Raw genomic sequence first — 55,010 nt, 5'->3', positions numbered from 1 at the left:
GGCGCCCGGCGCGTTATCCTGCGCCGCGACCACGGCAGGCGCGGCCGGTGTGGCATCGCTTGCGTCGGGCGCGGCGGCTTTGTCTTTCTTGAAGAAACCAAACATGTGGGAGACGGTCACTGGAACACCTTGCGACATGCGCAAGGCTTTGGAACAGAGGCGTGATGGCGGATTTCGCCGCGCTCACATTTACTGCTGGAGAGTGTATCAGATGGATTTGCGCCGTTTTTCCCGTGGTATCGCGCTGTGCAGCGCTCTGACGGCATGCGCGCTGGCGGCGCATCCGGTGCTCGCGAACCCGTACGAGACCACTCTTGCAAATGGCCTGCGCGTCATCGTCAAGGAAGACCGGCGGGCGCCGGTGGCGGTGCATATGGTGTGGTACCGCGTGGGTGCGATGGACGAGCATGACGGCACCACAGGCGTGGCGCACGTACTCGAACACATGATGTTCAAGGGCACGAAGAAGCTCAAAGCGGGCGAATTCAACGAAATCGTTGCCCGTGCCGGTGGCAGCGACAACGCCTTCACCAGCCAGGACTACACCGCTTATTTCCAGCGCGTTCCCGCGGCCGCACTGCCGCGCATGATCGAACTCGAAGCCGACCGCATGCGGAACGTGGTCATCACCGACGAGGAATTCGGCCGCGAACTGAAGGTGGTCATGGAAGAACGCCGGCTGCGCACGGATGACAAGCCGCAGTCGCAACTGTACGAACAGCTGATGGCCAGCGCGTTCACTGCGCATCCGTACCGCCGGCCCATCATCGGCTGGATGAATGACCTCGAGAACATGCGCGCCGATGACGCACGCGACTGGTACCGGCGCTGGTATGCCCCGAACAACGCTTACGTCGTGGTGGTGGGCGATGTCGACCACAAGAAGGTGTTCGAACAGGTCAGAAAGCAGTACGGCAAGATGAAAAGTCAGCCCCTGCCGGTGCGCAAGGCGACCGCCGAACCGTTACAGACCGGTCAGCGGCGAGTCGTCGTCAAGGCACCGGCCGAGGTACCGCAGCTGCTGATGGCGTGGAAGGCGCCGCGCCTGACCGATGTCGAGAACGATCGCGAGCCGTATGCGCTCGACGTACTGGCCGGCATTCTCGACGGCCATGCGGCCTCGCGCCTGTCGCGCAACCTGGTGCGCGGCAGCCAGATCGCGACCGAAATCGGCGCTTATTACGACTCGACGTCGCGTGGCGAAGCCACTTTTGTGCTGGGCGGTGCCCCGGCCAAGGGGAAGACCGTGGCAGAGCTCGAGGCGGCACTGCGGGCGGAGATCAAGCGCGTCGCGGATGAGGGTGTGTCGGATGCCGAACTCGAACGCATCAAGACCCAGACCATTGCGTCACAGGTGTACAAGCGCGATTCGACCTATGTGCAGGCGATGGAGATCGGCCGTCTCGAAGCGGCCGGCTACCACTGGCGCGACGGCGACCGCATGCTCGACAAGCTGCGCACCGTCACCGCAGCCGAGGTGCAGGCTGTGGCACAGAAATATTTCGGCGACGACACGCTGACCGTCGCGGTGCTCGATCCGCAGCCGCTCGACCCGAACGCCAAGCCGCGTGCCAAGCCCGCCGGCCTGCGCCACTGAGCGTGTCCATCGATTTCAAGCAGGGGAACCGGATGAACCAGTCTTTCCGCAACGCGCTGACGCGCCTTGCCTTCATGTTCGTCGCGGCCGCAGCCGCTCTGCCGGCAGCGGCAAACATTGATATCCAGCACTGGGTGGCGCCCAACGGCGCCCGGGTGTATTTCGTCGAAAGCCGTGTGCTGCCGATCCTGGACGTCCAGGTCGATTTCGACGCCGGTGCTGCGCGTGATCCGGCAGGCAAGAGCGGTGTCGCGTCGATGACGCAAAGCCTGCTCGACACTGGCGCTGGCGGTCTGGACGAGGACACCCTGGCCGAGCGATTCACCGATCTGGGCGCCCAACTGGGCGGCGTGGCCGACAACGATCGTGCCGGCCTGTCGCTGCGCACGCTGTCCAGCGCCCGCGAACGCGAGGGTTCGCTGGCGCTGCTGCACACCCTGCTGACGCAGCCCGAATTTCCTGCTGCCGTGCTGGATCGCGAAAAGGCGCGCGCCATTTCCGGTCTGCGCGAGGCGGACACGAAGCCCGACGCAATCGGCAGCAAGCGCTTCGCCCGTGCGCTGTACGGCGACCATCCGTACGGCCGCACACCGACCATCGAATCGGTGACCGCGATCAGTCGCGATGACCTGGTGGCGCACTACCGCACGCACTACGTTGCATCGCGCGTCGTCGTGTCGATCGTCGGTGACGTCTCTCGTGAGCAGGCGGAAGCCATCGCCCTGCAACTGACCGGCGATCTGTTACAGGGTGAGCCGCTTGCGCCGATTCCGGCCGTGACGCTGCCGCAGGCGAGCACCGAAAACATCGCTCACCCGGCCAACCAGAGCCACATCTTCGTCGGTCAGCCGGCATTGCAGCGCGGCGACCTGGATTTCTTTCCGTTGCAGGTCGGCAACTACATTCTGGGTGGCGGCGGTTTCGTGTCGCGGCTGACCAAGGAAGTGCGCGAAAAACGCGGCTACGCCTACAGTGTTTACAGCTATTTCAACCCGCAGCGCCAACTCGGGGCCTTTCAGATCGGTCTGCAGACCGAGCGCAGCCAGGCCGCCGCGGCACTGAAGGTGGTCGATGAAACGCTGGCGGCCTTCATGGCCAAGGGGCCGACCGAAGACGAGTTGCGGGCCGCCAAACGCAATCTGGTCGACGGCTTTTCGCTGCGCCTGGACAGCAATCGCAAGCTGCTCGACAGTCTGGCGGTCATCGGCTTCTATGGGCTGCCGCTCGACTGGCTCAAGAAGTTTCCCGAGCGTGCCGAAGCGGTGACCGCGGCCCAGGTGAAGGATGCCTTCCAGCGACGCTTGTCGGCTGACAACATCGTGCGCGTGATCGTCGCGGGTGATTGACGGGGCATTCCTGACAAACCCGCCGCGGACGCGCGCGGGACCGTCGGATAACCGCTGAATCAGCGCAGCCTTGCTGGCGCCTTTCCGAAAGGCGAGCGCGCGCATACGCGGGGCGGTGCCGACACTTCTCGCGTGGTTCGGCCTTCCGGTGGCGCCCCCGCGGTTAGAATCGCGGTCATGTCACGCATTCGCATCATCGGCGGCCGGTGGCGCAGCCGTCTGCTGCCCGTGGCGGGCGTGCCTGGCCTCAGGCCCACGCCGGACGCGGTCCGCGAGCGCCTGTTCAACTGGCTCGGGCAGGACCTGAGCGGTCAGCATTGCCTCGACCTGTTCGCAGGGTCCGGCGTACTCGGTTTCGAAGCGGCGTCGCGCGGCGCAGAATCGGTCACGCTGGTGGAGCGCGACGCGCGCGCATTTGGCCGACTGCGCGAGGCGGTCGATCAACTGCCAGCGCCCGAGGTCAGACTGGTACGGGGCGATGCGCTAACATTCGTGCTCGACCCGCCCCGGCAGTTCGACCTGCTCTTCCTTGATCCGCCCTACGGGCACGGCCTGCTCGACAGGCTGGCACCGCATCTCGATGCGCTGGCTGCGGAAGGCGCGGTGATCTACTGCGAGGCGGAACACCCAGTGCCGATGCTTGGCGACTTCCGCATGACGCGCGAAGGGCAGGCCGGGCAAGTCCATTACCAGTTGCTGGAACGAACATGAACGGCACCATTGCGGTTTACCCCGGAACATTCGACCCGATCACCCGTGGTCACGAGGATCTGGTGCGGCGTGCGGCGGAAATGTTTGATCGGGTCATCGTCGGCGTCGCCGAAAGCCGCTCCAAGCGGCCGTTCTTCGAAACAAATGAGCGCGTCGACATGGCACGCGAGATTCTTGCGCCTTACGCGAACGTTGAAGTGCGCGGGTTTTCCTGCCTGCTGATGGACTTCCTCGAGACCTGCGATGCGCGCATCATCGTGCGCGGACTGCGTGCGGTATCGGACTTCGAGTACGAATTCCAGATGGCAGGAATGAACCGCTCGCTGCGGGCCGACGTCGAAACGGTGTTCCTGACGCCGGCCGACCAGTACATGTTCATCTCGGCCACGATGGTGCGCGAGATCGCCTCACTGGGCGGCGATGTCAGCAAATTTGTGCAGCCCTCGGTGCTGGCGCGCATCAGCGCCAAGCTGGCTGCGATGAGTGGAGGCAACTGAAGTGGCTTTGATCATTACCGACGAATGCATCAACTGCGATGTATGCGAGCCGGAGTGCCCGAACGGGGCGATTTCGCAGGGTGAGGAAATCTATGTGATCGATCCGGGCAAATGCACCGAGTGCGTCGGGCATTTCGACGAACCGCAGTGTCAGCAGGTATGTCCGGTCGACTGCATTCCGCTCGACCCGGACCGCAAGGAAACGCACGACCAGCTGTTGGCGAAGTACCACATACTCACGGCCGTCAAGGTCTGAACGCTCACAGGCACGCGGTGCGACGACCGCTCACATTTCAGGCGGCGGCGTCCATCTCGCGGATTACCGCAGCCTTCAGCGCTGCATCCAGAGCTGCTCGCAGCCGCGCCAGTTCCTCGATCTGGTGATTGATCGCCACACCGTTCTGGCGCAAATCCTCGATCCGGTCTTCCAGCGTGTCGGTCGCTTCGTGAATGCGCTTCACGCTTTCAAGGCGGCGTTTCAGCTGCTTCTGATGTTCGCGCACCTGATTTTCCAGCGGCGCCATGATGGCGCGCAGCCAGTGCTCGACATCGCGATTCACCACCTCCATGTGCTTGCGTACCTGCACCGCCACTGTTTCGAAAAATCGCTGCGTAAGCTGTCGCTTTTCCGTCGTGAGCATGTTCAGCCAGGTGTTGAACTGCTGGTGGAAGGCCTTTTCAAGCCGGGTGATGTCCTTTTCGTAGCGCTGGACCGAAAACGGCACCGGCACGCCCAGCCGCAGATCATGTTCGGAGGAAAAGCGCTGGTACATCGCCTCCATCATCAGGAAGATTTCATCGACGCTGATCGCCGACTTCTGCAGGCTGCCCCGCACATCGCCGAAGAAGGCATTCATCGCATCGCGCAGCTGCAGTGAAAAGTTGGCCTTTTCCATCTGCTCGCGGGTCTGTGCCGTGCGGGTGCGCAGCGCGTCCATGCCCAGATGGGCAAAAAGTGTATTGGTCTGCGACGAAAACACGTTGCGTGTTGCATAGAAGCGCTCCAGGCCGCGCTCGAACTCTTCCTTTTCGGCCCGTACCCGCTTGAGCATGTACTGGATGACACCGCGGTTCTTGCCGCGCAGGTCGGAAAACTCCGCCAACTGATCATCCAGCGCCTTTTTCTGGCCGATCAGGATGTCGTGCGTGCGAGAGAGCAGGCCGCCCGCGTCATGTTCGACCGCTGCGCCCACGATGTCGCGCTTGGCCGGCAGCAGGTCTTCGACCAGCGCGCGTTCCAGCTGCGGTAGACGGCTGCGGGCCAGCAGTGTGCCGTCGCGCTGGATGCGCGCCAGCAGGCCTTTCTGGGCGGACACCGGGAACACCCGGTTTTCCGGAAGGTCGAGCGTCGCCGCGCAGGACTCGATCTGGCGCCCGATTTCCGCCTCGATCTGGGCTTCCGAGCGCAGCCCGTCCCACAGGCTGTCCATCTTGTTGAGCACGGCCAGCCGGCCCTGGCGTGATCCGCCGGCCGCGGTGACATGCGTTTTCCACACCGACAGATCGCTTTGCGTGACGCCGGTGTCCATACCCAGCACGAACAGCACCGCGTGCGCCGAGGGCAGCAGCGAGAGCGTCAGTTCGGGTTCGGCACCGATGGCATTCAGCCCCGGCGTGTCAAGGATGACCAGGCCCTGGCGCAGCAGCGGATGCGGCATATTGATCACTGCATGTCGCCAGGCCGGCACGTCGACCATGCCATTCGCGTCCGGCTGCAAGCCGTTTTCCCCGCTCAGGTCGATGTGGAACCCAAGTTGTTCGGCTTCGCCGATCGCGACCTTTCGTTGTTCGCTGACCCGGCCTAGCACCTGCTGCATCGACGCCGCCGACGTCATGTCGAGCGGCAGGCGACGCCATGCGCCGGGCTGGGTTTTCAGATCGGACACGGTGGTCGTGCCGCGACGGGTTTCGATCGGCAACAGCTCGATGCAGGCCGGGCGCACCGGGTCGTACATCAGCTCGGTCGGGCACATGGTGGTGCGGCCTGAACTGGACGGCAGCACGCGCGCGCCCTGGTCACCGAAGAAAATGGCATTGATCAGTTCGGACTTGCCGCGGGAAAACTCGGCGACGAAGGCGACGACCAGCCGGTCGTCGCGCAGTTTGAGCAGCAACTGTTCGATGCACTGGTCGTTGTGCGGGTCGCTCAGATTGCTTTCGAAGAGCCAGCCGCGGATACGGACAATGGTCTGCTCGACGCGCGTGCGCCAGCTGCCATAGACCGATAATTCTTCCTGCATGCTCATTGCGCTCTCCACTCAATCACTTGGCAATCTAGCACACGCGGCGCGCGCTATCTCTGGCAGGCGGTGCAGAAGAAAGTCGATCGGTTGCCCAGACGACGGCTGCGGATGGCGGTTCCGCACACCCGGCACCCGTCGCCGTCGCGGCCATAGACGAAGTAGCTTTGCTGGAAGTATCCCGGCTGGCCGTCCGTGTGCAGGAAGTCGCGAAGCGTGCTGCCGCCGGCGGCCAGCGCGTCGCGCAGCGTCTGACGGATTTCGTCGGCCAGCCGGGCGACCTGCGGCCCGGTCAGTCGGTGGGCCGCCTTGCCAGGCCGGATGCGGGCCCGGAACAGGCTTTCCGAAGCATAGATGTTGCCGACGCCGACCACCACGGCACTGTCCATGATGGCCAGCTTGATCGCGCAGCGTCGATGCGCCAGCGCGCTTGCCAGCGCCCCGGCATTGAAATCGGGGCCCAGCGGTTCCGGTCCGAGGTGGGCCAGCAGCGGATGGTGCGCATCCGGTCCGTCGTGCCACAGCATGGCGCCAAAGCGTCGCGGGTCGCGCAGGCGCAGCGTGGCGTCGCCGAACACGATATCGATATGGTCGTGCTTTTCGGGCGGCGTGCCGCTCGGCAGCACCCGCAGGCTGCCTGACATGCCGAGGTGAATGATCAGCGTGCCACGGTCCAGCCGCAGCAGCAGGTATTTGGCACGCCGGTCGATGTCGCGCAGCGTCTGTCCGGGCAGGGATTCGGCGAGATGAGCCGGCACCGGCCAGCGCAGTGCGCCGTTGCGGATGGTGCAGGCATCGATCCGGCGGCCGCTCAGCGGGCCGGCGATGCCACGACGGGTGATTTCGACTTCGGGAAGTTCAGGCATGAAACGACAGGCAGGTGGGCGACGGCCGATCGGGATTTGGAATACCATCACGCGCCGGGGGCTGCAACGATTTCCGGTCGGCGTACTCCAAGGCCGTAATAGCGCAAGCGTACTCTGAACCCACCAGGCGATTCTGCCCATGACAACCCGCCCCCTGCTGCTCGCTCTTGTCCTTCCGCTTCTGCTTGGCGCCTGCGCCCAGACCGGCAGCAAGCCGTCAGCCACGGCCGCAGTCGCCGAAAAGCCCGAACCGGTGGTCGTCGCGCCGCATGTTCCGCCGCTTCCCGACGTTGAACTGACGCGCCAGATCACCTATCAGCTGCTGCTCGGCGAGGTCGCGGCTCAGCGCGGCGAACTCGGCCTTTCAGCGTCTGCCTACATGGACCTTGCGCAGTCGACGCGTGATCCGCGCATCGCCAAGCGTGCGGCCGAGATTGCTGCGTTCAGCCGGCAGAGTGAAGTTGCGCTGCAGGCGGCCCAGCTCTGGCTGGAACTTGATCCGGAGTCGGTGCAGGCCCGGCAGATGCTGTCCGGCCTGCTGGTCAATGCCAACCGGCCGCAGGAGCTCGAACCGCAGTTGGTCGCGCTGCTGGCGCAGGAAGGTTCGCAGATCGGCGAAAGCCTGCTCCGGCTCAACCGGGTGCTCGGCCGGCTCAGCGACAAGGCTGAGGCGATGCGCATGGTCGAGCGGTTGACCGAGCCTTACATCCCCCTTCCTGAAGCGCACTTTGCCCGCGCCCAGGCGGCCATGGTTGCGCGCGAGCCGAAGAGGGCGCTCGAATCGGCGATCCGCGCCAATGAACTCCGGCCGGAATGGGAGGCCGGGCTGTTGTTGCGCGCCCAGGCGACCGCCGAATCAGACCCGCTGGCGGCGCGCAAATTGATGGAACAGCACCTCAAGCGCTACCCGGACGCGCGTGAAGTGCGCATGCAGTTCGCCCGCTTGCTGGTCGCCGAGCGCAATTACGCGGGTGCGCGCAAGCAGTTCGAAATCCTGCTCGGCGGTGCACCGGACAACGCAGATGTAGTGTTTGCCGTCGGCGTGCTGGCGATGCAGACGCAGGACTACAAGGGTGCACAGGGTTACTTCACCAAACTGCTGGGCATGCGCTACCAGGACCCGAATCTGGTCAAGCTCTACCTCGCGCAGCTGGCCGAAGAACTGAAGGAAAACGAAGATGCGCTGAACTGGTACCAGCAGGTCGGCCAGGGTGACCACTACCTGGGCGCACAAGGGCGTTATGTGCTTCTGCTCAGTCGCATGGGGCGTATCGAAGATGCACGCGCCCACCTGCGCCAGCTGGCTGACCGGCCGGGCGGCAGCAAGTCGCGTTCGGCCATGCTCGAATTCCAGCTGCTGCGCGATGCCAACCGCGGCGAAGAAGCTGAGGCGGTGCTCGAGGCGGCGCTGGCAGCGGAGCCGGATCAGCCCGAGCTGTTGTACGAAACTGCCATGCTGGCCGAGCGCGACAACCGCATCGAGATTGCCGAACAGAGGCTGCGCCGCCTGATCGAAGTCAAACCGGATCACGCGCACGCCTACAACGCGCTCGGTTACTCGCTTGCCGAGCGCAACATCCGTCTTGAAGAAGCGCAGACGCTGATCGCCAAGGGGCTTGAACTGGCGCCCGATGACCCGTTCATTCTCGACAGCATGGGCTGGGTCATGTTCCGGCGCGGTGACCTGAATGGCGCGCTGACCTACCTCGAACGTGCGTTCTCGATCCGCCCGGACCCGGAAATCGCCGCCCATCTGGGTGAAGTGAAGTGGCTGCTGGGGCAAAAGGAAGACGCCGTGAAGCTGTGGCGTGCCGTGGCCGCCCAGCATCCTGACAATGAAGCGCTCGAATCGACGATCAAGCGCTTCGTTCCGTGAGATCTGCGGTCCGTATTGCGCTCGTTGCCGCGTGCGCAGCGACTCTGTCGGCATGCGCCACACGGCCGCCTGCCAGCCTGGATGAGCATGCGCTGATCCGCAGCATGGCGCGCGATGAACGCGCCGCTTCGTTCTCCCTCAGCGGGCGCTTTGTCGTGAAGGGGCCGGACCAGTCCGCCTCCGCCAGCCTGGACTGGCAGCACGCGCAGGATCGCGACGAGCTCCAGATCAATGGCCCGCTCGGCAAGGTGCTTGCCCAACTGACCCGCGACGCCAGCGGTGTCCGCCTGGTCGATGACGGCCAGCGCGTCACCCTTGCAGCCACGCTGGACGAACTGGCGCGTGCCGCGTTCGGTGCCGACATTCCGCTGACCGGCGCCGCCTACTGGGTCACCGGGCGGGCGGGCGATGCATCGGTGACGTCGCGTGACGGGGCGGGGCGCATCGCGGCGTTGACGGAACGTGGCTGGCGGGTTGAATTCGTCCGCTACGAAGACGACAGCGCCGACGCGCTGCCGCGTCTGATCGAAGCGAGTGACGGCGAACATTCCTTCCGGCTGCTGATCGATGAATGGAGCCCGGTGAAGTGAGCGCCGTGCAATGAGTGTCGCCGCGCCGAACGCAGTCGAATGGGGCAAGTGGCTGGATGCGCCGGCCAAGATCAACCTGTTCCTGCATGTGATCGGCCGCCGGACAGATGGTTACCACCTGCTGCAGACTGCCTTCCGCTTTCTCGATTTTGGCGACCGTCTGCGCTTCACGCCGCGCACCGACGGCGCCATCCGGCGCGTCAATCCGCTCGCTGGTGTCGCCGAGGAAGACGATCTGTGCGTACGCGCGGCGCGACTTCTGCAGTCGGAAACCGGTTGCACGCATGGTGTGGACATCGAACTCGAAAAGCGCCTGCCGATGGGTGGCGGTCTGGGTGGCGGCAGCTCGGATGCCGCCACCGTGCTGATCGCGCTGAATCGCCTGTGGCAACTCGGTCTTCCACGCGAGTCGCTGCAGGCGCTCGGTCTGCGGCTGGGCGCGGATGTGCCGGTATTCGTGTTCGGCCGCTCTGCGTTTGCCGAGGGCGTCGGCGAACGGCTGCAGGCGGTTGCGCTGCCGGCGGAGGCCTACGTCGTCGTCGCACCCGGAGTGTCGGTACCGACGCCACGCATTTTCGCCGCACCGGAATTGACACGAAATACCGAACCTTGCAAAATAGCGGACTTTGCTGAGGTCGCTGCCCAGCAAAGGCTTTTTGGGCGCAATGATCTCCAGCCTGTAGCCGAGATTTACTACCCGGCGGTGGCGCGGGCGATCCGGCTTCTCGGCGATGAAGTCGGCGATCAAAAGGTGCGGATGTCCGGGTCGGGTGCTTGTGTTTTCGCGCAGTGCCCGTCGCGCGAGCAGGGGGAAACCGTATTGGCGGCGATGTCAGGGCGCTGGCCTGAAGGCTGGCAGGGATTTGTTGCATGCGGCGTTGATGTCCATCCGCTGTACGGCAAAATGCCCGGCGACAGCGCAGGGCAGGTAGGACGATAGTAAATACGACAGTCCGGAGGACAGTTCGGACGACGCAGTACAGGTTTGCAGGGCGATGCCGTAAAGGCATTGCAGCAGTTTTGGGGAGTCGCCAAGTTGGTTAAGGCACCGGATTTTGATTCCGGCATGCGAAGGTTCGAATCCTTCCTCCTCAGCCAGATCGCATCGGGCAGACTCGCAGCGCATGCGGGTCTGCCCGAGTTGTTTTAAGGGCATTGACGAGCCCGCTGGATGTTCCCGGAGCATCGGCGGGTTTGTCGATGCGGGCAGTGCCGGCCGGTCCGGTCTAAAGTTGAGCTTTCACCACGTATCGCGAGGCAGCATGGCTTACGACAGCCTGATGATCTTTACCGGCAACGCCAACCCGAAACTGGCGGCGGATGTGGCCAAGCGGCTGAACATGTCGCTTGGACGCGCCCAGGTCGGTCGCTTCTCCGATGGCGAAGTGAATGTCGAAATCCTCGAAAACGTCCGCGGCAAGGATGTGTTCGTGCTGCAGCCGACAGGCGCACCGACCAACGACAACCTGATGGAACTGGTGATTCTGGTCGATGCCCTGAAGCGCGCATCGGCCGGTCGCATCACGGCTGCCATGCCGTACTTCGGCTACGCCCGGCAGGACCGTCGCCCGCGCAGCGCGCGCGTGCCGATTACCGCCAAGGTGGTCGCCAACATGCTGCAGGCCGTGGGTGTGCAGCGTCTGCTGACCGTTGACCTGCATGCGGACCAGATCCAGGGCTTCTTCGACATTCCGGTGGATAACATCTACGCCACGCCGATTCTGCTGGGTGACATCTGGAAGAAGGAATACCCGAATATGATGGCGGTGTCGCCCGACGTGGGCGGTGTGGTGCGCGCGCGCGCCTTCGCCAAGCGTCTCGAGTGCGACCTCGCCATCATCGACAAGCGCCGCCCGAAGGCGAACGTGTCGGAAGTGATGAACATCATCGGCGACGTGTCCGGCCGCACCTGCGTCATCATGGACGACATGGTCGACACTGCAGGCACGCTGTGCAAGGCAGCACAGGCGCTGAAGGAAAACGGCGCCGCCGGCGTGCTGGCCTACTGTACCCATGCGGTGCTGTCCGGTGAAGCGGTGAGCCGCATCGAACAGTCCGATCTCGATCAGCTGGTCGTTACGGACACCATCCCGCTGTCGCCGGCCGCGCAGGCCTGCAGCAAGATCCGCGTGGTGTCGATTGCCGAACTGCTGGCCGAAACCCTGTTGCGCATCAGCAACGAAGAATCCGTTTCGTCCCTTTTCATGGAATGAACATCGTCCATTGAAGCGGGACACCCCAGCCGCCTGGTCGCGGGCGGCTTCATCTACCTGGAGTCATCATGTCTATCGAACTCAACGCGAATCCGCGCGAAGCACAGGGCACCGGAGCGAGCCGCCGCCTGCGTCGCGCATCGCAAGTCCCGGCCATCATCTACGGTGGCACCGAACCGGCGCTGCCGATCACGCTCGACCACAACGAAATCTTCCACGCCCTGCGCAAGGAAGCGTTCCACGCGTCGGTGCTGACCATCAACGTCGGCGGCAAGAAGGAATCCGTGCTGCTGCGTGACACGCAGATGCACGCCTATCGCCAGCAGGTCATGCACGTCGATTTTCAGCGTGTCGACCTGAAGCAGGAGCTGCACACCAAGGTGCCGCTGCACTTCGTCAACGCCGAGAATGCACCGGGCGTGAAGATGCAGGGCGGTGTCGTATCGCACGTGATGAACGAAATCGACATCAAGTGCCTGCCCAGTGCGCTGCCGGAATTCCTTGAAATCGATCTGTCCGGCCTGTCGGTCGGCCAGTCGGTTCACGTGTCGCAGATTCTGCTGCCGGCCGGCGTCGAGATCATCGTTCACGGTACCGATCCGGTTGTCGCGACACTGACGCTGCCGCGCGGCGCCAAGTCCGACGAAGCCGCTGCCACCGACGGCGAAGCCGAGAAGTAAGCGAACGCGATGTCCGGGAACGGTGCCAAAGCCGTACCCCGGCTCGTCGTCGGACTGGGCAACCCCGGTCCTGAGTATTCCGAAACCCGGCACAACGCCGGGTTTTGGTTTTGTACGCAGCTGGCACGCAAGCTCGGCATTACGTTGAATCGTGAAGCGCGTTTCAATGGGCTGGTCGGCAGTTCGCGCGCCGACGGCATCACCCTTTTGCTGCCGCAGACTTTCATGAACCGGTCCGGCCAGTCGGTCGGCGCGCTGGCGCGCTTCTATCGCATCGAACCGGCCGAGATACTGGTCGTACAGGATGAGCTCGACGTGCTGCCGGGCGAGCTGCGTCTGAAGTTCGGCGGCGGTCTTGGCGGTCACAACGGCCTGAAGGACATCAGCGCCCATCTGGCCACCCACGATTACTGGCGCCTGCGCATCGGCATCGGCCACCCGCGTCAGCTGGCGCCGGGCGCCGAAGTCGCCGACTATGTGCTGCACCGGCCGCGCGCCGACGAACAGCGCGACATCGATGCCGCCATCGGGCGAGCGCTCGATGCCTGGCCGATGATCGCCACCGGTGACTGGACGCGCGTGTCAACCCTGCTCAACGCAAAGCCGCCCAAACAAGGAAACCCCTCATGAGCCTCAAATGCGGCATCGTCGGTCTGCCCAACGTCGGCAAATCCACTCTGTTCAATGCGCTGACCAAGGCCGGAATCGCAGCGGAGAATTACCCGTTCTGCACGATCGAGCCCAATGTCGGCATCGTTGAGGTGCCGGACACGCGTCTCGCTGCGCTGTCGGAAATCGTCAAGCCGCAGAAGATCCAGCCCGCCATCGTCGAGTTCGTGGACATTGCGGGTCTGGTCGCCGGCGCGAGCAAGGGTGAAGGTCTGGGCAACCAGTTCCTGGCCAATATCCGTGAAACAGATGCCATCGTGAATGTCGTTCGCTGTTTCGATGACGAAAACGTCGTGCACGTGAACGGGCGCGTCGACCCGATCGCCGACATCGAAACCATCGTGACCGAACTTGGTTTGTCCGACCTCGCCGTGGTCGAGCGCACGCTGAACCGCGACACCAAGAAGGCGCGCGCCGGTGACAAGGACGCGCAGAAGCTGTGCGCCGTGCTCGAAAAGATGCTGCCGCACCTCAATGACGGCAACCCCGCGCGCACGCTGGCGCTGAGCGACGACGAAAAGCTGTTGCTCAAACCGCTATGCCTGATGACGCTCAAGCCGGCGATGTATGTCGGCAACGTCGACGAAGGCGGCTTCCAGAACAATCCCTACCTCGACCGCCTGCGCGAGCACGCCGCGAAGGAGGGGGCACCGGTCGTGGCGCTGTGTGCCAAGATCGAAGCCGAACTGGCCGATCTGGACGACGCCGACAAGATGGCCTTCCTCAGCGATCTGGGCCTGGACGAGCCGGGTCTGAACCGGCTGATCCGCGCCGGCTACGACCTGCTCGGCCTGCAGACCTACTTCACTGCCGGCGTGAAGGAAGTGCGCGCCTGGACCATCCACAAAGGCGACACCGCGCCGCAGGCTGCTGGCGTCATCCATACCGACTTCGAACGCGGCTTCATTCGTGCGCAGACCATTGCCTTTGACGACTTCATCGCCTTCAAGGGCGAACATGGCGCAAAGGAAGCCGGCAAGATGCGCGCCGAAGGCAAGGAGTACGTGGTGAAGGACGGCGACGTGCTGAACTTCCTGTTCAACGTCTGACTGTCCCGCCACCGCGATTCAGTGCGCGACGCGCGAACCCCTGTACTCCTGCGGATACAAGGGTTTTTTGTCTGATGCGACTTTGCGTAGCGCTCACCCGGCCCGGAGTGGGCCCTGCGGAATATCGTGTCTGATCGTCCTTGTGCGCCAGCAGAAGCATCCGTCCGCGCGCACCCATGTATCACTCGAAAAGGCCGCGAGATCATGTCTGCACACGATAAGCCCGCATTTCTGCCGCTTACCGGCATTCACGAGCCGTCTGCCATCCAGCAACTGGCCGACGGACGCTTCCTGGTGCTCGAAGATGAAAGGCAGCGTCCGTTCAGTCTGGTGACTATCGCTCCCGACGGACGTGTCGACAGCGCACCGCTGCGACCGGGCTGGCTCGACGGATGGCTGGATTCAAGCGACGATTTCTGGAAGCTCGATGATCTCGAAGGCATCGCGGTCGACAATGCGGGAAACATCCACGCCGTCACGTCGCACTCACGCGACGGCGATGGCGACGAAAAAAAGTCGCGCGACAAACTGGTCCGCTTCCGGATCGAGGCGGGCCGGGTGGTCGCCACCGGGATCGTCAAGGGATTGAAGCCGGCGCTGCTGGCGGCGCATCCGGTGCTCGCGACGGCCGCTGCAAAACTCGATGTGAAGCGCGAAGGGGGCCTGAACATTGAAGCGCTGGAGTTCGGCCACGATGGCCGAACGCTGCTGATCGGTTTCCGCAGCCCGCTGCTGGACGGGCGGGCGTTGATTGCAAGCGTCGAAAACAGTGCAGCGATGTTCGACGACCAGGCGCCTCCGCGCATCGCGCCGTCGCTGATCACGCTCGACCTCGACGGCGACGGCTTGCGAAGCTTGTCCCGCATTCCGTCCCTTGGCGGCTACCTGATCAGCAGCGGTCCGGTGGCGGGCGGGGAAGCCCATTTCCGCCTCTGGTTCTGGAGCGGTCTGCCCGGCGAGCCCGCGCTCGGCGTCAACGTCGTCGATCTGCCGGGTTTCGAACGTGCCGAGGGCATCTGTCCCGCTGTCATCGGTGGCCTCCGGAAAGTCATCATCGTTAGCGACGATGGCAATCATGCGGAGGGTCGCTGTGCCCGTTTCCTGATGCTGGATCCCGATCAACTGATCATCGCCCGCTGATGCCATGGCAGCCACGCGATGCCGGGGTCCCGCAGCGGACAGCTGCAGCCTAGGTTTTCCTGCCGGGGCCGCGGCCGGCGTTCAGCCCTTCGCTTCCTTTGCCGCCGTTTCGGCCATTTCTGCCCGGACCGCATCCATGTCCAGTGCACGCGCCTGTTCGATAAGCTGCTCGAGCTGCATCGCGGGCAGGGCACCAGCTTCCGAGTAAAGGATGATCTGGTCGCGGAACAGCAGCAGTGTGGGAATCGAGCGGATGCCGAATTCCGCCGCGATGCCTTGTTCCTGTTCGGTGTTGATCTTGGCGAACACGATGTCCGGGTGCTTTTCCGACGCGGCTTCGAACACCGGGGCAAAATTGCGGCAGGGGCTGCACCACGAGGCCCAGAAATCGATGAGGACGAACGGATTGTTTTCTATCGTCGTGTTGAAGGTGTCAGCGGTGAGATCGAGGGTGGCCATGGTGGTCCTTGGGCTTTCGTGGTGGGGCGTTTGCGGATGACGGCGCATGGTAGCTGATAGTCGCGCCCCGGTTGTTCCGCGTGTGGGGCGTGCGCTGCCGTACGTCGGCCGCTTTGCACCCAGTCCGACCGGGCCGCTGCACAAGGGTTCACTGGTCGCGGCGCTCGCCAGCTGGCTGGATGCCCGCGCGCACGGTGGCCAGTGGCTGCTGCGTATCGAGGACGTCGATGCGCCGCGCTGCAGCAAGGCGGCTGCCGACACCATCCTGCATCAACTCGACGCGCTCGGCCTGCACTGGGATGGCGAGTTGTTGTGGCAAAGCCTGCGCACACGCCTTTATCGCGCAGCGCTTGACCGACTGGTTGCGGCGGGTCTGGCGTTCGCCTGCGCCTGCACCCGGCGCGATCTCGAACATCAGCCGCTGTCGCTCGACGGCACGCGCCGCTATCCGGGCAGCTGTCGCGACCGGATCGGCGTCTCGCCGCGCGCCTGGCGCTTCCGTGTGCCGCCCGGTGTGGTGGCATTCGACGATGTCATCTGCGGTCGCCAGTCCGTCGATGTTGCGGCGGACGTCGGTGACTTCGTGCTGTGGCGTGCAGACGGTTTTTGCGCCTATCAGCTTGCGGTGGTCGTGGATGATGCCGAGCAGGGCGTGACCGACGTGGTGCGCGGTGCCGACCTGCTGGCCTCGACACCGCGCCAGATTTTGCTGCAGCACGCGCTCCGGCTGGCGCAGCCACGCTATGCGCACGTGCCGCTGGTGCTCGACGCGCACGGCGAGAAGCTGTCGAAACAGACGCTCGCCCAGCCGCTGGTAGCCGCCAACGCCGTCCCCGATCTGGCCGAGGCGCTCTGCTTCCTGAATCACGCACCGCCTGCGGAAATCATTGCTGCCGGCCGCGACGCGCTGCTCGCGTGGGCGATCGGACACTGGCGGCTGGCTTCATGCGCCGCTGCGCTCGAAGCGCAAGGACGCTGATTTGCGCAGAGTGGCCGCCCCGCAAGTCCAGTAGTTTTCGGCGCGGTACCTGTGGGCGGCGATCCACTGCCGGCCCTGCATGGCCGGCCGGCTCTGCGGGCGGCGAGCAGTGCTCGCCGAAACCCCCGCTCCCACAGGACATCCCACAGAAGCCGCCCCTTGCAGAACGGTATCTTTACGGATTGGAGTGCTCCCGACGCTCCGCGGTGTCACCAGTGCGGCGGGATGTCCTGTCTCGGGTCGTCGTCGTTGCTGCGGTCGGCGTCGCTCTGCTGCGACGACTGCATCTGCTGGTACAGATGGCGCAATTGCTGCTGCAGCGATTCGATCAGGCGCTGCTGATCGAACACGGTGCGGTTCAGCGTATCGAGCAGGTCGTCCATCAGCGTGAGGCGTGCTTCGAGGTCGTCGAGCCGGTCGGTGTTCAGTGGTTCAGTCATGCAGCGGGTCCGGTGAGTGTTGTCGGGCGAGCGCCCAGGCGACGTGTTCGCGCACGATGAGCGACGGGTGGTCCGAGCGCGCGTTGAGGGCAGCGACGTTAGACGCCGACGGCGACGCATTGCCGAGCGCGACCGCGATGTTGCGCAGCCAGCGCGCATGGCCGATGCGACGGATGGCACTCCCGGCGAGCTTCGTGTCGAATTCGTCTTCGCTCCAGGCGAACAGTTCGGTCAGCGACGCACGGTCGAGTCCGTTGCGCACCGCGAAATCGGGTTCCACGGCGAGCTGGGCGTGGCGGTTCCACGGGCAGACGAGCTGGCAGTCGTCGCAGCCGTAGATGCGGTTACCGATCGCCGGTCGCAGCGGCTCCGGAATCGAGCCCTCGAGCTCGATCGTCAGATAGGACACGCACAGTCGTGCGTCCAGTTGATAAGGCGCGACGATGGCGCCGGTCGGGCAGACGTCGATGCAGCGCGTGCAGGTGCCGCAGTGGTCGGGCTGCGGGGCGTCGGCCGGCAACGGCAGATTGGTGTAGAGCTCGCCGAGGAAGAACAGCGAACCGGCGTCGCGATGGATCAGCAACGTGTGTTTGCCGCGCCAGCCCAGCGCGGCGCGGCGCGCGATTTCGACTTCCATGACCGGTGCCGAATCGGTGAAGGCGCGGTAGCCGAACGGGCCGACCTGCGCTTGGATGCGATCTGCCAGTGCCTGCAGTCGGGCGCGCAGCACCTTGTGGTAGTCGCGGCCGAGCGCGTAGCGCGACACGTAAGCGGCGTCTGCGTCGTCGAGTACGGTCTGTGCGTCGGCGGCCTCCTGCAGGCCGGGCCAGTACGGCAGGCGCACGCTGATGACCGACAGCGTACCCGGCACCAGTTCGGCTGGCCGCGCTCGCGTCGCGCCGTGACGTTTCATGTAGTGCATGTCGCCGTGACGACCGGCGGCCAGCCATTCCATCAACCGGGTTTCCGCATCGCCCAGATCGACACCGGCAAAGCCGACGGACGCAAAGCCCAGTTCATGGGCCCAGCAGCGGATCTGCGTAGCCAGTTCGTCGGGCGAACAGGGCAGGGACGGTGGTGAAGTCGAACGTGCGGGCATGGATCGAAGATTTGAACAGCACTGGCGCTTCAGGGGAAGTACGCCGGGTGGTGCGGCCGCCGGTTGATAATGGCGAAACTCCGATTTTGCGTGCAACCCTGCCCCATGACCGACTTTTTCAGCATCGATCTGGCCGATACCGAGGAGACCGAGGCGCTGGGCGCACGTCTGGCGGCAATCCTGTGCCCTGGTCTGACCCTTTTTCTCGACGGTGATCTGGGGGCCGGCAAGACCACCTTGGTGCGCGGCGTGCTGCGCGCACTGGGCCATATCGGCAAGGTGAAAAGCCCAACGTTCACATTGCTTGAATCTTATGCTATTTCTAGCTTAAACTTCCCGCTGTATCACTTTGATTTTTATCGCTTCACGGACCCTGATGAATTCATTGAAGCAGGTCTGGACGAGTATTTCGGGCAAACCGGCCCGGCTGGTGGCGTCTGTCTGGTCGAGTGGCCGGACAAGGCCGGCGGCCATCTGCCGCCCCCTGATCTGCGCATCGGGCTCGCCGTCGTCGGCGACGCGCGTCGTGCGCAGCTGTCCGCCTGCAGCGACGCGGGGCGCGCATGTCTAGAGCGCCTCATTCGTCGCGGGGCAACCTAGCGAGCGGCCTGAGCCGACGCAGTTTCCTTGGCTTTTCCGGCGGGGCGCTGCTGCTGTCGGTCAGCCCTGCCGGGCAGGCTGCGCTGTCTTCGCTGGTGGCGGTGCGCGTCTGGCCGGCCCTCGAATACACCCGCATCACGCTGGAATCCCGTGCCGAGCTGAAGTTTTCGCACTTTCTGGTGAAGGACCCGGAACGCCTGGTCATCGATCTCGAAGGGCTTGAACTGAACAACGTGCTGGGTACGCTGCCGGGCAAGATTTCCGACGCCGACCCCTACATCAAGGTGATCCGCGCCGGCCGCAACAAGCCGGGCGTGATCCGGCTGGTGATCGAACTGAAGACCGAAGTCCAGCCGCAGGTATTCACCCTGGCGCCGGTCGGGCAGTACGGGCACCGGCTGGTAATGGACGTGTATCCGCTGCATCCGGTCGATCCGCTGATGCAGCTCGCGCGTCGCGGTGACATCGTCTACGAGGGCGAGGCGACGCCGGATCAGCCGGACACACCCGCGCAGTCGGCGCCCGCGAAGGACCCGCCGGCACAGACTGCGAAATCTGACAGCAAGACCGACTCGAAGACGCAACCGGCAGACGATGTGGGCGACGTCAGCCGTCTGGTGACCATCGTGCTCGACCCCGGCCACGGCGGTGAGGATCCGGGTGCGATCGGACGGCGCGGAAGCTACGAAAAGAACGTAACGCTCGAAGTGGCACAGCGGCTGCGCGCCAAGATCGATGCCGATCCCACGATGCGCGCCGTGATGACGCGCGATGGCGACTATTTCGTGCCGCTGGGCAAGCGGGTGGCGAAGGCGCGGCGCGTGCGCGCCGACCTGTTCGTGTCCATCCACGCCGATGCTTTCGTGCGACCGGATGCGCGCGGCAGTTCGGTGTTCGTGCTGTCCGACCACGGAGCGACCAGCTCGGCGGCGCGCTGGCTGGCGCAACGCGAGAACTCGGCAGACCTGATCGGCGGCGTCAATCTCGACGTGAAGGACAAGTACCTCGCGCGCACGCTGCTGGATCTGTCGCAGACCGCGACGATGAATGACTCGATGAAGCTCGGTCGCGCCGTGCTGGGCGAACTGGGCGGTGTCAATACACTGCACAAGCCGCATGTCGAACAGGCCGGCTTTGCTGTGCTGAAGGCGCCCGACGTGCCGTCCATCCTGATCGAAACCGCCTTCATTTCCAATCCGGAAGAAGAAAAGCGGCTGACTGACGACGTCTACCAGGACAAGCTGGCCGAAGCCATCCTGCGCGGCATCAAACGCTATCTCGCCAAGAATCCGCCGCTGTCCAAATCTCGCATGGTCATGTTGTGATCCGCGCCTTCAGCGGCGTGCTGCGTTAAGCAGCGCGGGCGCGGCCACGATGCGTCAGGGCATGGCAGCCATCAGATCTGCCTTGCGGCTTGCCAGTCGCTCGCCTATTTCGACCAGATCCAGCGACGACGACTTGACCTTCGGGAACATTTCCGTCTGTTCCTCCTTGACGTGATGTTTCACGTATTCGGACAGCACCTTCACCTTCGCGTCATACATTTCGCCGTCAGGTGTGACACCTTCAAGTTGGGCTATCAGGTCCTTGATGCCCGCATGCTCAACCTTTGCTTCGGGTAACAGAAGCTTGTCCTTGAGCACTGCCTTGACTTCGGGATAGAAGATTTCCTCCTCGATCTGCGCGTGCACGCTGAGCGCCGTGCAGATCTCGCTCACCAGCGCCATCTTGGTGGCAGACGTTCTCTTCTTTTCGTATTCGGCAAACATGCCGCTCACTTCCTCGTGATCGGCCTTGAGCAGGGCGATGGCATCCTTCGGCGGCGCACTCGCTTTCTTGCCTGAACTGGTTTTCGTATTGGTGGTCATGGGGAGCCTTTCAAGGTTCGCGTAACAATGAGAACGTCACATGAAAATCGCGATCAGGATGATGATCGGGATGGGAATGCCGAGCAGCAGCAGAAGTATCGAACGCATGGCAGCCTCGCTGGTTCGGGTGTGGAAAGGACCGGTCAGTCGTCGCGCAGACGGCCACCGAAGGTTGCTGCCAGGCTGGCCGCGAAGGCGCCGAGAAGCAGGGAAACGAACAGCCACAGCGCGCCGTAGGCCGAGGCTTTGCGCGTGGCGTCAGCCGCGGCTTTGGTGGTTTGCTCCGCCTCCCGGACCGTGGTCTGCGCGCGTGCATACATGTCCGTCACCCGCTTTTCAGCCTCTTGCTGCGACAGGCCCGTGCGCTGCGCGACGATCTGGCCGACATAGCGGACGTCGTCCTGGGGCAACGCTTCAGCTCTCGTCGCGTTCATGAAGATGCGACCGATTTCGGACGCTTCTTCCGCGCTCAGGCGCACCGGCTCCGGCCGTGCGGATGTCGTGGCGTCGGATTCAGCGGCGGTGCTGCCTGCGGTCGCGTCACGACGCAACATGGAATCGACGAAATAACGTATCGAGCCGCCCGCCTCGTCCGGGGCCATTCCTGCAGCAGCCCCAGCGGACGCAGCGACGGTGGTGGCGACACCTGCCGCAACCGTGCTGCCTGCCTGGATGCCGCTTCCGACGACCGAACCGATCGCCGATGTCAGCAGCGTGGCGGTCACCAGCGTGGCAACGGCCCACGCAAGGAAGCCGTGCGCGGTGTCACGGAAGTACACTTCATTGGAATGAATGTCGGCCCACCGGGTGCGAAGCCGGCCGGCAAGGTAACCGCCGGTCGCCGCGGCGACCAGTTGGGTCAGGGTCAGCCACACGATGGTCGATATGCCGAAGCTCTCGGCACTGATGCCCTGCTGCGACCACGGTGAAACCGATGACAGGCCCAGGCCGGTGCCGAGGATGAGCAGGATCAGCGACAGGGAAGCCGCCGCCGCCGCGCCGGCGACTATCGCTCCCCAGGCGACCGCGCTCGCGGCGGGGCGCGCTGCGCCGGCGTAACCGCCAGCAAACGCGCGCCGATCGATCTGTGCTTGAGAAGTTGCTGCAGTGATTTCAGTCATTGGTTGTCCCTGTATTGAATCTTCGCCGGAATCGCAGACGGGTCGATGCTTGTCCGCACATTGATGCCTCGCACGGTATGGGCCTCTTTGCGCTTGGTCTGTTCGCTGACACACCCCCAAGCGAACGCGGTGACCGGCTGGGGAGTGACGCACTGTGGGAGCGGATGCGTCGCAGTGGAACGGAGCGGGGCTTCCGGCGAGCACCGCTCGCCGCCCGCAGAGCCGGCCGGAAAGCTGCTTGATGCACGTCATGCCCCGCCCCGAGCAGGTCTTCTAAGATGCTGCGCATGAATGCCCCCGAATCCGTCGCCCAGTTGCTGTCGACCGAACCCGCAGCGCTGCCCTGCTATCACTGCGGGCTGCCGGTGGATGGCGCACTGCGCTATCGCGTGCGCATCGACGGGCAAGACCGCCCGATGTGCTGCGCCGGCTGCGCCGCTGTCGCCGAAGCGATCAGCAGCGGCGGGCTGGAACAGTTCTACCGTCATCGCGATGCCCTGCCCGAAGCCGCACCCGAGGCGGGCGGCGGGCGTGACCTGTCGGTCTATGACCTGCCTGAGGTGCAGAGCGATTTCGTACGTACGGTGGAGCATGCGCAGTGTGCCGACGCGCGCGAGGCATTGCTCATCATCGAAGGCATCCGCTGTGCCGCCTGCGTTTGGCTCAACGAGCAGCACGTCGGGCGGCTGCCGGGCGTGCTGACGCTGGACATCAATTACGCCACGCGCCGCGCACGCATCGTGTGGGACCCGGCGCGCACCACGCTGTCGGCCATCCTGCAGGCGGTTGCCGACATCGGCTACCAGGCATGGCCGAATGACCGGGCGCACGCCGAATCGGTTGCGCGCAACGAGCGGCGCGACGCACTGTGGCGGCTCGCGGTGGCCGGTCTCGGCATGATGCAGGTCATGATGTATGCGTGGCCTGCCTACGTCGCCGGCGAACTGGAACTGTCGGACAGCATCGCCGCGCTGATGCGCTGGGCCAGCCTCGTGTTGACCGCGCCGGTGGTGTTCTACTCGGCCGCGCCGTTCTTTTCGCGCGCCTGGCGCGACCTGATGGCGCGGCGCGTCGGCATGGACCTGCCGGTCGCACTCGGCGTCGGCTGCGCATTCGCCGCCAGCCTGTGGGCCACGGTCACGCGCTCGGGCGAGGTGTATTTCGACTCGGTTACGATGTTCGTCTTCCTGCTGCTGGCCGGCCGCTACCTCGAAATGGTGGCGCGCCAGCACGCCGTGCGCGGCGTCGAAAATCTGGCTCAGATCATGCCTGCGCTGGCGCAGCGCTTTACCGCCTGGCCGGGCACGGCGACCGAAGCGGTGCCGGTGGTTCGGCTGGTGGTCGGCGATCATGTCGTCGTCGCGGCCGGAGAGGTCATTCCAGCTGACGGCCGTCTGGTCGACGGGCGCAGCGAGGTCGATGAAAGCCTGCTCACGGGCGAATCGAGACCGCAGGCGCGCAGCGTCGGTGACCGCGTGGTCGGCGGCAGCCTGAACATCGCTTCGCCGGTGGTGATCGAAGTCGAACAGGTGGGTGATGCGACGCGGTTGGCAGCCATCCGCCGCCTGATTGGGCGAGCCTCGGCGAGCCGGCCCGATGTGGTGCAGTTCGCCGACCGCATCGCGCTGCATTTCGTGTCGGCGCTGATCGTGCTCGCCTGCATCACGGCGGCGGTCTGGCTGTGGATCGAGCCGGCGCGTGCGCTGTGGATCTTCGTTTCGGTACTGGTCGTGAGTTGCCCGTGCGCGCTATCGCTGGCCACCCCGGCGGCGCTCACCGTGGCCACCGGCGTGCTGTCGAAAAGCGGCCTGCTGGTCACCCGCGCGCATGCCATCGAAACGCTGGCCCGCGTGACGCATGTGGTCTTCGACAAGACCGGTACGCTGACCACAGGCGACATGCATGTGCAGGCCTTCGTGCCGCTGCGTGAGGTTTCCGCGGCCGACGTGCACGGACTGGCCGCCGCACTGGAACAGCATTCCACCCACCCGATCGCGCGTGCGCTGCGTCAGGCCGCGGGCGATGCCTCGCTACCCGAGATCAGTGCGCTCGAGGCGGTCACCGGGCAGGGCGTGCAGGCCATGCATCAGGGCCGTGCGCTGCGTCTCGGTCGCGCCGATTTCGTCTGCGCGGCATCGGGCTGCGCGCTGCCCGATGTGCCGGATGGCACGGCGACGCCGGTCTGGCTGGGCGACAACGAAGGCCTGATCGCCCGCTTCGACCTGATCGACACGGTGCGCAGCGGCGCACCCGAATTGCTGGCCAGGCTGCGCGAACGCGCCATCGCGGTCACGCTGCTGTCGGGGGACGCACCCGCGCCGGTGGCAGCCCTGGCGAACGAACTGGGCATTGCCGACGCGCACGCGCGCATGAGTCCGGAAGCGAAGCGTGCCTTCATCGAGGCGCTGCAGGCGAACGGCGCCGTGGTCGCCATGCTGGGCGATGGCGTGAACGATGCGCCGGTGCTCGCGCAGGCGCAGGTGTCGGTGGCCATGGGCAGCGGCACCGAACTGGCGCGCGCCCAGGGCGACATGGTGCTGCTGTCGGCCGGCTTCGCGGCACTGACCCGCGGCTTCGACACCGCGCAGGCCACGCTGGCGGTGGTGCGGCAGAACCTGCGCTGGGCCTTTGCCTACAACATGCTGGCGATTCCGCCGGCGATGTTCGGCTGGATCACGCCGTGGATGGCCGGCGTGGGCATGTCGCTCAGTTCGCTTGCAGTGGTGCTCAATGCGCTACGCCTGCAGCGCCGGAGTGACCGATGAAGCGCGTCGGCTGATGGACATCCTGTGGCTACTGGTACCGCTTTCGGTGCTGATCGCGTTGGGCATCGGCATCGTTTTCATCTGGTCGGCACGCAGCGGTCAGTTCGACGATCTCGAAGGGCCGGCGCACCGCATGATGATGGACGACGACCGTGCGCCCCTGAAGGCGCCGGAGCGCGACAGTACGGATCCTTGATATCAAATCGCGGGTCGCATCCGTGATCGGCATCGCTGGAACGAATGCGCGTCCCGGATAGACTCAAGACTGTGACTTCTGCCAGCGGAGAACGAAAATGACGAATTGCACCGAACACGCGCACCACGATCACCAGCACGGCCCGAACTGCGGCCATCGCGCGGTGAGCCACGACGGCCACGTCGACTACCTGCACGACGGTCACCTGCACCACGTGCATGGCGACCACGTTGATGAGCACGTCGTCGAGGTCAGCGCGACCAACCCGTCGGTCTGCACGCCGCAGCATCAGTGCGCAGCCCACGCGGCCGACCACGTGCACGGCCCGGGCTGCGGGCATGACGCCGTGCCGCACGGCGATCATGTCGACTACCTGGTCGACGGCCACCTGCATCACCCGCACGGCACGCACTGCGACGATCACGGGCCGCTCAAAGCGGCCTGATGCGCAGTCAGACCTGCGCGCGGCTATCATGCGCGCAGGTCAAGTTCTGCGTCCGTTCCATGTCCCCTCATACAGCCGGCGCCGCATGGCAGGCGCCGGCGCTGTTCATGCCTTCCGCCCTGCGCGGCTGGCTCACCGATCCGCACTCGCTTACGTCGCGCATCCGCGCACGCTGCCGCGCCTTTTCGGTGCGGCCGCTGCGCCAGTGCGCCGCGCGTGGCGAACGCGATGAAGCACCGCTGCTCGGTATGTCGCCGTCGCGACGGGTGCGCGTGCGCGACGTGCTGCTGTACGCCGACGGCGTGCCGGTGGTGTTCGCGCACAGCGTGGTGCGTCTGCATGACGTGACCGGTGCGTGGCACATGTTCGCCGGGGTCGGCGTGCGGCCCCTGGGAGAACTGCTGTTCGCCGACGCGCGCATCGCGCGTTCGCCGCTGTCGGTACGCCGGCTCGACGACCGCCACCCGCTTTACCGGCGGGTGCGTGCTGCCGGCATCGTGACCGACACACCGCTGTGGGCGCGCCGTTCTTTGTTCCTGCGTGCCGGCCGGCCGCTGCTGGTGACGGAAGTATTCCTGCCGGCGATCGCGGGGCTCGCGCCATGAACCTGCTGGCGCGGCTCAATGCCTACGAACGCCTGATGCGGCTCGACAAGCCGATCGGCATCCTGCTGCTCGCCTGGCCCACATTGTGGGCGCTGTGGGTCAGCGGCGGCGGCAAGCCGTCGCCCTTCATCATCTGGATATTCATGCTGGGCACAGTGCTGATGCGCAGTGCCGGCTGCGTCATCAACGATTTTGCCGACCGCAACTTCGACGGTCATGTGGAGCGCACGCGCAAGCGGCCGCTGGTGACCGGCGAGGTCGGCACCCGCGAGGCGCTGCTGCTGGCGGCCGCGCTTGCGCTGTTCGCCTTCATCCTCATCCTGCCGCTGCACCGGCTGGTCATCCTGCTGTCGTTCGCGGCACTGTTCCTCGCGGCGAGCTACCCCTTCACCAAGCGTTTCTTCGCCATTCCCCAAGCCTGGCTGGGCGTGGCGTTCGGCTTTGGAATCCCGATGGCCTATGCGGCACAGCTGTACACCGTGCCGAACGAAGCCTGGCTGCTGCTCGCCGCCAATGTGTTCTGGGCAATCGCCTATGACACCGAATACGCCATGGTCGATCGCGAGGACGACCTGAAGATCGGCATCCGCACGTCGGCCATCACCTTCGGCCGCTTCGACGTCGCCGCAGTGATGATGTGCTACGGCATCACGCTGTCCCTGCTGGCGATATATGGCCAGCTGGAAAATCTCGGCCTGCCTTATTACCTCGGTTTGCTGGTCGCGGCGGGCATCGCCACCTATCACTACACGCTGATCCGCGAGCGCGACCGCGCACGCTGCTTTCGCGCTTTCCTGCACAACAACTGGCTGGGCGCAGCCGTGTTCACCGGCATCGTGGCCGACTACGCGTTGCGCTGAAGCGCAGCGTAAGACCGACGGCCCATCGGCGTCACATCGCATCGACACCCGGCACAGGAGCGTGGCATGAAAGTGATCGGAGCATTGATTCTGGCGCTCGGCGCCTTGTCCATCGCATTCGACAGCGAAGCCGGTGCGCTGCGCGAGCGGCTGGCCGAGCGCGCGGAACAGCGGCGTGCGACGTCCGGAACGAAGGTGCAGCGCAATGTTGCCTACGGCGATCACGCCGACCAGCGCATGGATATCTACAGCCCTGCTGACGCCCGTGAGGCGCCGATGCTGTTTCTTGTACACGGCGGGGGCTGGCGCCGCGGCGACAAGGCACACGGCCGCTTGATCGACAACAAGCTGGCGCACTGGCTGCCGGCCGGCGTGATTGTCGTGTCGATCAACTACCGCATGCTGCCGGATGCCGATGTGCTCACGCAGCGCGATGACGTGGTCGTCGCGCTGGCGGCCGTGCAGAGGCGCGCACACGAGTGGGGCGGTGATGCATCGCGTGTCGTGCTGATGGGCCATTCGGCTGGCGCCCATCTGGTCGCGTTGGTCGCAGCGGCTCCACGCGACGCGCGCGTCAGTCAGCCCTGGCTTGGCAGCGTGCTGCTGGACAGCGGTGCGCTCGATGTCGAGCGCCTGATGGCCGAGCGCCACCACAGTCTGTTCGACGAAGCCTTCGGCAAGGACCCGGTGTTCTGGGTCGCCACTTCGCCGGTGCGTCAGCTTTCTGTACCCGGTGCACCCTGGCTGGCGGTCTGTTCCAGCCAGCGCAAGCAGGCCTGCGATCAGGTGAAGGCTTTCGCGCAGCGCGTGCGGGAAACCGGTGGTCGAATCGACGAACTGCCGCTGGCAAAGTCGCACGGCGCCATCAACGAAGAACTCGGTTTGCCGGGTACCTACACTGCACGGGTAAACGATTTTCTGCGTGAGGTCGGTCTGCTCGCCCGATGAAAAAAAAGGGCTGCCGACAGTGCGCCGGCAGCCCCTTCAATTTGCAGACCTGCTCAGCCGCGACGGCGGGCGGCGAAGCCGATCAGGCCGAGACCGGCGAGCAGCATCGCATAGGTTTCGGGTTCCGGAACCGGCATGACTTCGACGCTCAGCACCGGGCGGGCCAGCGGCGCACCGTACTCCGACGTGAGGAAGTCGATGCCGTTGCTGCCGGCTGCATACGGCATCAACGCCCAGCCGTAACCCGGCACGCTGCCGCTCTGCATGGCTTGCAGCGAAGCGGTGAGGTCTATCGTGAGCCAGTCGTCGGCACCGACGTTCTCTGCGCCGTTGTTCGCGCCGAAGGCGGCCCGCACGGTGGCGGATGCATCGCTGCCGTCGGTCTGGATGCCGTTGACCAGACTGTTCCAGGTGGCACTGCCCTGCGCCCAGTCGACCAGCATGTCGTGCACCGTCATGCCGCTGCCGGGGTTCGTGATGTAGATGCTCAGGGTCGCCGACACGATGGTATCGGTGGCCCGGATCTGACCAGCGCCGTTGCCGAACAGGTTGTCGAAGCGGATCAGGCCTTGATTGGGCTTGGCACCCGGGCTGCCATCGTCGCCGTCGACGCTGATTTCTTCTGCGTCGCCGTAGTTGGTGTTGGTCGAGTCACCGCCGCCGGCGGTGAGGTTGCTGCGGATTACGGTGTCCTGCGTGCCGGTATAACCGCCGACACCCTGCTGGAAGGTGAGCGTCGTGCTGGTCGCGGCAAAGGCCGGCGATGCGAGGGCGGCGGACAGGGCTACTGCGATGAGTGTGAATTTCATGAGACTTTTCCTTTGGTGAATGCGCGGGACGGCGCGTGGGCGTCCCGCGCGAGGTAATCAGGCCTTGCGGCGACGGGCGGCTGCGCCGATCAGGCCGAGACCGGCCAGCAGCATTGCGTAGGTTTCGGGTTCCGGAACGGCGGCGGTGATGCTCAGCAGGTCGCCCGAGCGCAGCGCGTTGGAATTGATCGTCCAGTCGATGCGGCCAAGCTCGCCGGTCGGGTTGCCGACGAAGACGTCGAGGTATTCCGAACCCGGGAAGCTGATCGACGCGACATTGCCTTCGCCGTTCAGGGTGACGATGGCGTTGGCGTTGAAGGTCGTGACGCTGCCGACGCTGGCGAAGTTCGACATGCTCAGCGTGAACACCAGGGTGTCGATGCCGCTGCCGGTGAAGTTGCGGATGACGCTGCTGAAGGTGATCGGCGAGCCGTTGTCATCGGCGTCGATTTCATAGTTCAGCGTGACCGGCGCCAGATTGGCGAAGTCGATGTCGAATGAAATGATGCCGGCGCCGCTGAAGTCCTCAACGACGGTGCCGCCGGTGGTGACGGCGTTCTGGAAGGTGGCGGCCTGTGCCGGGATGGAAGCGAGGGCGAGCAGGGCGCACGAGGCGAGCAGTTTCTTCATGGTACGGAGTCCTTTCGGTGTGCAGACGGCAATGCGCCGCCTGCGATGGCTATCGACGGAGATGGATTACAGATTGCCCTTGGCCCACGGACCGGTGATCGCGTAGGTGATGCCCGGGGTGTAGTTGTTGACGAACAGGATGCGGCCGGTCGGATCGAAGCAGGCGCCGGCGAATTCCGCACCCAGCTGGTTACCGGTGCCGCCGAGCAGGGTTTTGCCGGCTGCGGCGTACTGCGCGGCAGTGAAGCTCACATTGCTCTTTGCGAACATGTAGGGCTGGCCGTCATTGCCCAGACCGAACAGGCGCAGGCCGTTGCCCAGTTCGTCCGAGCTTGTGCCGCCGTCCTCGCAGCACAGCAGGCCGCCACGCGGGCTGACCGTGATGTTGTCGAGATTGTTGCCGGCCCGTTGGTTCGAACTCACGTAGATGGCCTTGACGTGCTGCGTGGACAGCGTCAGTTCCCAGACGCAGCCTTCGCCACCGGCCGAGGTATCGACGATGTACATCTTGCCGGCGTGATACCAGATGCCTTCGCCGCGCAGCATGCGGGCGCAGCCGGCAGCCCAGGCCTGGGCAAACGGGCCGCTGACATTGCGGTTCGTGCCGAGCACGCTGATCGAGGTCGGAGCTGCGTCCGGATTCGCGATTTCGACCCATTCCAGCACGTACTCGTCGCCGACGCAGGGCGACGTGAAGCCCGTCTGGTTCACTTCCTCGACCGTGGCATAGCTCGAGCGGATGATCTGCTTGATGCGTGCGGCGTACAGCTTGCCGCCTTCGGCATAGGTGTTCTCGCCACCGGCATCGTTGTCCGGAACGAAGCGGTAGAGCGCAGACACCGGGCTCGCGTCCTCGGTCTCGTAGGCGTGATTGTTCGTCGGATCGACCGCAACCGCTTCGTGGCGGAAGCGGCCCATCTCGACGATGGGCTGGGCGGTGGTGTCGTCCGGATCGGCGCACACTTCGAACACGTAGCCGTGCTTCTTGCCGCCGACGCTGGTGCGGTCGGTAGTGTTTTCTTCGCAGCTGAGCCAGGTTTCCCACGGCGTCACGCCGCCGGCGCAGTTGGTCAGCGTGCCGCCCAGGCTGGGGCGGATTTCGACCAGGTTGCCGTCGCGCACGATGAGGGTGGTGGTGCCGCCGGCCGGCTTGTTGCCGGTGCCGTCCTTGTCGTAGGTCGGTGCATTGACCAGACGCGGTGCCGACGAAGTGCCCAGTTCGTGGTTGCGGATCAGGGTCAGTTCGGTGCTGCGGCCGACACGGCGGCTGCGCACGACGGCCATGCCGTCATGGGCGTTCGGACTCAGCGAGCCATCCGTCATCACGTCGTCGCGCCAGCCCATCGACTTGTAACTGAAGCCCGTCGGCAGCATCAGCAGGGGCAGGCCGGTCGTCTGGTCGGCCACCGGTGCAACGATGCCGTAGGGGCTTGCCACCATCGCGGCAAGGCGGGTACAGGCCTGGGCTTCGGCGTTGCGTGCAGCCATCATGCCGAAGGTGGTGACGAAGGGCGCCGCGGCCAGCGAGGCCGAGCCCTTCAGCATGTTCCGGCGGGTCGTATTGACCGGCGTCTTGGATGAGTTGTCGTTCATGCAGGGTCTCCATGAGTGGTCGTATTGCGCGTTGCAGATGCAGACGTGCGATGGGCGACGCGGGGCCTGTCGGCGCCCGGCAATCGCCCACTACGATGCGCGAAGCCCGTTAATGACTCGTGACCTCACGATGAAGCCTTCTGTTAACTCTCGGTCATAAAGATGATCCGAATGGCGCATTGCGTGCTGCAATAGAATCAGTGCGCAGCGAGATGGCCCAGCGTCGCCAGCGCAGCATCGACGCGGCCGTCCCAGCGCACGGCGCACATGAGGCGCACGCAGTTGCGGTACTTGTTCTGCGGCGAAAACATCGGTCCGGGTGAAATGCTGATGCCGGCTGCCAGCGCCTGCGACTGGAGTTGCAGCGCATCGACGTGCTCCGGCAGTTCCAGCCACAGGATGAAGCCGCCGGCGGGTCGCGTGCAGCGGGTGCCGGCCGGGAAGTGGCGCGCAATGGCGGTCTGCATGCGTGCCATCTGTTCTGCGTACTGGCGGCGCACGCGAACGAGGTGGCGGTCCCAGCGGCCGGTCGCGAGGTAGTCGGCCAGTGCGCGCTGCGGCAGCAGGGCGGTGGCCATCGTGCTGCCGTACTTGAGCTGTTCGACCTCGCGCCGCCAGCGGCCGGCGACGATCCAGCCGATGCGCAGACCGGGCGCAATCGTCTTGGAGAAGGACGAGCACAGCAGCACGTGGCCGCTGCGGTCCCAGGCCTTGGCCACGCGCGGGCGCTCGCCGTCGTGTGCCAGTTCGCCGTAGATGTCGTCTTCGATCAGCGCGATGCCGCGTGCCGACAGCATCTGCACGAGGCGCCGCTTGTGTGCGTCCGGCACCGACGCGCCGCTCGGATTGCTGAAGCTGGTGCAGGCCAGGCAGGCCCTGACCGGCCAGCGCTCCAGCGCCAGTTCGAGCGCGTCCGGGCTGATTCCGGTCTGGGGGTCGGTCGGGATTTCGAGCGCCTTCAGGCCGAGCGATTCGATCAGCTGCAGCGTGCCGAAGAAGGCCGGCGATTCGATGGCCACGACGTCGCCCGGCTGCGTCGTTGCACGCAGCGCCAGGGTCAGCGCCTCCTGGCAACCGGTCGTGATCACGATGTCGTCGGGGTGGATCTGGCAGCCTGACTCCACCGCACGGCGCGCGATCTGCACGCGCAACGCTTCTTCGCCGACGAACTCGCCGTAACGCGCGCTGCCCGCGTCCTCATGACGGAGGGCGCGCGCAAGACTGGCGCGCACGTCCTTCACCGGCAGGAAGTCAGCGTGCGGAATCGCAGTGCTGAACACCAGCAGGTCGTCCCGGTGCGAGGCGCGCATGACTTGCGCGACCCGTTCCGACATCGTCACTTCGCCCGGCGATTCATGGTCGCAGGTCTGGCAGGCGCGCGGCGGCAGTGCCTCGGGCATGCGCGCGAAAAAGCCGGATTGCGGCCGCGCCTCCACCCATCCCTGCGCTTCGAGCCTGCGGTAGGCGGAGACGCAGGTGGCGATGCTCAGTTGCTGCTGCTGCGCGATGCGCCGCACCGACGGAAGACGCTGGCCGGGCGGATACACGCCGGCGCGGATATCGGCGCGCAGCCGGTCGGCGAGTGCTTCATAACGGTTCATGCGGTGCTCCTGTAAAGCCCGACTCACTGTACTGCCGGACGATTCGTGCGCATCGATACAGTTGCCGGTGCAGCGCATCGATACAGCGTCGGCAGACGTGAAACTGTACCGGTTCAAACAGAAGCGGGTGTATCTGTATCGAACTGCGGCAGGCGGGGATGATGGAACACGACACAAGCCCCCAGGAGACCCGTCATGCCGATGATCACGCTGCAATTGTCCCGCCCGCTCGACGCCGACACCCGCCTCGCGGTGGTCCGCGCGGTGACCGACCTGACGGCGGAAGTGCTCGGCAAGAAGCGCGAACTGACGGCGATCGCGCTGTCGCAAGTCGAGCACTGGGCGGTCGGTGCGGAAGCGGTCGGTGGATCACTGACCGCCTTCCATCTGGACGTGCGGGTGACCGCCGGCACGAACACCAAGCCGGAAAAATCCACCTATATCCATGCTGTCTGGCAAGCCCTGGATGAGTTGCTCGGTCCGCTGCATCCGGCGAGCTACATCATCGTGACCGACATCGCCGCCGACAGCTGGGGCTATGCCGGCGAAACCCAGGAGTTGCGCCATGTCCGCGCCCGGCTGGATACGTAACTGGGTGCGCCAACTTGGCGAAGCTGGCCGGCGGCGCCGCGCCCGTGCCGAACTGCGTGCCATGAACGACCTCGAACTGCGCGATATCGGCCTTGGCCGCTCGGACATTCCTTCAGTGCTGTCGGGGCAGTTCGGCCGCGTCGATGGTCCGGGAGCGCAAGCCGGCCGATGACGCGTGGCAGTCGGGAGTACGCATTCACTCGTGCGGAATCCGGAATGTCTCTCCAGTCTGATGCTTCAGCGCGGCGCGCACGCTGGCCCCGGATCACGTCTTGATCGCGCCCCTGATGTTCATCGCAGCCAGGCCAAGCTGCATTGCGATCAGCGCCGGTGCTGCCGCCTGAACGCCCCAGGCGATCCACAACACATTGCTTAGAATGAACAGCCAGAAGCCGCAGTGGCGTCGATCGGCCTGCTTGGACGCTACCAGCCATGCCGCCGCGATGGTCGTGATCATGGCTGGCCACTGCAGCAGGTCAAGCAGTTCTGCCGGTTGCAGGCCGGATATCAACGACGCTGCCCCACGCGTCCCGAGTGATGGACGCTGCTGCAGGTTGTGCACGTCATGTCGTGTGAGCAACAAACCTGACCGCACTGCCGGCGCGTGCAGAGCCAGCCTGCGCACTGCCGACCTTGTGCCTGACATAGTCGGCCCACATGATCATCCGGATATCGAAATCGTCACCGTCGGGTTCGATATCGTGCAGACCGGAAAATATTGCGATCAGCGCCGCCTGCTTCGGCGTCATTGCATGTGCAAACGGTTCCAGGACCGGAATGCTCGAATCAGCCCAGCGTGCCATCGGAAGTTGCTCCATTCATGGTGGGGCGGGTTGCGCCCGCGTGCAGGTGTTGTGCGGCTTCATTCGTGTCGATGAAGTCATGACCACGAGCGTGTCAGCGACGACCGGTCCGGATTTCCGGTGAATCTGTCGGCGGTGTCCACGGGTGCTCGCCGCGCAACGGTGATCGATAGCCGATCTGTCGTCCGTGCGCTGTCGAACGCTGGCGATGCGCGATGACTGCACTGGTGTGCGCCGCACCCGGGTGCCCCCCTTCTGTGTGTGATCACGCACAGACTTCCAGTGCTCCGGGCGACATTGTTCCTGCACGAATCCGCGTGGGAAGCATCGATTTTCTGGCGTCCATCGAATCGAATGATCGATGACAGCGAATTCGATCCCGTCTGCCGTGCAACACAACCATGAGTCATGAAAAAACAAAAATCCATTCTACAAATCGCGCCCGGAATCAGCGCCCCTTCGGTTTGCGCAACGTCTGCGCGCCCTCATTCAGGCAGGATCGAATCGCTTGGCAACATGGAACAGATGACGCGCCAGACCGGCGCGCACGCAGCGCTGATGCGGGTCCCGCTCGATGCTCCGCCACTGCCCGCTGCGCCCACTTCATGGCATGCCACGCAACTCGACGCCCGGGCGACCCGCGAACTGGGCCGGTGGCTTCTGGGCGAGGGCTACCATCACACCACCGTGACGCCGGATACCCACGGCCGGGTGCTGGCACACCGTGCCGTGCAGGCCAGAAACCTGCGTGATGTGTTCGGCTGGAGTCAACCGTTCGCGCAGGATCTTCTGCCGTTTGAAGCGCTTGACCTGCTTGTACGCGCCGGTGCCGTTGAACCGGTCGCTGGCGGTCTGTTGCGCAGCCGCATCCGCTTTTCCTCGCTCGACGACCTTCTGCTCGTGCATTCGGCCTATCCGACGACGGCCGCCGACGCGGTCTTCTTCGGCCCGGATACCTATCGCTTCGCCCGGCTCATCGAACGCACGCTGTCGCAGAGCCGGACACCGATCTGGCAGATCATCGACGTGGGTTGCGGCACCGGCGCCGGTGGCCTGTTCGCCGCACGCAGGCTGGGTGCGACGGCGCATCTGACGCTGCTCGATCTGAGCGATGCCGCGCTGCACTGCGCGCGCATCAACGCTGCAGTTTTCGGTGTCCGCGCCGACTGCCGGCGCAGTGATCTGCTGAACAACGTGCAGGGCAGCGCCGACCTGATCCTGTGCAATCCCCCCTACCTGATCGACCCTGCACATCGCCTTTATCGCGATGGCGGCGGTACATACGGAGATGACATGTCCATGCGCGTTGTAGTTGAATCCTTGCCCCGTCTGAGGCCCGGCGGGCGTCTTGTCCTCTACACCGGAAGCGCGATCGTCGATGGCATCGACTCGTTTCGCAGCGCGGTCGAGCCGGTGCTGCTGCGTGCCGGTGCGCGCTTCGATTACAGCGAGCTCGATCCCGATGTCTTCGGCGACGAACTGGACCAGCCGGCGTATGCGGGTGTCGAACGGATCGCCGCGATCGGACTGGTCGTCCATGCGCCCGCTGTGGCGCCTCTCCGCATATGAACGAGGACCTTCACAGACGGCTGGCCAGATTGAACCATCATCGGCTGCAACCTTGCATGGCGGACGCACACTGGCGGGCCGGCCTGCGCGAACAGTCGATCCTGCGTGAGCTCGAGGGCGTGTTCGTCGAAGCCGAGCGGGCGACGTTGACTGAACAACTTGATGCCGTCCCGACCGGCGCAGAGGCGTTCATGAAGTGGTTCGAAAGCCTGGCCAGGTCCGGCCCGGGGCAGGACGACCCGCTGTTCCGCTGGCTCGCCGATTCTGCAAGCCTGGCACAGATGCGCTGGTTCATCTGTCAGGAGATTGCCGGCGAGGCTGGTTTCGACGATCTGGTTGCACTGACCCAACTGGGACTACCGCGGCAGGCGAAGCTGGAGCTGGCGCGCAACTACTGGGACGAAATGGGTCGGGGCCACGAAGATGGCATGCACGGTCCGATGCTGGAAGAGACGGCGCGCGAGCTGGATCTCAAGCCCGAAATGTCGAACTCCGTATGGGCCGCACTCGCGCTGGCCAATCTGATGCTCGCGCTGGCGAGCAACCGGCGCTACGCGTGGCAATCGATCGGTGCGCTGGGCGCAGTGGAAATGACGGCACCCGGCCGTGTCGGTCTGGTCAATGACGGCCTGAAACGACTGGGGGTGCCGACAGCGGCTCGTCGCTACTTCCAGTTGCATGCCGGACTCGACGTACAGCATTCGCTGTGCTGGAACCGCGAGGTGATCCGGCCGCTGGTGGCTGCCGACCCTTCACTGGCACGACCCATTGCGGAAGGGGCACTGCTGCGACTGCGCTTTGGCGCCCGCTGCTTCGCGCAGTACCGCGACGAACTGTGGCTGGATCCCGCCGCATCGCCCGCAGTGATGGCGCGCAACGCGGCCTGAGCTGATCCGACCTGCGTGTGCTGTCGAACGGACCGCACGGGTGGAACGCTTGAAGCTGCGTCGACGAAAAGCCGACCCTGCACATTCCGCGGCAGGTTGCAGACCACCCGATCCGGAGGATTTCCAGTGAAAGCACTTGTCTACAACGGTCCGAATGAAGTCAGCGTCGTCGATGTTCCGGATGCCCGGATCGAACAGCCGACCGACGTGCTCGTTCGCGTCACCACGACGAATATCTGCGGCTCCGACCTGCACATGTACGAAGGCCGGACCGATATGGAACCCGGCCGGATACTCGGCCACGAAAACATGGGCGAAGTGATCGAAGTCGGCAAGGCCGTCACGCAGGTCAAAGTGGGCGACCGCGTGTGCCTTCCATTCAACATCGCCTGCGGCTTCTGCAAGAACTGCGAGCGCGGCCTGACCGGCTTCTGCCTCACCGCGAATCCGGGAACCGCAGGTGCCGCCTACGGTTTTGCCGGCATGGGCCCGTACAGCGGAGGCCAGGCGGACTACCTCAGGGTGCCGTTTGGCGACGTCAATTGCCTGGTGCTCCCGCCGGATCTCGAGGGCAAGGAAAACGACTACGTCATGCTGTCCGACATCTTCCCGACCGGCTACCACGCAACCGAACTGGCGGGCGTCGAAGCCGGTGACAGCGTGGTCATCTTCGGCGCCGGACCAGTCGGTTTGATGGCAGCCTGCTCTGCAAAGCTGAAGGGCGCCAGCAAGATCATGGTGGTGGATGTGCTGAAGGATCGTCTGGCACTGGCCGAACAGATCGGTGCCATTGCGATCGACAACTCCGATGGCACCGCGGTGGATCAGATACTGGACATGACCGATGGCCAGGGTGCAGATCGCGGCTGCGAATGCGTGGGCTACCAGTGTTGCGATCACCACAATCATGAGGTGCCGAATCTCACGATGAACAGTCTGGTGAGCGCGGTCGCGGCCACGGGTTCGATCGGTGTGGTGGGCGTATTCATCCCTGCCGATCCGGGCGCCGCCGACGAACTGGCCAGGAAGGGGCAGATCGCATTCGATTTCGGCAAGTTCTGGATGAAGGGTCAGCGCATGGCGACCGGGCAGGCAAACGTCAAGGCTTACAACCGCAAGCTGAGCGCCCTGATTGCAGCCGGAAAGGCCACGCCTTCCGTCATCGTGTCACACGAACTGCCGCTGAGCGACGCCCCCCGGGCGTACAAGCACTTCGGCGCGCGGGACGAAGGCTGGACCAAGGTGGTACTGAAGCCGGGTTCGTAACGTCCGCCTGTTGGCAGCGACGGTCGGATCCGCGTGACCTATCGCTGCACAAAGTGACGCAGGGCCGCGGCGACGGTTGCGAAATGGATGTCCACGATGTCGTCGATGTTTTCCGCGTAGCCGCCGGCCATCGCAATGGCCAGCGGCAGATCGCGGGCGCCGCACCAGTCGAACACCCGGGCGTCGCGCGCGGACAGACCGGCTTTGCTGAGCTTGAGCCGGCCGAGCCGGTCGCCCTCGAACGGGTCGGCGCCGGCCAGGTAGATGACGAACTGCGGCGCGAAGCGGCGTTCAAGCTTCACGAGTGCGTCGTCGAGCGCGGCGAGGTAGGCATCGTCGCCGGTGCCGTCGGGCAGTGAAACGTCGAGATGGCTGCATTCCTTGCGGAACGGGAAGTTGCGGTCGCCGTGCAGTGACAGCGTGAAAACGTCGTCAGCTCGTCCGAGTATCTCCGCTGTGCCGTCGCCCTGATGCACGTCGAGGTCGACGATGGCGACGCGTTCGATGCCGTGTTCCGCCTGCAGCAGGCGCGCCGCAACCGCAGCATCGTTGAATACGCAGTAGCCAGCGCCGCTGGCGTGCTTGGCGTGATGCGTGCCGCCGGCCAGGTTGACCGACACGCCGTCACGCAGCGCGCCCTTGCAGGCCGAGATGGTGGCGCCTGCCGAGCGACGCGAACGTTCGATCATCTGCGGCGACCATGGAAAACCGATCATGCGAACTTCCTGTGTGCTCAGTTCGCCGTCGCTGACGCGCGCTACATAGGTGGCGTCGTGTGCACGGAACAGTTCGGCGTCGGTCGCCGACGGCGGTTCGCGCAGCGTCACGCCCGGGAGTTCGGCGGCTACGCGTTCGCGCAGGCGACGGTACTTGTCCATCGGGAAGCGATGGGTTTCGGGAAGCGGCAAGACGAAGTGATCGGCGTACCAGGCGAGCATGTCGGGCGTAGGAGCAGGGCGGTCGCACATTCTGACAGCGGGCCGCGTACGACGGTTGCGACAGAGCTGTACCGGAACGTTGGCTGCGCATCGATGTCTGTGGCCGCATCCGGGGTACGGCGCCATCACTTATCGCTTACCATCGGCCGCGCCCTGTGCGGGATGCAGCGGGGCGCGAAGCACTGGAGCCGCACCACGACATGAAATACACGGATTTGCGCGACTTCATCGCGCAGCTCGAAAAGATGGGCGAACTGAAGCGCGTCGCGCGCCCGGTGTCGCCGAATCTGGAAATGACGGAAATATGCGATCGCGTGCTGCGCGCGCAGGGCCCGGCCATCCTGTTCGAGAACGCAACCGGCTTCGACATGCCGGTACTGGGCAACCTGTTCGGCACGCCGGGTCGGGTGGCGCTGGGCATGGGCGTCAGCGGCGAGAAATGGGCCGAGGCGTTGCGTGATATCGGCCGCACGCTTTCGATGTTGAAGGAACCCGAACCGCCCAAGGGCCTGCGCGACGCCTGGGACAAGCTGCCGATGATCAGGCAGGTGTTTTCGATGGCGCCGAAAAAGGTGTCGTCGGCTGCCTGTCAGGAAGTGGTGTGGGAGGGGAAGAATGTCGATCTCGGCCGCCTCCCGGTGCAGACCTGCTGGCCGGAAGACGCCGGGCCGCTGATCACCTGGGGCCTGGTCGTGACGCGCGGGCCGGACAAGAAGCGGCAGAATCTGGGCATCTACCGGCAGCAGGTGATCGCGCCGGACAAGGTCATCATGCGCTGGCTGGCCCACCGCGGCGGCGCGCTCGACTTCCGCGATCATGCGCGCAAGCACCCCGGCACACCGTTTCCGCTGTCGGTCGTGCTGGGCTGCGACCCGGCGACGATACTGGGTGCAGTGACGCCGGTGCCGGATACGCTGTCCGAATACCAGTTCGCCGGCCTCTTGCGCGGCAGCCGCACCGAACTGGTCAAGTGCATCGGCAACGATCTCGATGTGCCCGCCAGTGCGGAAATCGTGCTCGAAGGCGAACTGCGGCCGGACGCACACCACCCGACCGGCTACGAACACGCGCCGGAAGGGCCGTTCGGCGACCACACCGGCTATTACAACGAGGTGGCTGAGTTTCCGGTGTTCACGATCACGCGCATCACGATGCGCAGCAACCCCATCTACCACTCGACCTACACCGGCAAGCCGCCGGATGAACCGGCCATGCTGGGCGTGGCGCTGAACGAAGTGTTCGTGCCGCTGCTGCAGAAGCAGTTTCCGGAAATCACCGATTTTTACCTGCCGCCCGAGGGTTGTTCGTACCGGCTGGCCGTGGTGTCCATGCGCAAGCAGTACCCCGGTCACGCCAAGCGCGTCATGTTCGGCGTGTGGAGTTTCCTGCGTCAGTTCATGTACACCAAGACGATCATCGTGGTGGACGAGGACGTGGACATCCGCAGCTGGCAGGAGGTGATCTGGGCAATGACCACGCGCATGGACGCGCGGCGCGATACGGTCATCGTCGACAACACGCCGATCGACTACCTTGATTTCGCCAGCCCGGTTGCCGGTCTCGGCTCCAAAATGGGGCTGGATGCGACCAACAAGTGGCCGGGCGAAACCACGCGCGAATGGGGGCGAACCATCGCGATGGATGCCGACGTGAAGCGCAGGGTGGACGCAATGTGGTCGGAATTGGGGCTTTGAGGTTTCTGCCGCGGTCAACCAACAAGAGGGATGCGCCATGGCTTTCGGCCTTTACATCATCGGCGACGAGATACTTTCCGGGCGTCGTCAGGACGGTCACTTCGCCAAGGTTCGAGCGCTGCTCGCCGAACGCGGCCTGCAACTGTCGTGGGTGAGTTACCTGGGCGACGAGCGCGAACGGCTGACAGAAGCCTTCCGCCGCACCCTGGCGACCGACGACATCGTGTTCTCATGCGGCGGCATCGGCATCACGCCGGACGATCACACGCGGCAGGCTGCTGCTGCTGCACTGGGCGTCGAGTGTGTGCTGCATCCGGAAGCCGAGGCGCAAATCCGCGCCCGCTTCGGAGCCGAAACCACGGAGAATCGCCTGCGGCTCGGCGAGTTTCCCGCCGGCAGCCACATCATCCCGAATCCGTTCAACCGCATTCCGGGTTTCAGCTGCAGCCATCACCACTTTGTCCCCGGCTTCCCGGAAATGGCCTGGCCGATGATCGAGTGGCTGCTCGACAACGGCTATCGCGACCTGCACCACACGAGCGCCTGGCGCGAATCTTCGGTCTATGTGCCGAACGCGCATGAAAGCCGGCTGCTCGACATGATGGAAGCGATCGAACGCGAGCATGGCGTGACGGTGTTCAGCCTGCCCTGCTTCGGCAATGCCGAACGCGCCTATCCGCATATCGAACTGGGCGCCAAGGGCGAACCCGCGAAGGTTGCCGCGGCGATGGCGGCCATGCGCCACGAGCTCATGCTGCGCGGCCTGACCGTGCAGGATGTCGCCGACCGCTGACGGGCAAACTCGCGCAAGAACGTCGTCAATGTTGACTTTCGGAGGAGCGGACCCTGTCCGCGATACGGACGCCGATCAAGCAATGCTCCAGTCTTTCAGACGGAAGTCGCCTGCTTGACAGGCTCCTGCGAGAACCCTCGACAGGGTGTGGCCTTCGCAGGCGCAGCGGTTCCGATGCGAACGCCTCACACCGGATCTACAGACGAAAAAAAGCCCCGCACTCGGCGGGGCTTTTCATTCGGCGTGAAGACTTAGGCAGCTGCCTTCTTCTTCGCGACGGTGCTGGCCGAACCCACGGCACGCACGGTGGCCGACGTTGCTGCATTCACATTGGCTTCAGCCATTTCCACAGCTTGCTTGGCAGCTTTGCTCATGCTGTCGTAGGCGCTGTTGGCGGCGGCGATGGCCGACTTCACGGCGGCGACGGCGACGTCCGAACCGGCCGGAGCTTGCTTGGCGGCCTGGTCGAGCGTGGTGCTGACAGCCTTGTTCACTTCACCGACCTGGGCTTCGACAACCTTGGTCAGTTCTTCCTGGGTCTGCGAGAAGATTTCATAGACGCTGCGCGAGTAGGCAACGGCCTTTTCGATCGACGGCTGCACCAGACCGCTTTGCAGCGAGACGACGTCTTGCATGTCCTTGGCACCCATCATGATCTTCACGTTGGCGACGCTGTCTTCCAGCATCGAACGGGCGGTGTTCAGGTTCAGGGCAGCGAGGCGCTCGGTGCTGGCGAAGGCAGTGTTGGCCAGCGTCAGCAGGGCTTCGATGGTGTTCTTGTTTGCAGCGGCGAAATGTTCAGTCGTGAAAGCCATGGTGAAAGTCTCCATACATTTGATTGAAAGAGCGACCACGAAGCGAACAAGACGTTAAACGCTGACGGGCCACCAAAATGCGTGCCGCACATACAAACCAAGCAGCGTCTGTATTGCACCGCACCATGAGCACGATTATAGGGGGGGGGGACGCGAAGTCAAGCTGTTTTTGCTGCACTGCACACAAAAGATTGAAAGAGACTTAAGCAACAGAATCAACATGATGTGAACGATCGTTCAGATCGGAGTCTGCGCATCTGCTGGGCGTCAAATACATGCAGGTGTATATCGTCAGGTCAGTTCCGACAGCAGTCTTGCTGCGGTGCGCTCGGTCTCGCGCAGATACGACATGCCATAAAGGTTGTAGTGGTTGAGCAGGTGGTACAGCCGGTACAGCGCGCGTCGTGATGACGCACTCGGATGCAGCGGCGCGCCCTGCAGGTAGGTGGCGTACATCGTGGTCGGAAAGCCGCCGAACATTTCGGCCAGCGCGAAATCCGCTTCGCGGTCGCCGTAATGCACTGCCGGATCGAACACCGTCGGGCGGCCACCGGCATCGACGCCGGCATTGCCGTGCCACAGGTCGCCGTGCAGCAGCGATGCCGCCGGGCGGTAGTCGAGGAACAGCGCGGCGATCCGCTCGACGATGCCCTGGATGTTGCTGACCAGCGATCCGCGCAATCCGCCTTCTACCGCGGCCGCGAGCTGCGGCAGCAGGCGCTTGCGGGCGAAGAAAAGCGGCCACGATTCCGAACTGCCGTTCTCCTGCCTGCTGTCGCCCAGCCAGTTGTCGCGGTTCAGGCCGTAATGCGGCCCATGCACCGCGTGCAGCGCGGCCAGTACGTCGCCGAAGCGCCGGCCGTCGTCGGCATCGCGCACCGGCTTCAAGTCCAGCCACTCGAGTGCAAGCCACGCATACGTGTCATGGCTGCCTTGCGAACGTATGGCCGGTATGCGGAAAGTGTCGGTCTGCGTCAGCAATGTCAGGCCATCGGCTTCAGCCGCAAACACGGCGGCCCGGTCGACCGGCAGCAGCTTGACGAACAGCGGCCCGTCGCCGGTATCGATCCGCAGCGCGCGCCGGGTGCGCCCGGCCGGCAGTTCGCTGAATGCTTCGAGCCGACTGCCCAGCGTCGCGGCAATATGACTTGCCAGCGCGTGCAGTGCCTCCGAGGTCACGCGCCCTGGCCCCAACTGTCGGCCAGGCGTGCATTGGCCGACGACAGCCGGCCCGCGAGCACCTGCAGGAATACTTCGTAGAAGCGCATGCGGCAGGTTTCGGACGCGCGGCGGATGCGTTCGCCGTCGATCACGAACAGCAGACTGTCGGTATTGCTGTGCACATCGTTGGCGCGCAGCTTCTGGTCGCGCGCGACGATGGACATTTCTCCGCAGCACTCGCCGGCGGTCAGGATGGTTAGCGTGCGGCCGAACTTCGATACCGATACGTCGCCCTCGGCAATCACATACAGGTGGTCGCCCTGTTCGCCGTCTTTCATCAGCAATGTGCCGGCGGCCACCCGTTCGAGCCGCGCGAAACGCGCGACTTCCCACAGTTCGACATCGCTGAAATCGGTGAAGAAAGAGAGGGTGCGCAACAGCCGGAAGTGTTCCGCCGAATCCGAATCTTCGTCGCGCGGTCTGAGCCGGCGGTTGCGGAAGGCCTGGGCCAGATCGTGCGTGAATTCGGTCCAGTTCGCGTAGCGCAGCGCAATGTCCTTGTGCATGGCGCGCGCGACCACGGCGTCGAGCGCCGGCGGCAGGCCGGGCCGGTGCACAGAAGGCGGCGGCGGCTCGACATGGATGATCTGGTACACGAGGCTGTAGTTGTTGCTGGCCTGGAATGGCAGCTCGCCGGCCAGCAGCTGGTACAGCACGACACCGAGAGAATAGATGTCGGTCTGGTGGTTCAGCGGCATTTCGCGCACCTGCTGCGGGCTCATGTAGGCGGGCGAGCCGACGCCTTCGACCTGGGTGCGCTGGTTGGCGGTAAACATCGCGGCGCCGAAATCGCTGAGCTTGATGTCGCCGTCGCGTGTCAGCAGGATGTTGGCCGGCTTGATGTCGCGGTGCGTGATGCCGAGCTGGCAGGCGTAGTCGAGCGCGCGCGTGCACTTGAACATCAGTTCGACGATGCGCTCGACCGGAAGCAGAAAAGGCCGCTGCGTGTGCGCGTCGAGCGTGCCGCCGGCCAGGTATTCCATGGCGATCCACGCTTCGTCGTCGCCGACCACCGCGTCGTGGATCGGAACGATGTGCGGATGCTGCAGCTTGTCGGCCAGTGACGCTTCGTTGATCAGCAGGTTGCGATGCATCTTGCCGCGTGTGCGGTCATTCAGCACGTCAGGGTCGATGCACTTGATCGCCACTTCGCGCTGAGTGACCGGATCCCACGCGAGCCACACGGTACTGGTGCTGCCGCGGCCGATGATGCGTCGCAGCTGGTAGCGGCCGAGCGTGCTGCCGGGCGGATAGTCCTTCGGGCGCAGGCTGTCCATCGTTCAGACGTTGGTCAGCCGCTGGTTGGCCAGCGCCAGCCGCTCGACCAGGATGCGCAGGAAGGCACGGTCGAAGCGGTGCCGGCAGGGTTCGGAAGCGCGCTCCAGCGCGGCATTGGCCAGGTGGATCACCACCGACTCGCACAACGTTGATACATCGGCGCCGCGCGTTCCGCGCTCCGGCGTCAGCCACGCCATTTCGCCAACGCATTCGCCGGCTGACAGTACATTGAGCAGCTTGCGCGCCTTGGTCACCTTCACCTCACCCTCGGCGAGAATGAAAAAGCCGTCAGCCGCATCACCCTCGCGCAGCAGCATCTGACCGCCGGCCACGCGGTGCCATTCGCCCAGCCGCACCACTTCCCACAGTTCGACGTCGGTGAAATCGCGGAAGAAGGCGAGCCGGCGCAGCGAGTTGAATTTTTCGCTGTCGGCGATCCGGTTGTCCTGTTCGCGCAGCGACTCGCCGCGGAAGGCTTCGGCCAGATCGAAGGAAAAGGCGTCCCAGGTCGGGTAGCGGTCGTCGAGCGATTTTTGCAATGCGCGCATCACGATGGCGTCAAGCGCCGGCGGCAGCTCGGGCCGCAGCGCGGATGGCGGCACCGGCTCGGCGTGCGTGATCTGGTACATCATGCTGTAGTTGTTGCTGCCCTGGAACGGCAGCTGACCGGTCAGCAGCTGGTACATCACCACGCCGAGCGAAAAGATGTCGGTCTGGTGGTTCAGCGGGTGTTCCTTGATCTGCTGCGGGCTCATGTAGGCCGGCGAGCCGACGCCCGACACCTGCGTTTCGGTCGCCGACACGGACATCGCGGCGCCGAAGTCCGACACCTTCACATTGGTGCCCGGCGGGTGGTGACCATCACTGCGCGGCTCTTCCACGCGCATGATGTTGGCCGGCTTCAGATCGCGGTGGATCACGCCGAGCCGCCACGCGAAGTCGAGCGCACGCGTGCATTTGAAGATCATTTCGAGCACGTCGCCGATCGGCAGCAGCCGGTCCGGTCGGGTGTGCGGCTCCAGCGTGCCGCCGCGCACGTATTCCATGACCAGATACGCCGGATCGGCGTCGGCCACCGCGTCGTAAATCTGCACGATGTGCGGGTGGGTCAGTTTGCCCGCCAGCGAGGCCTCGGCGATGAAGAACTTCTTCTGGAAGCGCTCGGACTTGCCGCCTTCGCCTTCGGCCGCGCCGCGCGCGACGATCTTGATCGCCACGTCGCGGTTGCCGAACGGGTCGTGCGCGAGGAACACCTTCGAGGTCGCGCCTTCGCCGAGCAGGCGCTGGATGCGGTACTTGCCGAGCAGGTCCATATCAGCGGCCGGCCGGGCAGGGAGCAAACAGCGGCCTGTGGTCGGCCATGGCTCAGTCCGCCGCCAGCCGGGCGCGGGCGCGCACGATGGCGGCGCGCACCTGCTCCGGTGCCGTGCCACCGATGTGATTGCGCGCCGACAGCGATCCTTCGACCGTCAGCACTGCATACACGGATGCGTCGACCAGCGGCGAGAACGATTTCAGCTCGTCGAGCGACAGGTCGGATACGTCGCAACCCTTCTGTTCGGCCAGACGCACCGCTCGCGCGACCGCTTCGTGCGCGTCGCGAAACGGCAGGCCGCGCTTGACCAGCCAGTCGGCCAGGTCGGTCGCGGTGGCGAAACCCTGGCGCAGTGCGGCGCGCATCGCATCGGGCTTGACGCGGATGCCGGACATCATGTCGGCGAAGATGGTGAGCGTGTCGCGCAGCGTGTCGGCGGTGTCGAACAGCGGCTCCTTGTCTTCCTGATTGTCCTTGTTGTACGCCAGAGGCTGGCCCTTCATCAACGTGAGCAGCCCGACCAGATGGCCGTTGACGCGACCGGTCTTGCCGCGCACCAGCTCGGGCACATCCGGGTTCTTCTTCTGCGGCATGATCGACGAGCCGGTGCAGAAGCGGTCGGCCAGATCAATGAAACCCACGCGCGGACTCATCCACAGGATCAGTTCTTCCGACATGCGCGACAGATGGGTCATCACCAGCGCCGCGGCGGCGCAGAATTCGATCGCGAAGTCGCGATCGCTGACCGCGTCGAGCGAATTTTCGGACACCGCCTCGAACCCCAGCTGTTCGGCGACGAAGTGACGATCGATCGGAAAGCTGGTGCCGGCCAGTGCGGCCGAACCCAGCGGCAGGCGGTTGGTACGGCGGCGGCAGTCGATCAGGCGTTCGCGGTCGCGCTGCGCCATTTCGAAATAGGCCAGCAGGTGGTGGCCGAAGGTGACCGGCTGGGCCACCTGCAGGTGGGTGAAGCCGGGCATCGCGGTGTCGGTGTGCTGGGTGGCCAGATCGAGCAGGGCGGACTGGAAGTCGGTCAGGCGGGCGAGGATGACGTCGATCTCGTCGCGCAGCCACAGCCGGATGTCGGTCGCCACCTGGTCATTGCGGCTGCGGCCGGTGTGCAGCCGTTTGCCGGCGTCGCCGACCAGTGCGGTCAGGCGCTTCTCTATATTGAGGTGGACATCCTCGTCATCGAGATTCCAGTCGAACTGCCCGTTCTCGATTTCCGCCTCGATCTGCGCCATGCCGCGCCGGATGTCGTCCAGATCGGTCTGCGCGATGATGCCCTGACGCGCCAGCATGGCGGCGTGCGCCAGCGAGCCGCGGATGTCCTGCCGCCACATGCGACGGTCAAAAAATACCGAAGCGGTGTAACGTTTCACCAGTTCGGACACCGGCTCTGAAAAACGGCCCGACCAGGCCTTGGTCGGCTCGGGCTGCGAAGGATGGCTCATGATGGCAACAGGTAGAAGAAACGCGCGATGAGAAGCGTCGGAAAAAGGACTGCAAGTATAGGCCACCGGGCAGTCTGCCCGTGGCGGAGCGCCGCTTGAGGCCGTCGCGCGCGCCCGACTGGCGCAACCTTGGCGTGGTGCTGCGCAGCGTGCTGCTGGTCAACGCACTGGCTGCATTGGCGCTGCTGGCGCGCAATCGCAGCTGGGACGCACTGCTGCTCGACGCGATGGAAATGGCGGCGCGGGTCGAACCGGCGCTGCTGATGTCGCTGCTGCTGCTTTATCTGGCGGCGCCGCTGTTCGCGCGCCTGCCGGTGCGCGCCGGCTGGGCGCTGGTGGCGCTGTGCGCGCTGGTCTGCACATTCGTCGCCGAAGCCATGACCGGCTGGGCGATCGAGGACATGAAGGCCTGGCCGGTGCGCGAGGGGATGTGGGCGCTGCTCGCGTCGGCCGCGGCGATGGTCTATTTCACCGTGCAGGAACGCGCGCTCGGCCCGGCCATCGCGCAGGCGCGTCTGATGGCGCTGTCGGCGCGCATCCGGCCGCACTTCCTGTTCAACAGCCTCAATGCAGTGCTGGGCATCATGCGCGAGGACCCGCGTCGCGCCGAACGGGCGCTCGAGGAGCTGTCGGACCTGTTCCGCGTGCTGATGCGCGAAAACCGCGAACTGGTCACCCTGGGCGAGGAACTGGCGCTGTGCCGCCAGTACATGGCGCTGGAAAAGCTGCGTCTGGGCGACCGGCTCGGCGTGCTGTGGCAAACCGACGGCTGCCCGCCGGACGCCCGCGTGCCGCCGCTGATGCTGCAGCCGCTGCTCGAAAACGCGGTCTATCACGGCGTCGAGCCGATGGCCGGCAATGGCGAAGTCAGGGTCAGTGTGACGCGCAGCGGCAACGAAGTGGTGGTCGAGATCGACAATCCGGCGCCGCCGCGCGATGGCCCGGCGGCGTCACACGGCGGCGGCAACCGCATGGCGCTGGACAACATCCGCGAGCGGCTGATGCTGTTCTTCGATCTCGAAGCACAACTCGATGCAGGCGAGCAGGACGGCCTGTACCGGGTGCGCATCCGCTTTCCGTACCGGGCGGCCACATGATCGACCGGCCGGCCGAACTGCGCGTGTTCATCGCCGACGACGAGGCGCCGGCCCGGTTGCGGCTGCGCGCCCTGTTGTCAGACATCGCACCCGAACTGCCCAACCGCGTGGTGGGCGAAGCGGCCAACGGGCACGAGGCGCTCGACGCGCTACAGGCGCTGCCACCGCACGACACCGCGGATCTGGCGCTGGTCGACATCCGCATGCCGGGCATGGACGGCATCGAACTGGCCGCTCACCTCGGCCGCCTGCCGGCGCCACCGACGCTGGTGTTCTGCACCGCCTACGACCAGTACGCGGTGCGCGCCTTCGAACTGAATGCGGTCGATTACCTGCTCAAGCCGGTGCGCGCCGCCCGTCTGCTCGATGCGCTGCGCCGCGTACCCGGCCGGGCGGTGCCGGCCGACGTCGTGCATAGCCTGCTGCCGGGCGGGCGCCTGCACCTGTCGTGCAGCGAGCGCGGTCGCATCCTGCTGGTGCCGGTGCGCGAGGTGCTCTATCTGCGCGCCGAACTCAAGTACGTCACCGCGCGCACCGCCGAGCGTGAATACTTGCTGGAGGAACCGCTGGCGGCGCTGGAGCAGGAATTTGCCAGTCGTTTCGTGCGCATCCACCGCAGCTGTCTGGTCGCGCGCGAGGCCATCGTCGGCTTCGAGCAGGTGCGCGATGGCACCGACAGCCACTGGGCAGTCGTGCTGAAAGGTCTGGACGAGCGACTGCCGGTCAGCCGCCGCCAGTGGGCGCAGGTCAAGGCTGAATTCGCGGAGACCGGGCGCGGGTAGGCGTTTCTGCATCGGCACGCGTCGGTTCCGGGGGGCGCTCCCACAACACACCAGCGCTGGACGACGTCCGCATACACCGCGTTTACACCCCGCCCACGGATTTATAGACCGTCTTTTCACCGATGCGCCGACGATGCACCGCTGTTGGGTCATCGACGGAAAGGTGGACAGGATGGACGCAATGCTTGCACTGTGCGCCGCGCTCGCGGCCGGGTTGTTCGTGTATCTGCTGGTCGCGCTGTGGCGCGCGGAAGACTTCTGATGACCGCGCCCATCACCCTTCAGATGGTGCTGCTGCTCGGCGGCTACCTCGCGCTCGTGTGGGGTCTCGCCCAGCCCATGGGACGCTGGCTCGCTGCGGTGGCAGACGGTGCGCCGACACGGCTGCGGCGCGTCGAGGCCGGCCTGTTCCGCCTGTGCGGGATCGATGCGACACGGGAACAGGGCTGGCGCGGCTATGCGCTGTCGCTGCTGCTGTTCAACGCGCTTGGCGTGGTGGCGGTGTATGCACTGCAGCGGCTGCAGGCCGTGCTGCCGCTGAACCCGCAGGCGCTGCCGGCGGTGGCGCCGGATTCGGCGCTCAACACCGCGATCAGTTTCGTTACCAATACCAACTGGCAGGGCTACGCCGGCGAAAGCACGATGAGCCACCTGACGCAGATGCTCGGGCTGGGTGTGCAGAATTTCCTGTCGGCGGCCACCGGCATCGCGGTGGCGTTCGCACTGATGCGCGCCTTTGCGCGCCAGGGAACGGGCACCCTGGGCAGCTTTCCGGTCGATGTCGTGCGCATCACCCTGTATGTATTGCTGCCGCTGTCGTTCGTGCTCGCGCTGGTGTTCGCCGGTCAGGGCGTGATCCAGAACTTTTCGCCCGACGTCAGCGCTCGGCTGATCGAGCCCTGGCTGCAGGCCGACGGCAGCACGCTGACGACGCAGACCCTGCCGATGGGCCCGGTCGCCTCACAGGAGGCGATCAAGATGCTGGGCACCAATGGCGGCGGCTTCATGAATGCCAACTCGTCGCACCCGTTCGAAAACCCCACGCCCTGGAGCAATCTGCTGCAGATGGTCGTGATCTTCCTGATCCCGGCCGGGCTGTGCGTGGCATTCGGGCGGATGGTGGGTGACCGCCGTCAGGGCCACGCGCTGCTGGCGGCGATGACACTGCTGTTCGTCATCGCGGTGCTCGGCATCATGGCGTTCGAACAGTCGGGCAATCCGAAGCTTGCCGCGCTGGGCGCCGATACCGCCGCGAGCGCGCTGCAGCCGGGCGGCAACATGGAAGGCAAGGAAGCGCGCTTCGGCATTGCCGCCAGCGCGCTGTTCGCCGCCATCACCACCGCCGCCTCGTGCGGTGCCGTCAATGCGATGCATGCGTCGCTGACACCGCTGGCCGGCGGCATCGCGATGTTGTTGATGCAGCTTGGCGAGGTGGTGTTCGGCGGCGTCGGTTCAGGGCTTTACGGCATGCTGCTGTTCGCCGTGCTGGCGGTGTTCATCGCCGCGCTGATGACCGGGCGTTCGCCCGAATACCTGGGCAAGAAGATCGAGCCGGCTGAAATGAAGCGGGTATCCATCGCGCTGCTGGTCACGCCGCTGCTGGTGCTGATCGGCACAGCCATCGCAGTGAGTACCGACGCCGGCCGCGCCGGCCTGCTCAACCCCGGTGCCGCCGGCTTATCGGAAGTGCTGTACGCCTTCTCGTCGGCCGCCAACAACAACGGCAGCGCCTTCGCCGGCCTGTCGGCCAATACGCCTTTCTACAACACGGCGCTGGGCATCGCGATGGCGTTGGGGCGCTTCGCCGTCATCGTGCCGGTGCTGGCACTGGCCGGCGCGCTGGCCGCGCGCAAGCGCACGCCGCGCGAAACAGTCGTCGGCAACGCCGCCGCGTTGCCGACGCACGGCCCGCTGTTCATCGTGCTGCTGGTGCTGACCGTGCTGCTGGTCGGCGCGCTGACCTACCTGCCGGCGCTCGCGCTGGGCCCGGTGGTCGAACACATCAACATGATTCACTGAGGAAAGACGTCATGACGACAGCCCTCCATCCGTCACGCCCGGCCTCCAGCCTGCTTGATCCCGCGCTGCTGCGCGGCGCACTGCGCGACGCCTTCATCAAGCTCAATCCGGCGGCCCAGTGGCGCAATCCGGTGATGTTTGTCGTGTATGTCTGCGCCGCGTTGATCACGGTGCTGTGGCTGCAGGCGCTGCTGGGTCACGGCGAGGCGCCGGTCTGGTTCATCGGTGCCAATGCGCTGTGGCTGTGGTTCACCGTGTTGTTCGCCAACTTTGCCGAGGCGATGGCCGAAGGCCGCAGCAAGGCGCAGGCCGCGAGCCTGCGCAGGCTGCAGAAACGCGGCACGGCGAAGAAGCTGCGGGCGCCGCGTCATGGCGAGCGCTGGGACGCCATCGATACGGGCGCGCTGCGCATCGGCGACGTGCTGCTGGTCGAGGCGGGAGATACCGTACCGTGCGATGGCGAGGTGATCGAAGGCGTCGCATCGGTGGACGAGAGCGCGATCACCGGCGAATCGGCGCCGGTCATCCGCGAAGCGGGCGGCGACTTCTCGTCGGTCACCGGCGGCACGGCCGTGCTGTCGGACTGGGTCGTCATACGCTGTACGGTTAACCCGGGCGAAAGCTTTCTCGACCGCATGATCGCCATGGTCGAAGGTGCGCAGCGGCGCAAGACACCGAACGAAGTCGCGCTCACCATCCTGCTGGTGACGCTGACGCTGGTATTCCTGATGGCCACCGTGACCTTGCTGCCGTTCTCGATGCACGCGGTCGGCGCGGCCGGGACAGGCGAGCCGGTTGGCATCACGGTGCTGGTCGCCCTGCTCGTGTGTCTGATTCCGACCACCATCGGCGGCCTGCTGTCGGCCATCGGTGTGGCCGGCATGAGCCGCATGCTGGGTGCCAACGTGATTGCCACCTCGGGCCGAGCGGTCGAGGCGGCCGGCGACGTCGACGTACTGCTGCTCGACAAGACCGGCACCATCACGCTGGGCAACCGGCAGGCGGCCGCCTTCCTGCCGGCGCCGGGCGTGACCGAACAGGCTCTGGCCGACGCCGCGCAGCTTGCCTCGCTGGCCGACGAAACGCCGGAAGGGCGCAGCATCGTCGTGCTCGCCAAGCAGCAGTTTGCGTTGCGCGAACGCCAGCTGCTGTCGCACGACGCGATCTTCGTGCCCTTTACCGCGCAGACCCGCATGAGCGGCGTGAACTGGGAGGGCCGGCAGATCCGCAAGGGTGCGGCCGAAGCGGTCCGCGTGCATGTCGAAGCGCAGGGCGGGCGCTTTGCGCCCGAACTCATGCGCATCGTCGAAGACGCCGCGCGCCGCGGCAGCACGCCGCTGGTGGTCAGCGACGGCGCCCATGCGCTGGGCGTGGTCGAGCTGAAGGACATCGTCAAGGGCGGCATCAAGGAGCGCTTCGCCGAGCTGCGGCGCATGGGCATCAAGACCGTGATGATCACCGGCGACAACCGGCTTACCGCCGCGGCCATCGGCGCCGAAGCGGGTGTCGATGACGTGCTGGCCGAGGCGACGCCGGAAGCCAAGCTCGCGCTGATCCGTCGCTACCAGGCCGAGGGGCGAATGGTAGCGATGACCGGCGACGGCACGAACGATGCGCCTGCGCTGGCCCAGGCCGACGTCGCCGTGGCGATGAACAGCGGCACGCAGGCGGCGAAGGAGGCCGGCAACATGGTCGACCTCGACAGCAATCCGACCAAGCTGATCGAAGTGGTGGAGATCGGCAAGCAGATGCTGATGACGCGCGGCGCGCTGACCACCTTCAGCATTTCGAACGATGTCGCCAAGTACTTCGCCATCCTGCCCGCCGCCTTCGCCGGCACCTACCCGCAGCTGGGTGCGCTCAACGTGATGGCGCTGGGCACCGGCAGCTCGGCCATCCTGTCTGCGGTCATATTCAATGCACTGATCATCGTGGTGCTGATTCCGCTGGCGCTGCGCGGCGTCGCCTACCGCGCGCTCGGCGCGGGCGCACTGCTGAGGCGCAACGCGCTGATCTACGGTCTGGGCGGCCTCATCGTGCCGTTCGCCGGCATCAAGCTGATCGATCTCGCGCTGAACGCGCTGCACCTTGCCTGAACGGAGCCCGACCATGCATGCCTTGCTCGCACACTGCCGCACCGCGCTGACCGTCTTCCTGCTGTTGAGCGTCATCACCGGGCTGGCTTATCCACTGGTCGTGACGCTGGCCGCGCAGTCGTTGTTTGCATCGCAGACCCGCGGGTCGCTGATCCACGACCGGGCCGACGATGAGGGTAACGTCAGCGGGGAAACCGTCATCGGCTCGTCGCTGATCGGCCAGCCTTTCGCGTCGCCCGGCCACTTCTGGTCGCGCCCGTCGGCCACCGCCCCGATGCCCTACAACGGCAGCGCCTCCGGCGGCAGCAATCTGGGCGCGAACAACCCGCAATTGCTGGATGCGGTACGCGCGCGCATTGCTGCGCTGCGCGCCGCCGATCCGGACAACCGGGCACCGGTGCCGGTGGATCTGGTGACCGCGTCGGCCAGCGGTCTGGACCCGGACATCAGTCTGGCGGCCGCCGTCTATCAGTCGGCCCGTGTCGCCCGCGCACGCGGCATCGACATCACTGCCGTGCAGACGCTGATCGAGCAGCTGGCGCAACGACCCTGGCTGGGCATCGTCGGCGAGCCGCGGGTGAACGTGGTGGCGCTCAACCGCGCACTCGATGCGGCGCGCTGAATCATGGCGACGACATCGCGTCGCTATTGCTGCGGGTACTTGCCCTGGTGGCTGCCGTGTGTGGACAGATCGCAGCGTAGCCGGCAGCCACCGCCCGCCCGGCCCGATGACCGTCCGCCGCAGCAGTAAAGTGCACGCATGACCGACGAACCGGCACGCCCCGACCCCGACGCGCTGCTCGCTGCGACACAGGCCGCCGATGCCCGCGCGGCGCGCGGCCGGCTGAAGATTTTCTTCGGTGCCTCGGCCGGAGTCGGCAAGACCTGGGCCATGCTCAATGCCGCACAGCGGCTGCGCGAACAGCAGGTCGATGTGGTGGTCGGCGTGATCGAAACCCATGGTCGCAGCGACACCGCGCTGCAGCTGCAGGGGCTGGAACAGCTGCAGCGCCGAGCCGTGGTGCTGCAGGGACGCTCGCTGGAGGAATTCGACCTCGATGCCGCGCTGGCACGCCGCCCCGCGGTGCTGCTGGTCGATGAACTGGCACACAGCAACGCTGCCGGTTCGCGCCATCCCAAGCGCTGGCAGGACATTGACGAACTGCTCGATGCCGGCATCGACGTGTGGACCACGGTGAATGTGCAGCACATCGAAAGCCTGAACGACGTGGTCGGTGGCATCACCGGCATCCGGGTGCGCGAGACGGTGCCCGATCACGTGTTCGACGAGGCCGCTGAAGTGGTGCTGGTCGACCTGCCGACCGAAGACCTGCTGCGCCGGTTGCGCGAGGGCAAGGTGTATCTGCCGGAACAGGCCGAACGCGCGGTGCAGAACTTCTTCCGGCGCGGCAACCTGATGGCACTGCGCGAGTTGGCGTTGCGTCGCACCGCCGAGCGGGTTGACGACGAAGTCCGGAGCTACCGGCGCGAACACGTCAGCGCCGACCGGCGCACCGTGTGGCAGGTCAGCGATGCGCTGCTGGTGTGCGTGGGCCCGGACGCCGGCAGCGAACGGCTGGTACGCGCGGCCGCGCGTCGCGCCGCGCCGGGCGACGCGCCGTGGCATGCGATCCATGTCGAAACGCCGGCGCTGCAGCGTCTGCCCGAGGCGCGGCGACGTGCCATCCTTGATACCTTGAAGCTGGCCGATTCGCTGGGTGCCACGACCGCCACGCTCAGCGCACAGGACGCCGCGTCTGCTGTCGTGAGCTATGCGCGCGATAACAATCTGGGCACGCTGGTGACGGGCCACACGCCACGTGGCGCCACGACCGAGCTTTGGCGCCGCCTCACTGCGCGGCGCCACTTCGGCGAGCGGGTGGCCCGTCTCGCGCCCGAA

Annotated in this window: 56 protein-coding genes and 1 tRNA gene (2 of these 57 cut by a window edge); 37 read left to right on the top strand and 20 right to left on the bottom strand. The window is 65.3% G+C overall.

What is annotated here, in order from left to right; all coding sequences use genetic code 11:
• Window positions 1–105, bottom strand: the start of a protein-coding gene (ftsY, locus tag Q8R75_RS10710) for a signal recognition particle-docking protein FtsY (RefSeq protein ID WP_305612582.1). 945 nt of this gene lie to the left of the window's left edge; the window shows 105 of its 1,050 coding nt (coding positions 1–105); the start codon lies at window positions 103–105; the stop codon falls past the left edge of the window.
• 106 nt (window positions 106–211) lie between these two features.
• Between ftsY and Q8R75_RS10705 the strand changes: the two genes are divergently transcribed.
• The 5 genes from Q8R75_RS10705 to Q8R75_RS10685 all read left to right on the top strand — a co-directional run bounded on the left by Q8R75_RS10705 (window position 212) and on the right by Q8R75_RS10685 (window position 4,407).
• A complete protein-coding gene (locus Q8R75_RS10705) occupies window positions 212–1,597 on the top strand; it encodes a pitrilysin family protein (RefSeq protein WP_305626208.1) in 1,386 nt (461 codons plus the stop codon).
• 74 nt (window positions 1,598–1,671) lie between these two features.
• On the top strand, window positions 1,672–2,943 hold the full coding sequence (locus Q8R75_RS10700; RefSeq protein WP_305614024.1) for a pitrilysin family protein: 1,272 nt from the start codon (window positions 1,672–1,674) through the stop codon (window positions 2,941–2,943).
• Between the two features lie 177 nt (window positions 2,944–3,120).
• Window positions 3,121–3,654, top strand: a complete 534-nt coding sequence (rsmD, locus tag Q8R75_RS10695; protein ID WP_305613964.1) for a 16S rRNA (guanine(966)-N(2))-methyltransferase RsmD — start codon at window positions 3,121–3,123, stop codon at window positions 3,652–3,654.
• Complete coding sequence (coaD, locus tag Q8R75_RS10690; RefSeq protein WP_305613965.1) at window positions 3,651–4,151, top strand: pantetheine-phosphate adenylyltransferase; 501 nt, start codon at window positions 3,651–3,653, stop codon at window positions 4,149–4,151. The genes rsmD and coaD overlap by 4 nt, the downstream gene beginning before the upstream one ends.
• A 1-nt stretch (window position 4,152) precedes the next feature.
• On the top strand, window positions 4,153–4,407 hold the full coding sequence (locus tag Q8R75_RS10685; RefSeq protein ID WP_305613966.1) for a YfhL family 4Fe-4S dicluster ferredoxin: 255 nt from the start codon (window positions 4,153–4,155) through the stop codon (window positions 4,405–4,407).
• Between the two features lie 37 nt (window positions 4,408–4,444).
• On the opposite strand, the gene Q8R75_RS10680 is transcribed toward Q8R75_RS10685, so the two are convergent.
• Together Q8R75_RS10680 and mutM are read right to left on the bottom strand one after the other, a co-directional pair.
• Window positions 4,445–6,397, bottom strand: coding sequence for a dynamin family protein (locus Q8R75_RS10680; protein WP_305613967.1), 1,953 nt, complete (start codon window positions 6,395–6,397; stop codon window positions 4,445–4,447).
• A 47-nt stretch (window positions 6,398–6,444) separates the two neighbouring features.
• Entirely contained in the window at window positions 6,445–7,257 is an 813-nt protein-coding gene (mutM, locus tag Q8R75_RS10675; protein WP_305613968.1) for a bifunctional DNA-formamidopyrimidine glycosylase/DNA-(apurinic or apyrimidinic site) lyase, read from the bottom strand.
• Between the two features lie 139 nt (window positions 7,258–7,396).
• On the opposite strand from mutM, the gene Q8R75_RS10670 reads away from it, so the two are divergent.
• The 9 genes from Q8R75_RS10670 to Q8R75_RS10630 all read left to right on the top strand — a co-directional run bounded on the left by Q8R75_RS10670 (window position 7,397) and on the right by Q8R75_RS10630 (window position 15,474).
• Complete coding sequence (locus Q8R75_RS10670; protein WP_305613969.1) at window positions 7,397–9,133, top strand: tetratricopeptide repeat protein; 1,737 nt, start codon at window positions 7,397–7,399, stop codon at window positions 9,131–9,133.
• Window positions 9,130–9,723, top strand: coding sequence for a lipoprotein insertase outer membrane protein LolB (gene lolB, locus Q8R75_RS10665; protein WP_305613970.1), 594 nt, complete (start codon window positions 9,130–9,132; stop codon window positions 9,721–9,723). The genes Q8R75_RS10670 and lolB overlap by 4 nt, the downstream gene beginning before the upstream one ends.
• A 10-nt stretch (window positions 9,724–9,733) precedes the next feature.
• Window positions 9,734–10,663, top strand: coding sequence for a 4-(cytidine 5'-diphospho)-2-C-methyl-D-erythritol kinase (gene ispE, locus Q8R75_RS10660; protein WP_305613971.1), 930 nt, complete (start codon window positions 9,734–9,736; stop codon window positions 10,661–10,663).
• 81 nt (window positions 10,664–10,744) lie between these two features.
• A tRNA-Gln gene (locus Q8R75_RS10655) sits at window positions 10,745–10,821 on the top strand.
• A 164-nt stretch (window positions 10,822–10,985) separates the two neighbouring features.
• On the top strand, window positions 10,986–11,936 hold the full coding sequence (locus Q8R75_RS10650) for a ribose-phosphate pyrophosphokinase (protein WP_069039592.1): 951 nt from the start codon (window positions 10,986–10,988) through the stop codon (window positions 11,934–11,936).
• A 68-nt stretch (window positions 11,937–12,004) separates the two neighbouring features.
• The gene (locus Q8R75_RS10645) at window positions 12,005–12,616 is read left to right on the top strand and encodes a 50S ribosomal protein L25/general stress protein Ctc (protein ID WP_305613973.1); all 612 of its coding nucleotides are present in this window, start codon (window positions 12,005–12,007) and stop codon (window positions 12,614–12,616) included.
• 9 nt (window positions 12,617–12,625) lie between these two features.
• The gene (pth, locus tag Q8R75_RS10640) at window positions 12,626–13,246 is read left to right on the top strand and encodes an aminoacyl-tRNA hydrolase (protein WP_305613974.1); all 621 of its coding nucleotides are present in this window, start codon (window positions 12,626–12,628) and stop codon (window positions 13,244–13,246) included.
• Entirely contained in the window at window positions 13,243–14,334 is a 1,092-nt protein-coding gene (ychF, locus tag Q8R75_RS10635) for a redox-regulated ATPase YchF (protein WP_305613975.1), read from the top strand. The genes pth and ychF overlap by 4 nt, the downstream gene beginning before the upstream one ends.
• A gap of 204 nt (window positions 14,335–14,538) precedes the next feature.
• Window positions 14,539–15,474: a hypothetical protein gene (locus Q8R75_RS10630; RefSeq protein ID WP_305613976.1), complete on the top strand. Its 936-nt coding sequence runs from the start codon at window positions 14,539–14,541 to the stop codon at window positions 15,472–15,474.
• A gap of 81 nt (window positions 15,475–15,555) precedes the next feature.
• Here Q8R75_RS10630 and trxA read toward each other — a convergent pair whose 3' ends face one another.
• Entirely contained in the window at window positions 15,556–15,933 is a 378-nt protein-coding gene (trxA, locus tag Q8R75_RS10625) for a thioredoxin (protein WP_305613977.1), read from the bottom strand.
• A gap of 46 nt (window positions 15,934–15,979) precedes the next feature.
• Between trxA and gluQRS the strand changes: the two genes are divergently transcribed.
• Window positions 15,980–16,912 (top strand): tRNA glutamyl-Q(34) synthetase GluQRS, encoded by a 933-nt coding sequence (gluQRS, locus tag Q8R75_RS10620; protein WP_305613978.1) that lies wholly within the window; start codon window positions 15,980–15,982, stop codon window positions 16,910–16,912.
• 209 nt (window positions 16,913–17,121) lie between these two features.
• Here the strand turns inward: gluQRS and Q8R75_RS10615 are convergent, their stop codons facing one another.
• Complete coding sequence (locus Q8R75_RS10615; RefSeq protein WP_305613979.1) at window positions 17,122–17,352, bottom strand: SlyX family protein; 231 nt, start codon at window positions 17,350–17,352, stop codon at window positions 17,122–17,124.
• On the bottom strand, window positions 17,345–18,451 hold the full coding sequence (gene queG, locus Q8R75_RS10610; protein WP_305613980.1) for a tRNA epoxyqueuosine(34) reductase QueG: 1,107 nt from the start codon (window positions 18,449–18,451) through the stop codon (window positions 17,345–17,347). Before queG ends, Q8R75_RS10615 begins: the two co-directional genes overlap by 8 nt.
• A gap of 105 nt (window positions 18,452–18,556) precedes the next feature.
• On the opposite strand from queG, the gene tsaE reads away from it, so the two are divergent.
• Together tsaE and Q8R75_RS10600 are read left to right on the top strand one after the other, a co-directional pair.
• Complete coding sequence (tsaE, locus tag Q8R75_RS10605) at window positions 18,557–19,051, top strand: tRNA (adenosine(37)-N6)-threonylcarbamoyltransferase complex ATPase subunit type 1 TsaE (RefSeq protein WP_305613981.1); 495 nt, start codon at window positions 18,557–18,559, stop codon at window positions 19,049–19,051.
• A complete protein-coding gene (locus Q8R75_RS10600; RefSeq protein WP_305613982.1) occupies window positions 19,015–20,376 on the top strand; it encodes an N-acetylmuramoyl-L-alanine amidase in 1,362 nt (453 codons plus the stop codon). Before tsaE ends, Q8R75_RS10600 begins: the two co-directional genes overlap by 37 nt.
• A gap of 54 nt (window positions 20,377–20,430) precedes the next feature.
• Here the strand turns inward: Q8R75_RS10600 and Q8R75_RS10595 are convergent, their stop codons facing one another.
• Both Q8R75_RS10595 and Q8R75_RS10590 read right to left on the bottom strand, forming a co-directional pair.
• A complete protein-coding gene (locus tag Q8R75_RS10595; RefSeq protein WP_305613983.1) occupies window positions 20,431–20,919 on the bottom strand; it encodes a hemerythrin domain-containing protein in 489 nt (162 codons plus the stop codon).
• A 143-nt stretch (window positions 20,920–21,062) separates the two neighbouring features.
• Window positions 21,063–22,292, bottom strand: a complete 1,230-nt coding sequence (locus Q8R75_RS10590; RefSeq protein WP_305613984.1) for a hypothetical protein — start codon at window positions 22,290–22,292, stop codon at window positions 21,063–21,065.
• Between the two features lie 35 nt (window positions 22,293–22,327).
• Between Q8R75_RS10590 and Q8R75_RS10585 the strand changes: the two genes are divergently transcribed.
• The 6 genes from Q8R75_RS10585 (at window position 22,328) to Q8R75_RS10560 (ending at window position 27,859) form a co-directional block, all read left to right on the top strand.
• Window positions 22,328–24,805 (top strand): heavy metal translocating P-type ATPase, encoded by a 2,478-nt coding sequence (locus Q8R75_RS10585; RefSeq protein ID WP_305613985.1) that lies wholly within the window; start codon window positions 22,328–22,330, stop codon window positions 24,803–24,805.
• Between the two features lie 13 nt (window positions 24,806–24,818).
• On the top strand, window positions 24,819–25,001 hold the full coding sequence (gene ccoS, locus Q8R75_RS10580) for a cbb3-type cytochrome oxidase assembly protein CcoS (RefSeq protein ID WP_305614025.1): 183 nt from the start codon (window positions 24,819–24,821) through the stop codon (window positions 24,999–25,001).
• Window positions 25,002–25,098: 97 nt separating this feature from the next.
• Window positions 25,099–25,446: a hypothetical protein gene (locus Q8R75_RS10575; RefSeq protein ID WP_305613986.1), complete on the top strand. Its 348-nt coding sequence runs from the start codon at window positions 25,099–25,101 to the stop codon at window positions 25,444–25,446.
• A gap of 59 nt (window positions 25,447–25,505) precedes the next feature.
• On the top strand, window positions 25,506–26,051 hold the full coding sequence (locus Q8R75_RS10570; protein WP_305613987.1) for a chorismate lyase: 546 nt from the start codon (window positions 25,506–25,508) through the stop codon (window positions 26,049–26,051).
• A complete protein-coding gene (gene ubiA / locus Q8R75_RS10565) occupies window positions 26,048–26,911 on the top strand; it encodes a 4-hydroxybenzoate octaprenyltransferase (protein WP_305613988.1) in 864 nt (287 codons plus the stop codon). Before Q8R75_RS10570 ends, ubiA begins: the two co-directional genes overlap by 4 nt.
• A gap of 66 nt (window positions 26,912–26,977) precedes the next feature.
• Entirely contained in the window at window positions 26,978–27,859 is an 882-nt protein-coding gene (locus Q8R75_RS10560; protein WP_305613989.1) for an alpha/beta hydrolase, read from the top strand.
• 53 nt (window positions 27,860–27,912) lie between these two features.
• Here the strand turns inward: Q8R75_RS10560 and Q8R75_RS10555 are convergent, their stop codons facing one another.
• From Q8R75_RS10555 to Q8R75_RS10540, 4 genes are all read right to left on the bottom strand, one after another.
• Entirely contained in the window at window positions 27,913–28,668 is a 756-nt protein-coding gene (locus tag Q8R75_RS10555) for a DNRLRE domain-containing protein (RefSeq protein ID WP_305613990.1), read from the bottom strand.
• Window positions 28,669–28,725: 57 nt separating this feature from the next.
• Complete coding sequence (locus Q8R75_RS10550; protein ID WP_305613991.1) at window positions 28,726–29,298, bottom strand: PEPxxWA-CTERM sorting domain-containing protein; 573 nt, start codon at window positions 29,296–29,298, stop codon at window positions 28,726–28,728.
• A 66-nt stretch (window positions 29,299–29,364) separates the two neighbouring features.
• Window positions 29,365–30,891 (bottom strand): alkaline phosphatase PhoX, encoded by a 1,527-nt coding sequence (locus Q8R75_RS10545; protein ID WP_305613992.1) that lies wholly within the window; start codon window positions 30,889–30,891, stop codon window positions 29,365–29,367.
• A gap of 197 nt (window positions 30,892–31,088) precedes the next feature.
• On the bottom strand, window positions 31,089–32,492 hold the full coding sequence (locus Q8R75_RS10540; RefSeq protein WP_305613993.1) for a PLP-dependent aminotransferase family protein: 1,404 nt from the start codon (window positions 32,490–32,492) through the stop codon (window positions 31,089–31,091).
• Window positions 32,493–32,687: 195 nt separating this feature from the next.
• Here Q8R75_RS10540 and Q8R75_RS10535 point away from each other — a divergent pair, with 195 nt between their 5' ends.
• Window positions 32,688–33,083, top strand: coding sequence for a hypothetical protein (locus Q8R75_RS10535; RefSeq protein ID WP_305613994.1), 396 nt, complete (start codon window positions 32,688–32,690; stop codon window positions 33,081–33,083).
• Window positions 33,058–33,255 carry a DUF1127 domain-containing protein gene (locus tag Q8R75_RS10530; RefSeq protein ID WP_305613995.1) on the top strand — a complete coding sequence of 66 codons (198 nt, stop codon included), beginning with the start codon at window positions 33,058–33,060 and terminating at the stop codon, window positions 33,253–33,255. The genes Q8R75_RS10535 and Q8R75_RS10530 overlap by 26 nt, the downstream gene beginning before the upstream one ends.
• Window positions 33,256–33,348: 93 nt before the next feature.
• Here Q8R75_RS10530 and Q8R75_RS10525 read toward each other — a convergent pair whose 3' ends face one another.
• Both Q8R75_RS10525 and Q8R75_RS10520 read right to left on the bottom strand, forming a co-directional pair.
• Window positions 33,349–33,540 (bottom strand): hypothetical protein, encoded by a 192-nt coding sequence (locus Q8R75_RS10525; protein ID WP_305663650.1) that lies wholly within the window; start codon window positions 33,538–33,540, stop codon window positions 33,349–33,351.
• 106 nt (window positions 33,541–33,646) lie between these two features.
• A complete protein-coding gene (locus Q8R75_RS10520) occupies window positions 33,647–33,886 on the bottom strand; it encodes a hypothetical protein (RefSeq protein WP_305613997.1) in 240 nt (79 codons plus the stop codon).
• A gap of 516 nt (window positions 33,887–34,402) precedes the next feature.
• Between Q8R75_RS10520 and Q8R75_RS10515 the strand changes: the two genes are divergently transcribed.
• From Q8R75_RS10515 to Q8R75_RS10505, 3 genes are all read left to right on the top strand, one after another.
• Window positions 34,403–35,455 carry a class I SAM-dependent methyltransferase gene (locus Q8R75_RS10515; protein ID WP_305613998.1) on the top strand — a complete coding sequence of 351 codons (1,053 nt, stop codon included), beginning with the start codon at window positions 34,403–34,405 and terminating at the stop codon, window positions 35,453–35,455.
• 56 nt (window positions 35,456–35,511) lie between these two features.
• Window positions 35,512–36,342: an iron-containing redox enzyme family protein gene (locus tag Q8R75_RS10510; protein ID WP_305613999.1), complete on the top strand. Its 831-nt coding sequence runs from the start codon at window positions 35,512–35,514 to the stop codon at window positions 36,340–36,342.
• Between the two features lie 126 nt (window positions 36,343–36,468).
• A complete protein-coding gene (locus Q8R75_RS10505) occupies window positions 36,469–37,608 on the top strand; it encodes a glutathione-independent formaldehyde dehydrogenase (protein ID WP_305614000.1) in 1,140 nt (379 codons plus the stop codon).
• 38 nt (window positions 37,609–37,646) lie between these two features.
• Here the strand turns inward: Q8R75_RS10505 and Q8R75_RS10500 are convergent, their stop codons facing one another.
• On the bottom strand, window positions 37,647–38,576 hold the full coding sequence (locus Q8R75_RS10500) for a histone deacetylase (RefSeq protein ID WP_305614001.1): 930 nt from the start codon (window positions 38,574–38,576) through the stop codon (window positions 37,647–37,649).
• A gap of 170 nt (window positions 38,577–38,746) precedes the next feature.
• Between Q8R75_RS10500 and ubiD the strand changes: the two genes are divergently transcribed.
• On the top strand, window positions 38,747–40,240 hold the full coding sequence (gene ubiD, locus Q8R75_RS10495) for a 4-hydroxy-3-polyprenylbenzoate decarboxylase (protein WP_305614002.1): 1,494 nt from the start codon (window positions 38,747–38,749) through the stop codon (window positions 40,238–40,240).
• A gap of 37 nt (window positions 40,241–40,277) precedes the next feature.
• Entirely contained in the window at window positions 40,278–41,033 is a 756-nt protein-coding gene (locus Q8R75_RS10490; protein WP_305614003.1) for a molybdopterin-binding protein, read from the top strand.
• A gap of 251 nt (window positions 41,034–41,284) precedes the next feature.
• Here the strand turns inward: Q8R75_RS10490 and Q8R75_RS10485 are convergent, their stop codons facing one another.
• The 5 genes from Q8R75_RS10485 to argH form a co-directional block, all read right to left on the bottom strand.
• A complete protein-coding gene (locus Q8R75_RS10485) occupies window positions 41,285–41,848 on the bottom strand; it encodes a phasin family protein (RefSeq protein ID WP_305614004.1) in 564 nt (187 codons plus the stop codon).
• A 291-nt stretch (window positions 41,849–42,139) separates the two neighbouring features.
• On the bottom strand, window positions 42,140–43,027 hold the full coding sequence (locus Q8R75_RS10480) for a fructosamine kinase family protein (RefSeq protein WP_305614005.1): 888 nt from the start codon (window positions 43,025–43,027) through the stop codon (window positions 42,140–42,142).
• Window positions 43,024–44,346: a serine/threonine-protein kinase gene (locus Q8R75_RS10475; RefSeq protein WP_305614006.1), complete on the bottom strand. Its 1,323-nt coding sequence runs from the start codon at window positions 44,344–44,346 to the stop codon at window positions 43,024–43,026. The genes Q8R75_RS10480 and Q8R75_RS10475 overlap by 4 nt, the downstream gene beginning before the upstream one ends.
• A gap of 3 nt (window positions 44,347–44,349) precedes the next feature.
• Entirely contained in the window at window positions 44,350–45,660 is a 1,311-nt protein-coding gene (locus tag Q8R75_RS10470; protein WP_305614007.1) for a protein kinase, read from the bottom strand.
• Between the two features lie 52 nt (window positions 45,661–45,712).
• Window positions 45,713–47,116 (bottom strand): argininosuccinate lyase, encoded by a 1,404-nt coding sequence (gene argH / locus Q8R75_RS10465; protein ID WP_305614008.1) that lies wholly within the window; start codon window positions 47,114–47,116, stop codon window positions 45,713–45,715.
• Window positions 47,117–47,211: 95 nt separating this feature from the next.
• Here argH and Q8R75_RS10460 point away from each other — a divergent pair, with 95 nt between their 5' ends.
• From Q8R75_RS10460 to kdpD, 7 genes are all read left to right on the top strand, one after another.
• On the top strand, window positions 47,212–48,213 hold the full coding sequence (locus Q8R75_RS10460) for a histidine kinase (protein WP_305614009.1): 1,002 nt from the start codon (window positions 47,212–47,214) through the stop codon (window positions 48,211–48,213).
• Window positions 48,210–48,995, top strand: a complete 786-nt coding sequence (locus tag Q8R75_RS10455; protein WP_305614010.1) for a LytTR family DNA-binding domain-containing protein — start codon at window positions 48,210–48,212, stop codon at window positions 48,993–48,995. The genes Q8R75_RS10460 and Q8R75_RS10455 overlap by 4 nt, the downstream gene beginning before the upstream one ends.
• A gap of 172 nt (window positions 48,996–49,167) precedes the next feature.
• Window positions 49,168–49,257 carry a K(+)-transporting ATPase subunit F gene (gene kdpF / locus Q8R75_RS10450; RefSeq protein WP_305614011.1) on the top strand — a complete coding sequence of 30 codons (90 nt, stop codon included), beginning with the start codon at window positions 49,168–49,170 and terminating at the stop codon, window positions 49,255–49,257.
• Window positions 49,257–51,014, top strand: a complete 1,758-nt coding sequence (gene kdpA / locus Q8R75_RS10445) for a potassium-transporting ATPase subunit KdpA (protein WP_305614012.1) — start codon at window positions 49,257–49,259, stop codon at window positions 51,012–51,014. The genes kdpF and kdpA overlap by 1 nt, the downstream gene beginning before the upstream one ends.
• Before the next feature lie 11 nt (window positions 51,015–51,025).
• Window positions 51,026–53,110, top strand: coding sequence for a potassium-transporting ATPase subunit KdpB (kdpB, locus tag Q8R75_RS10440; protein WP_305614013.1), 2,085 nt, complete (start codon window positions 51,026–51,028; stop codon window positions 53,108–53,110).
• A gap of 13 nt (window positions 53,111–53,123) precedes the next feature.
• Entirely contained in the window at window positions 53,124–53,732 is a 609-nt protein-coding gene (gene kdpC / locus Q8R75_RS10435) for a potassium-transporting ATPase subunit KdpC (protein ID WP_305614014.1), read from the top strand.
• A gap of 138 nt (window positions 53,733–53,870) precedes the next feature.
• A protein-coding gene (gene kdpD / locus Q8R75_RS10430; RefSeq protein ID WP_305614015.1) for a two-component system sensor histidine kinase KdpD crosses the window boundary here: on the top strand, window positions 53,871–55,010 show its start. 1,662 nt of this gene lie beyond the right edge of the window; the window shows 1,140 of its 2,802 coding nt (coding positions 1–1,140); its start codon is at window positions 53,871–53,873; its stop codon lies off the right edge, out of view.

Origin of the sequence: Methyloversatilis sp. (genome assembly GCF_030696805.1) — a bacterium.
Lineage (GTDB): Bacteria > Pseudomonadota > Gammaproteobacteria > Burkholderiales > Rhodocyclaceae > Methyloversatilis.
The sequence above is the reverse complement of the archived record's forward strand: the minus strand, read 5'-3'. Positions and strand labels throughout refer to the sequence as shown.

Coding starts and splice junctions, on each gene's coding strand:
- ychF (WP_305613975.1), top strand. CDS start 13,243: ATGAGCCTCAAATGCGGCATCGTCGGTCTGCCCAACGTCGGCAAATCC.
- Q8R75_RS10520 (WP_305613997.1), bottom strand. CDS start 33,886: ATGGCACGCTGGGCTGATTCGAGCATTCCGGTCCTGGAACCGTTTGCA.
- ubiA (WP_305613988.1), top strand. CDS start 26,048: ATGAACCTGCTGGCGCGGCTCAATGCCTACGAACGCCTGATGCGGCTC.
- kdpB (WP_305614013.1), top strand. CDS start 51,026: ATGACGACAGCCCTCCATCCGTCACGCCCGGCCTCCAGCCTGCTTGAT.
- Q8R75_RS10670 (WP_305613969.1), top strand. CDS start 7,397: ATGACAACCCGCCCCCTGCTGCTCGCTCTTGTCCTTCCGCTTCTGCTT.
- Q8R75_RS10535 (WP_305613994.1), top strand. CDS start 32,688: ATGCCGATGATCACGCTGCAATTGTCCCGCCCGCTCGACGCCGACACC.
- Q8R75_RS10560 (WP_305613989.1), top strand. CDS start 26,978: ATGAAAGTGATCGGAGCATTGATTCTGGCGCTCGGCGCCTTGTCCATC.
- Q8R75_RS10570 (WP_305613987.1), top strand. CDS start 25,506: ATGTCCCCTCATACAGCCGGCGCCGCATGGCAGGCGCCGGCGCTGTTC.
- coaD (WP_305613965.1), top strand. CDS start 3,651: ATGAACGGCACCATTGCGGTTTACCCCGGAACATTCGACCCGATCACC.
- kdpA (WP_305614012.1), top strand. CDS start 49,257: ATGACCGCGCCCATCACCCTTCAGATGGTGCTGCTGCTCGGCGGCTAC.
- Q8R75_RS10615 (WP_305613979.1), bottom strand. CDS start 17,352: ATGACTGAACCACTGAACACCGACCGGCTCGACGACCTCGAAGCACGC.
- Q8R75_RS10470 (WP_305614007.1), bottom strand. CDS start 45,660: ATGGACCTGCTCGGCAAGTACCGCATCCAGCGCCTGCTCGGCGAAGGC.
- Q8R75_RS10545 (WP_305613992.1), bottom strand. CDS start 30,891: ATGAACGACAACTCATCCAAGACGCCGGTCAATACGACCCGCCGGAAC.
- Q8R75_RS10475 (WP_305614006.1), bottom strand. CDS start 44,346: ATGGACAGCCTGCGCCCGAAGGACTATCCGCCCGGCAGCACGCTCGGC.
- Q8R75_RS10485 (WP_305614004.1), bottom strand. CDS start 41,848: ATGGCTTTCACGACTGAACATTTCGCCGCTGCAAACAAGAACACCATC.
- Q8R75_RS10680 (WP_305613967.1), bottom strand. CDS start 6,397: ATGAGCATGCAGGAAGAATTATCGGTCTATGGCAGCTGGCGCACGCGC.
- Q8R75_RS10555 (WP_305613990.1), bottom strand. CDS start 28,668: ATGAAATTCACACTCATCGCAGTAGCCCTGTCCGCCGCCCTCGCATCG.
- kdpF (WP_305614011.1), top strand. CDS start 49,168: ATGGACGCAATGCTTGCACTGTGCGCCGCGCTCGCGGCCGGGTTGTTC.
- Q8R75_RS10595 (WP_305613983.1), bottom strand. CDS start 20,919: ATGACCACCAATACGAAAACCAGTTCAGGCAAGAAAGCGAGTGCGCCG.
- trxA (WP_305613977.1), bottom strand. CDS start 15,933: ATGGCCACCCTCGATCTCACCGCTGACACCTTCAACACGACGATAGAA.
- mutM (WP_305613968.1), bottom strand. CDS start 7,257: ATGCCTGAACTTCCCGAAGTCGAAATCACCCGTCGTGGCATCGCCGGC.
- Q8R75_RS10650 (WP_069039592.1), top strand. CDS start 10,986: ATGGCTTACGACAGCCTGATGATCTTTACCGGCAACGCCAACCCGAAA.
- gluQRS (WP_305613978.1), top strand. CDS start 15,980: ATGGTAGCTGATAGTCGCGCCCCGGTTGTTCCGCGTGTGGGGCGTGCG.
- tsaE (WP_305613981.1), top strand. CDS start 18,557: ATGACCGACTTTTTCAGCATCGATCTGGCCGATACCGAGGAGACCGAG.
- ccoS (WP_305614025.1), top strand. CDS start 24,819: ATGGACATCCTGTGGCTACTGGTACCGCTTTCGGTGCTGATCGCGTTG.
- Q8R75_RS10510 (WP_305613999.1), top strand. CDS start 35,512: ATGGCGGACGCACACTGGCGGGCCGGCCTGCGCGAACAGTCGATCCTG.
- kdpC (WP_305614014.1), top strand. CDS start 53,124: ATGCATGCCTTGCTCGCACACTGCCGCACCGCGCTGACCGTCTTCCTG.
- Q8R75_RS10500 (WP_305614001.1), bottom strand. CDS start 38,576: ATGTGCGACCGCCCTGCTCCTACGCCCGACATGCTCGCCTGGTACGCC.
- Q8R75_RS10630 (WP_305613976.1), top strand. CDS start 14,539: ATGTCTGCACACGATAAGCCCGCATTTCTGCCGCTTACCGGCATTCAC.
- Q8R75_RS10490 (WP_305614003.1), top strand. CDS start 40,278: ATGGCTTTCGGCCTTTACATCATCGGCGACGAGATACTTTCCGGGCGT.
- Q8R75_RS10575 (WP_305613986.1), top strand. CDS start 25,099: ATGACGAATTGCACCGAACACGCGCACCACGATCACCAGCACGGCCCG.
- queG (WP_305613980.1), bottom strand. CDS start 18,451: ATGCCCGCACGTTCGACTTCACCACCGTCCCTGCCCTGTTCGCCCGAC.
- Q8R75_RS10530 (WP_305613995.1), top strand. CDS start 33,058: ATGTCCGCGCCCGGCTGGATACGTAACTGGGTGCGCCAACTTGGCGAA.
- Q8R75_RS10525 (WP_305663650.1), bottom strand. CDS start 33,540: ATGATCACGACCATCGCGGCGGCATGGCTGGTAGCGTCCAAGCAGGCC.
- Q8R75_RS10540 (WP_305613993.1), bottom strand. CDS start 32,492: ATGAACCGTTATGAAGCACTCGCCGACCGGCTGCGCGCCGATATCCGC.
- argH (WP_305614008.1), bottom strand. CDS start 47,116: ATGAGCCATCCTTCGCAGCCCGAGCCGACCAAGGCCTGGTCGGGCCGT.
- Q8R75_RS10700 (WP_305614024.1), top strand. CDS start 1,672: ATGTTCGTCGCGGCCGCAGCCGCTCTGCCGGCAGCGGCAAACATTGAT.
- Q8R75_RS10515 (WP_305613998.1), top strand. CDS start 34,403: ATGGAACAGATGACGCGCCAGACCGGCGCGCACGCAGCGCTGATGCGG.
- rsmD (WP_305613964.1), top strand. CDS start 3,121: ATGTCACGCATTCGCATCATCGGCGGCCGGTGGCGCAGCCGTCTGCTG.
- Q8R75_RS10645 (WP_305613973.1), top strand. CDS start 12,005: ATGTCTATCGAACTCAACGCGAATCCGCGCGAAGCACAGGGCACCGGA.
- ispE (WP_305613971.1), top strand. CDS start 9,734: ATGAGTGTCGCCGCGCCGAACGCAGTCGAATGGGGCAAGTGGCTGGAT.
- Q8R75_RS10550 (WP_305613991.1), bottom strand. CDS start 29,298: ATGAAGAAACTGCTCGCCTCGTGCGCCCTGCTCGCCCTCGCTTCCATC.
- Q8R75_RS10585 (WP_305613985.1), top strand. CDS start 22,328: ATGAATGCCCCCGAATCCGTCGCCCAGTTGCTGTCGACCGAACCCGCA.
- Q8R75_RS10590 (WP_305613984.1), bottom strand. CDS start 22,292: ATGACGTGCATCAAGCAGCTTTCCGGCCGGCTCTGCGGGCGGCGAGCG.
- ubiD (WP_305614002.1), top strand. CDS start 38,747: ATGAAATACACGGATTTGCGCGACTTCATCGCGCAGCTCGAAAAGATG.
- Q8R75_RS10455 (WP_305614010.1), top strand. CDS start 48,210: ATGATCGACCGGCCGGCCGAACTGCGCGTGTTCATCGCCGACGACGAG.
- Q8R75_RS10705 (WP_305626208.1), top strand. CDS start 212: ATGGATTTGCGCCGTTTTTCCCGTGGTATCGCGCTGTGCAGCGCTCTG.
- Q8R75_RS10600 (WP_305613982.1), top strand. CDS start 19,015: ATGTCTAGAGCGCCTCATTCGTCGCGGGGCAACCTAGCGAGCGGCCTG.
- pth (WP_305613974.1), top strand. CDS start 12,626: ATGTCCGGGAACGGTGCCAAAGCCGTACCCCGGCTCGTCGTCGGACTG.